A 57,671-nucleotide genomic window follows, 5' to 3' on the forward strand; every position below is an offset into this window, starting at 1 on the left:
TTGCATTTCTGCGCTGGGCTACCAGGACTCGAACCTAGAATGACGGTACCAGAAACCGTAGTGTTGCCAATTACACCATAGCCCACCAAAACTCAACCCCTTGTGAGGGGTTTTGTTCGGCTTGCGCTTCCCGTTCGGATCTTTCGTTCCGCTCGGGCGGCGCAGGAAGAACATTACCCGAAGGTGTCCGGCGCTCCAAAACGGGTATTGCCCGCCGGGCCTGCCCGGCGGGTCAGGGTCGGACAGGCCCCAGCAGTCCGGGCAGCTGATCGAGCCCGCTGATGCGGACGAGTTCGGGCCGTCCGCCGCGTCCGCCCCGGTCCAGCCAGATCCCCATCAGCCCGGCGGCGACCGCCCCACCGGCGTCGATGTCCGGCTCGTCCCCCACGTACGCGACCTCCCCCGGCTCAAGCGCCAGCGCCTCGCAGGCGGCGTGGAAGGCGCCGGCCTCGGGCTTGGAGACGCCCAGTTCGACGGCGCACACCACGGCCTCGAAACGGTCCCGCACACCGAGCGTGCGCAGCTTGCGGTCCTGGTTGTGGATGCTGGAGTTCGACAGCACCGCGTGCCGGAACCCGCCCGCCAGCAGATCCAGCACCGGCAGCACATCCGGGAAGAGCGCCCAGGCGGCCTCGTAGTGGGCCGCGTGCCGAGCAAACCAGCTGTCGGCCTCCTCGTCCTCCAGCGCCCGCGAGACGAACTCCCTGACCCGGTCCCGGCGCTGCCCCAGGAAGTCCGTCTCCCCGGCGGCGAACCGCGCCCAGTGCGCATCGGTGATCGTCCGCCATGCGGCGAGGGCCTGCTCGACGGAGTCGTATCCGTCGGGCAGGCCCTCCTGTTCGAGATGCTCGCGCATGCCGACGCGGTCGGCACCCGAGTAGTCGAAGATCGTGTCGTCGATGTCCCAGAGGACCGCGCGGATGACCATGCGGCCAGGCTAGCGGTCACGCGTCGGGCGCGGGAGGGCGTCGTGCGGCGCCAGGTCCCGGCAGCCGGGATCACCTCACTCGCGGTCCGGGGCGGTCGCGGCCCTGATCGTGGCCAGCAGACCGGAGAGGCCGGCCCGGATGGCGGATGAAATCGCGGCTTTTGCTCGGGCTCAACGCACAACGCTCCATACGGTCCAGAACAGCCCGGTAGCGGGCGAGTTGCGCCTGCGCGTAGAGCAGGTCGCACCCGTGATCGGAATCGAGCAGCACCGTGTCCAACTGCGGCACGGGACCGCTCGCATAGGTGATGGGCTGACCGGAGACAGGAAAGTCTGCACGCTCGAACGGGATCACCAAGATGGTGACATCGGCCTGCTCGGACATGTCGATCAGGTGCTGCGACTGCGCACGCATCACGTCGAGCCCGCCCACCCCCATCCGCAGCACCGCTTCGTGGATGATCGCCGTGTAGGGCACCGGCGGCTCGCGATGCAGGATCCCCTGCCGCCTGATGCGAAAGGCGGCCCTGTACTCGACTTCGTAGGGCTGCAAGGGCGGAACGCTCTGGCTGTAGGACGCTCTCGCCTGCTGCGCGGTTTGAAGCAGGCCCGGCATGGAGATGAGCACGGCGACCCGCAGCGCCGTCGCCTCGTGTTCGAGCGCCCCTCCCGACGGCTTCGCCGACGAGATCCGCGCCCTCGTAGAAGCCACCGCGCCTCGTCTCTTCGCCGTGGTAGAGCGGTTCCGTACCTCCGACGGCGACCACGATGCCCGAGTCGCCGCGTGGGGACTCGCGCACGACGACGGGAGTGCCCAGGTCACCGCCGTGGACGGCGGGTTCCGGATGTCGCTGCGCACTCCTGACCGTGCTGCCCACATGATCTCCATGCGCCCCGGAAGCGTCGACTGCCTGGTACGGCCCGGCTCGGCAACTGCCCCTCTCACTCCAGAGGGTTGAACCCGGTCAACTCAGAGCGACGTCGCGCTTGACCCTGGGCTCCGGCGCCTGGCAGCATCGGAAGCAGCAAACAAAACATCGCGCATATGGCTGCGCAGACCCTGTGGCCGTCCCTTCGGGGGCGGCCACAGACGTGTTTCAGGGGAGGTTCGGTGCATCTCTGCTACATCGACGAGGCCGGTAACGGGCAGACGCTCGATCCGGCCAAGCCGGATGCACCGCCCGTACTCGTCATCGGCGGATTCACCGTTCCCCGCTCCCAGGTCAAGGAGCTGACCTGGGACTTCCTCAACGTCAAGAAGCACTACCGGCCCCAGTTGCAGCACGTCATGCATCTGTCCGAGCTGATTCAGCACGAGATCAAGGGGTCCGACGTCCGCAAGAACCTGCGGGTCGGCAACCACAACTGGCGCCGGGCCGCGATGGAACTCGTGTCGTCCCTGCTCGACATACTGGAACGCCATGACGCGCGGCTCCTCGCCCGCGTCTGGATCAAGGAGGAAGGGCTCGCCTTCAACGAGTCCGGTGTCTACCCGACCTCCGTTGGTTCGTTGACCGAGACGTTCCAGGCTCAGCTGGCACACGAACATTCACGCGGGATGATGGTCCTCGACAGCCGCACCAAGGTGAAGAACGCGCCCAACGTGCACTGCGTGACCACCCGCAAGTACCGCACGGGCGGGGACGGTCTCCGGGGGATCATCGAGTCCCCCGTCTTCGGTCACAGCGACACGCACACCCTGTTACAGGTCGCGGACCTGGTGGTGTCGTCCTTGCTGTTCCCTATCGCCTGCCATGCCTATCTCAACGACCTCACGTGGAACGTGCACTGCGACGACGCCTATGCGCCGCTGCGGGAGGAGTTCGGTGAGCGTCTGAAGAAGCTCCAGTTCCGCTACCAGGATCCGAGCGGGAAGTGGCGCGGCGGCATCGTGGTCTCGGACCGGCGCACCGCGCAGTCCTCCAGCCTGATGTTCGGCGACGGGAAGCGTGTGGGAGCCGGGGCCGTCATCCCCGGGCAGCAGGCCGGCCCGCGCGGGGTGCCGCAGGCGCCGTGAACGGCCGGAGGCCGGGGCTTCCCTGTGGGAACCCCGGCCTCCGGCGTACGTACGGCCGTTACGCGGTCAGCTTGGCCAGGGCCGCGTCGATGCGGGCGAGCGTCTTCTCGCGGCCCAGGATCTCCAGGGACTCGAAGAGCGGCAGGCCGATCGTGCGGCCGGTGACCGCCACGCGGACCGGGGCCTGGGCCTTGCCGAGCTTCAGGCCGTGCTCCTCGCCCGCGGTGAGGATGGCGTTCTTCAGGGCGTCGGCGTTCCACTCGGCGTCGGCCAGCTTGGCGCGGGCCGTGGTGAGGAGGGCGTCGGAGCCCTCCTTCATCGCCTTGTTCCAGGACGCCTCGTCCGTCGCCGGCTCGTCGAGGAAGAGGAAGTCGACGTTGGCCGTGATGTCCGACAGGACGGTGACGCGGGTCTGGGCGTGCGGAGCGATCGCCGCGAACTGCTCCGCGTCGAAGGCCTCCGGGGCCCACGGGGCGATCGGGGCCTTCAGCCAGGGACCGCAGGCCTCGGTGAACGCCTTCACGTCCATCTTGCGGATGTGCTCGGCGTTGATGTGCTCGCACTTCTTCAGGTCGAAGCGCGCCGGGTTGGCGTTGACGTCCTTGATGTCGAACGCGGCCACCATCTCCTCGACGGAGAAGATGTCGCGGTCCTCGGCGATCGACCAGCCCAGCAGGGAGAGGTAGTTGAGCAGCCCCTCCGGCAGGAAGCCGCGCTCGCGGTAGAGGTTGAGCGAGGCCTGCGGGTCGCGCTTGGAGAGCTTCTTGTTGCCCTCGCCCATGACGTACGGCAGGTGCCCGAAGGCGGGAGTGCCCTTGGCGATGCCCAGCTCGATGAGCGCCTTGTAGAGGGCGAGCTGGCGCGGGGTGGAGGAGAGGAGGTCCTCGCCGCGCAGGACGTGGGTGATCTCCATCAGGGCGTCGTCGACCGGGTTGACCAGCGTGTAGAGCGGGGCGCCGTTGGCGCGGACGATGCCGTAGTCCGGCACGTTCTCCGGCTGGAAGGTCAGCTCGCCGCGGACCAGGTCGGTGAAGGTGAGCGCCTCGTCGGGCATCCGGAAGCGGACGATGGAGGTGCGGCCCTCGGCCTCGTACGCGGAGATCTGCTCGGCGCTCAGCTCGCGGCAGTGGCCGTCGTAGCCGGACGGCTTGCCGGCGGCGCGGGCGGCGTCGCGGCGGGCGTCGAGCTCCTCGGTGGTGCAGTAGCAGTGGTACGCGTACCCGCCCGCGAGGAGCCTGTCGGCGACATCCTTGTAGATGTCCATGCGCTGCGACTGGCGGTACGGGGCGTGCGGGCCGCCGACCTCGGGGCCCTCGTCCCAGTCGAAGCCGAGCCAGCGCATCGACTCCAGGAGCTGGTTGTAGGAGTCCTCGGAGTCACGGGCGGCGTCCGTGTCCTCGATGCGGAAGACCAGGGTGCCGCCGTGGTGCCGGGCGAAGGCCCAGTTGAACAGGGCGGTGCGGACCAGGCCCACGTGGGGGTTGCCGGTCGGCGAGGGACAGAAACGTACACGGACAGGTGCGTTAACCACGCTTGATCACCTTGTTGGTGAGAGTGCCGATGCCTTCGATGGTGACGGCGACCTCGTCGCCGACATGGAGGGGTCCGACCCCTGCGGGAGTGCCGGTGAGGATCACATCGCCCGGGAGCAGCGTCATGGCTTCCGTGATGTGGACGACCAGATCCTCGATCGAGCGGATCATGTCGCTCGTACGGCCCAGTTGGCGTTGCTCGCCGTTGACCGTGGCCTGGATGGTCAGGTCGTGGGGGTCGAGGTCGGTCTCCACCCAGGGGCCGAGCGGGCAGGAGGTGTCGAAGCCCTTGGCCCGGGCCCACTGCTTCTCGCGCTTCTGGGCGTCGCGGGCGGTGACGTCATTGGCGCAGGTGTAGCCGAAGATGACGTCCTTCACGCGCTCGCGCGGCACTTCCCGGCACATGCGGCCGATGACCACGGCCAGTTCGGCCTCGTGGTGGAGCTCGTTCGAGAAGGAGGGGTACTCGATCGCGTCGCCGGAGCCGATCACCGAGGTGGTGGGCTTGAAGAAGGCGACGGGGACGTCCGGTACCTCGTTGCCGAGTTCCGCGGCGTGCTCCGCGTAGTTGCGGCCGATGGCCACGACCTTGTTCGGGAGCACCGGCGGCAGGAGGCGGACCTTGTTCAGCGGGACCTTGGTGCCGGAGAGCTCGAACTCGGCGTACGGAATGCCCTTGATGATGTCGAGGACGAGACCATCGGGCCCCTCGCCCTCGACGGCGCCGAAGGCGACATTGCCGTCGATGGAGAACCTGGCGATGCGCACGGGATGCTGTCGCCCCTCACTTGCTGGCTGAAGACTGACGCTCCAGGCTAACGCGTTGCCCGGCGGGGATTGCCCCAATTGCCGGGCGGCGTGACGGGGCGGCCGCGCGGAGGCGGTGCGCCGGCGCGGGTGAGGGGGACGAGGGCCTCCCGCTACTCCGCGACCGCGGCGGTGACCGGGGCTTCCATGAGGATGGTGCGGCGGGGGTTGGCCGTCTGGGTGGGCAGGGCCACGGCGTGCTCCGGCTGCTCCGGCGTCTGCAGCGCGTCGGCGTCCTTGAGGTGCGCCAGCGTGGTGCGCCGGGGGTTGGCAATGTTGCGGAACATCATCGTCGTCTTCATCTGCCGTTCGGACCCTGTCGGTTGCGGGCGCCGCCCGGAGGGGCGCCGGTTGTCGGATTTGCCATCCCTGTAAAGCGTCAGGCTAAACATCCAATTCCCTCCGGAAGCCCGGAAGAGACGACGATCATCATGTGAGTTTGCTCACGACCGCGCTGACAATTCCCCCATTTCAGGCAGTCGATCGCACCCACAGAAACGGACATTACGGCACTGAATCAGTCATTCCACTCCTGACCATGGCGACTGGGACACCGTTCACGCTTCGCCGATTCACCCGCAATCGTCCGGTTTACCCGTGATCACGTTCCACGGCTTGTTACTCAGTCATCACAACGCGTCACCCGGGTCACGGCCCGGCACGGGGCCCTTGTTGGAGATCCGGCACTGTGCTGGAATTCCACGCACCGCCGCGGGTTACAAGCCGGCGCGCAGGGGCGCAACGGAGCGCCGAGTGGCGGCGGAAAGGGGAAGGACGCCGGTCACTCACGACCACCATGGGGCGGGTACAACGCCCCACGACGCCGACACCGTTCCACCGCCTCGCGCGGAGGGACGCCTGGTCCAGAGGTTGCGACGCTAGTGCAGGGACGTTTCAAGAGGGATGGCAGCGCTGCGGCGGAGCAGGAGCCGCACGGCGGGACCGACCGCGGTTCCTCGGCCCCGCACGCCCAGAACCCCGGGCCTGCCGCGGCCGGCGACAGCGGCGACCGTGCTCAGCGCCCCGGTGCCGCGGCGAACGGCGACGTCGATCCGGTCTCGTCGCCGAAGTCCCGGGGCCCTGTCAGCACCGGCTCGCGCGTCGCTCTTCGCAACTGGCGTATCAGCACGCGTCTGGTCTCCCTGCTCGCCCTTCCGGTGGTCGCCGCGACCACGCTGGGCGGACTGCGGATCAACGAGTCCATGAACGACATCCAGCAGCTGGATCACATGCAGCTGCTGACCAGGATGACCAAGCAGGCGACGTCGCTCGCCCAGGCGCTCCAGGAGGAGCGCGACCGTTCGGCCGGTCCGCTGGCCAACGGGGTGAAGCCCGACGACTTCAAGGTCACCGAGCCCCGCAAGAAGACCGACCGGGCGAAGACGGCCTTCCTCGACGCGACGACCTCGATCGGCGACCCGACCGGCGACGAGGCCCTCGAAGGCATCTATTCGAGCGTCACCCAGATCGCGAGCCAGCTCGCCGATATCCGGAACATCCGCAAGACGGCGTACGCCAAGGACACCCCGAGTCTCCAGACCGTCGACCAGTACAGCCAGCTGATCACCTCGCTGCTGAGCCTCTCGCAGGACATGGCGCAGGCGACCAGCAACTCCGAGATGATCAAGCGGACCCGGGCGCTGGCGGCATTCTCCTCCGCCAAGGAGTACGCCTCGGTCCAGCGCGCGATCATCGCCGCGGCCCTGCCCGGCGGCAACGACAAGCAGCCGCATCTCGACGAGAACGACAAGCAGTTCGGCCGCGCCGCGCTGCGCAAGGAGGGCTCGGCGCTCCGCTCCTTCAAGGCCGTGTACACAGCCACCGGCAACAACGCCGACGAGCTGACCGCCACGCTCGACGAGGGCAACCCGGAGATCAAGGCCGCCAACACCTACGCGAAGAAGGTGCTGGACAGCCCCTCGGGCATGACCGGCACCGCGCGCCGTTCCTACCTGGACTGGTACGACCAGAGCTCCACCAAGATCCAGGCGATGAAGACCATCGAGGAGACCCTCCTCAGCGACATGGAGGGCAAGGCCCGCGAGCTCCGCGACGAGTCGAAGCGCGAAGCGATCATCAGCGGTGCGCTCATCCTGCTGGTGCTCGGCGTCTCGCTGGTCGGTGCCTTCGTCGTCGCCCGGTCCATGATCCGTTCGCTGCGGCGGCTCCAGGACACGGCCACGCGCGTGGCCCAGGACCGGCTGCCCGAGCTCGTCAAGCAGCTCTCCGAGGCCGACCCGCAGGACGTGGACACCTCGGTCGAGTCGGTCGGTGTGCACTCCCGGGACGAGATCGGCAAGGTGGCCGCGGCCTTCGACGACGTGCACCGCGAGGCCGTCCGTCTCGCCGCCGAGCAGGCCCTGCTCCGGGGCAACGTCAACGCGATGTTCACCAACCTCTCGCGCCGCAGCCAGGGCCTCATCCAGCGTCAGCTCTCGCTCATCTCCGAACTGGAGTCGCGCGAGGCCGACCCGGACCAGCTCTCCTCGCTCTTCAAGCTCGACCACCTCGCGACCCGTATGCGCCGTAACGGCGAGAACCTCCTCGTCCTCGCGGGCGAGGAGCCGGGCCGCCGGTGGACCCGCCCCGTGCCGCTGGTCGACGTGCTCCGTGCCGCCGCCTCCGAGGTGGAGCAGTACGAGCGCATCGAACTGGCCGCGGTGCCCGCCACCGAGGTCGCGGGCCGTGTGGTCAACGACCTCGTGCACCTGCTCGCCGAGCTGCTGGAGAACGCCACGTCGTTCTCCTCGCCGCAGACGAAGGTCCGGGTCACCGGTCACGCGCTGCCCGACGGGCGGGTGCTGGTCGAGATCCACGACACCGGCATCGGCCTCTCCCCCGAGGACCTCGCCGCGATCAACGAGCGGCTCGCCTCGCCGCCCACCGTGGACGTCTCGGTCTCCCGCCGCATGGGTCTGTTCGTGGTCGGCCGGCTGTCCCTGCGTCACGGCATCCGGATCCAGCTGCGGCCCTCCGACTCCGGTGGCACGACCGCGCTGGTCATGCTGCCCGTCGATGTCGCGCACGGCGGCAAGCAGCCGGCCCCCAAGCAGGCACCCGGGCAGCAGTCCGGCGCCCCGGGCGGTCTGCTCGGCGGTGGTTCGGCGGGCGCGGGCAACGGCTCCCGTCCCGGCCTCGGCGGCGCCCCGTCCGGCCCGGCCGGCCGTCTCGCCTCGGGTCCGGGCGCCTCGCGCGGTCAGGTCGGTGCGGGCTCCGCGCCGCGTGCCGCGCTGCCCTCGCGCGACGGCGGTCCCCGCCACCAGCAGGGCCAGCCGAACCAGCAGGGCCAGCAGAACGCCGGCTTCCAGTCCGCCGGTCCGTCCGGCACCGGACCGCAGGACGGTTCCCGCCCGGAGCCGCAGCGTCAGGGCGGCGGCCTCGCCGGCGCCTTCGGCAACGGCGCCCGCCTCGGTGCCCGCGGCCAGGGCGACGGACCGGGCCGTCCGGAATCGGGCCGGCCCGACCTGTTCGGCCAGAACCGCCAGGACCAGAAGCGCCAGGACCAGAACGGCCCACAGGGTCCGAATGGCCCCGGAGCCCCCTGGCAGCCCTCGCAGCCGCAGCAGGCCCGGCAGAACCCCGTCGGCCAGGGCGGCTTCCAGCAGCCCGTGGGCCAGGGCGAGCCGGACCGCCAGCTGCCCCCGGTCGGCGGCCCGCGTGCCGAGTTGCCCGGTGGCAGCCCTCAGCCGCAGCGTCCGCAGACCACCAGCTGGGGCGCCGAGGACCCGTCCGCGCCGCGGCGTACTCCGCTGGACGCCCCGCGCGGTCACGAGGAGCCCGAGTCCACCGGCCAGTTCCAGCGGCCGATGAGCCCGCCGCTCAACCCGCGGGCGCCCATGGACGACAGCCAGGGCCCCGGCTCCACCGCCGAGTTCGCCCGCCCGGACTTCTCGGCTCCGGCCCCGCAGGCCCACGCCCCGCAGGACCCGTCCCAGGACCCGGCGAGCACCGCGCAGTTCGCCCGTCCCGACTTCGGCCGGCCGCAGCCCGTCCGGGCGCAGGACCAGGGCCTGCCGGCCCCGCGTCAGCGCGGCCGGGACGACGAGGACTTCGGGGCCCCGCGTCCGCCCGCCGACGACGCGCAGTACCGCCCGGTGCTGCCGCCGCAGCCGCAGCCCGAGGCGCTGCCTCCGGCGGCCGGGCCCGGAGACGGTCGTACGCCGCTGTACGACACCCTGGAGACGAACTGGTTCCACGGCCCGCAGCAGGGCGGCCAGCAGCCGCCCGCCGAGCCGCAGGCGCCCGCGCCGCTCCCCCAGCAGTCGGCCCCGGAGCCTTCCGCTCCCGCGGCACCGCGCCGCAGCGGAGGCGACACGGGCAGCACCACAAGTTCCTGGCGCCCCTCGCCGAACGACGAACTCGTACGGCAGGCGGAGCGGGTCAAGAAGCCCGCGGCAGGCGGAGTCACCACTTCCGGACTGCCGCGCCGGGTACCTCGCGCCAACCTGGTGCCGGGTACCGCTCAGCAGCAGAACCATCAGTCCGGTCCGCAGGTGTCACGCGCCCCCGATGATGTACGCGGGCGGTTGACCAATCTCCGCCGGGGCATCCAGCAGGGGCGGCAGGCCAACAACAGCCAGTCGACCGGCAGTTTCCCACTCGGCCCCACTCACCAGCAGGAGCGTTAGTTGAGCCCGATGAGTCAGGCCGCGCAGAATCTGAACTGGTTGATCACCAACTTCGTGGACAACACCCCCGGGGTGTCGCACACGGTGGTGGTCTCCGCCGACGGACTCCTGCTGGCCATGTCCGAAGGATTCCCCCGTGACCGCGCCGACCAGCTGGCCGCCGTCGCCTCCGGGCTGACCTCGCTGACCGCGGGCGCGTCCCGGATCTTCGAAGGCGGCGCCGTCAGCCAGACCGTGGTGGAGATGGAGCGCGGGTTCCTCTTCCTGATGTCCATCTCGGACGGCTCCTCGCTGGCCGTCCTCGCCCACCCGGACGCCGACATCGGTCTGGTGGGGTACGAGATGGCTCTGCTGGTCGACCGTGCGGGCACCGTCCTCACCCCCGACCTCCGTGCCGAGCTCCAGGGCAGCCTGCTCCATTAGGCAGCCATGGACCGATGACAGACTCGATTGCCCCAGGTAACGCCCTCAACCCTCGCCCGTCAGGCCGCTTAGTGCCCCCCACCGGCCCCTTCAGACGGCAAGCCGACGCACTGCTGTCACGCCCGGAGGATTCATGACCCCGCCACCCGCCTCACCCGATCCGTACGGCGCACTGCACCACGCGTCGTACGACGGTGAAGGCGACCAGCCACTGGTCCGCCCGTACGCCATGACCGGTGGCCGGACCCGGCCGCGCTACCAGCTCGCCATAGAGGCACTGGTCTCCACCACGGCCGACCCCGCGCATCTGGGGACCCTGCTCCCCGAGCACCAGCGGATCTGCCACCTCTGCCGTGAGGTCAAGTCGGTGGCCGAGGTCTCGGCGCTGCTGTCGATGCCGCTCGGTGTGGCCCGGATTCTCGTCGCGGACCTGGCGGAAGCCGGCATGGTGGCCATCCACCAGCCGGGCAATGGAGAGACCGGCGGCGCGCCGGATGTGACACTGCTCGAAAGGGTGCTCAGTGGACTTCGCAAGCTCTAGTGGCGGTGCGGCCCGGGCCACCACCTCGGCGAAGATCGTGGTGGCCGGGGGCTTCGGCGTGGGCAAGACCACGTTCGTCGGTGCCGTCTCGGAGATCAACCCGTTGCGTACGGAAGCCGTGATGACGTCCGCGTCCGCGGGCATCGACGACCTGACGCACACCGGGGGCAAGACGACGACGACCGTCGCCATGGACTTCGGTCGCATCACTCTGGACCAGGACCTGATCCTGTACCTCTTCGGTACGCCCGGACAGGACCGCTTCTGGTTCATGTGGGACGACCTGGTCCGCGGCGCCATCGGCGCCGTCGTCCTCGTCGACACCCGCCGCCTCGCCGACTGCTTCCCCGCCGTCGACTACTTCGAGAACAGCGGGCTCCCCTTCGTCATCGCCCTCAACGGCTTCGACGGACACCAGCCCTACACCCCCGACGAGGTCCGCGAGGCCCTCCAGATCGGACCCGACACCCCGATCATCACGACGGACGCGCGCCACCGCGCGGACGCCAAGAGCGGTCTGATCACGCTCGTCGAGCACGCGCTCATGGCGCGGCTCAAGTAGGCACAAGTCGGTATTGCCACACGGTAGTTACCGTAGTCGGGCGGGGGTGGACTGTGTCCTTTGACACGATCCGCCCCCGTATTCATAACGTTTCGACAGAGAATTGCCCCGCGATCGACACCCGACGCATCCGAATGGTGCCACTGCGCGCACACGAGCCCCGCCTTTTGACGGGGCTCGTTCTTTATGCCCGTTTTATCTGAGGCCTGGGCCACTCGGAATGACAGGTTCCGACTGTTTGGAACGCGACCGGTCCCCGTGCTGGAATTCGACGAACTCCCGAGTAGTACGGCCCTGAACAAAACACGGCACACCGTAGGTGCCGACGCCGAGAGGTTGTTGGTCGAGTGAGGCGAAACAACGCGGGCTCCACGGCGCAGCAGGAGCGGGGCAACTTCACCCCGCCGCCGCGCGCCGCGGCGTCGTCCGCCGATGCGTCCGATACGGCGGTGCCCAGTGGCGACTCCAGCCGGTTCTCGCCGCGCAACTGGCGGGTGCCCACCCGGCTGAACGCCATTCTCCTGGTCCCCGTCCTGGTCGGCCTGGTCATGGGCGGATTCCAGGTGAAGGAGTCGATCGACACCTGGCGCGAGGCACAGGACGCCGAGAAGACCGCGCTGATCGTGCGTGCGGCCGCCGAGTACGGCCAGGCGCTCCTCAACGAGCGTGACCTCTCCGCTCAGCCCCTCCTCTCGAACAAGCGTGATGCCGAAGTCATCGGGCAGGTCCAGGCCGCCACCGACAACGCCGCGGGCAAGTTCAACGAGGCCGTGAAGGACATGCCCGGGAAGCAGGGCCTGGAGCGGCGCCTGCAGCTCTTCCGGCTGGAGGAGCCCACCCTCCCCGAGCTGCGCAAGTCGGCCTTCGTCGAGGGCATGGACCCGGTGAAGACGGAGGAGGGCTACGTCAAGGTCCAGCACTCCCTGATGGAGTTCAGCAACGAGCTGGGGCTGGGCACCGGCAACATCACCACCTACGGCCGTACGGTCTACGCGATCGAGCTCGCCAAGGCCGCAGAATCGCTTCAGCGCTCCATCGGCATGCATCTGCTGGTGCGTCCGAGCCAGGAGAGCGCCAAGTTCGACGCCCAGGTCAAGGCCTTCGGCTCGTACAACTACCTGGAGCAGATCGCGCTCGGTGAGTTCACCTCCGGTGGTACGGAGGCCGACGCGGCCCGGCTGAAGCAGGTCATGTCCGCCAAGGCCGACGAGGGTACCGAGGAGCTGAAGAAGGCCAAGGAGAAGGCCGACGCGGCGGGCGCCCCGTTCGTCACCCCGCCCAGCATCGACGGCTCGGTCTTCGACGGCATGGCCCAGCAGATCGGGCAGGGCAAGTCGCCCGAGAAGCTGGCCGCGAAGGGCATCACGCCCGAGACCTGGATGGCGGCCGCCACCGCCAAGTTCGACGGCTACACCACGGTCGAGGACGAGCTCGTCGACAAGGCGGTGACCGAGGCCGCGGACATCTCGTCCAGCGCCCGGAACGACGCCATCGTCAACGCCGCCGTCGTGATCGTCTCGCTGCTGGCCGCGTTCGCCCTGGCCGGCCTGATGGCCCGGCAGATGAGCCACTCGATGCGCCGGCTGCGTACGGCCGCCTTCGGGATCGCCGAGCAGCGGCTGCCGATGCTGGTCGACCAGCTCTCCCGGGCCGAACCGGGCCGGGTCGACACCCGCGTCCAGCCGATCCCGATCCACAGCCGCGACGAGATCGGCGAGGTGGCCCGCGCCTTCGACCAGGTGCACCGCGAGGCGGTCCGGCTGGCGGCCGAGCAGGCCATGCTGCGGGGCAACGTCAACGCGATCTTCACCAACCTCTCGCGCCGCAACCAGTCCCTGATCGAGGGCCAGCTGACCCTCATCACCGACCTGGAGAACAACGAGGCCGACCCGGACCAGCTGGAGAACCTCTTCCGGCTGGACCACCTGGCCACCCGTATGCGCCGCAACGGCGAGAACCTCCTGGTGCTCGCGGGCGAGGAGCCCGGCCGCCGCTGGAACCAGCCGGTCCCGCTGGTCGACGTGCTCCGTGCCGCCTCCTCCGAGGTGGAGTCGTACGAGCGCATCGAGCTCTCCGGGGTGCCCGAGACCGAGATCCACGGCCAGTCCGTCACCGACCTCGTGCATCTGCTGGCCGAGCTGCTGGAGAACGCCACCACCTTCTCCTCGCCGCAGACCAAGGTGCGAGTCACCGCGACCCGGCTGCCCGACAGCCGCGTGATGATCGAGATCCACGACAAGGGCATCGGCCTCACCGCCGAGGACTTCGCCGACATCAACCACAAGCTGGCCAACCCGCCGACCGTGGACGCCTCGGTCTCGCAGCGGATGGGTCTGTTCGTGGTCGGCCGGCTCGCCGGCCGGCACGGCATCCGGGTCCAGCTGCGCCCCTCGGGCGAGCAGGCCGGCACCACGTCGCTGGTCATGCTGCCGGACGCGATCACCCACGGCGGCGGTGGCGAACCGGCCGCCGCGGCGGACGACTTCACCGTCTCCTCGATCATTCCGGAGCAGCAGAGCTTCGAACAGCAGCCGCACATGCGCACGGCTGCGGAGCTCGGCTTCGACGACTCCCGCTACGAGCAGCCCTCGGCGGACGCGGCACAGCTGGACCCGGTGGGCCGTTCGCTGCTGCGCGAGGAGCGCCGGGCGGCGCTGGAGGCGCAGGCGGCGGGCGAGCACCAGCAGTTCCCCCAGGAGCCGTACGCCGACGGCCAGTACGCCGACAACGGCTACCCGCAGCAGACCTCGTACGAGGGCGGCTACGACCCCTACGCCACCGGTGCGGGCTTTGCCCCGCAGCCCGAGCAGGGCCGGCCCGGTGGTTATGCGGAAGCCACCTACACGGCCGGTGAGGCCTCGCAGCCGTCGTACGAGGAGCAGTTCGCTCCCCAGGCCCATCAGGATGCCTGGCCGGATCAGGGCGCCTACCAGGGCTCGTTCGAGCCATCGGCACCGGCGGAAGCGGAATCCGTCCCGAGCGCCCCCGCCGAGCCGCAGGAGCGCGTAGGCTTCGACCGTCCGGGGCCCACGCCCGACTCCGGCCACGAGCTGACCGAAGCCGGTCTGCCGCGCCGGGGCGGTCAGCAGCACTGGCAGCCCACCGGTCGCGGGAACAACCGTCCCGCCGCGCAGCAGCCGCAGCAGCAGCAGGAGGAACTGCCGCAGCAGCCGTCGCCCGCGCAGCAGGACGGCAACGGCTCCGACGACTGGCGCTCGGCCAACGACGAGCGCTGGGAGCGGGCCGAGAAGCTCCGGGAGCCGAAGGCGGGCGGGATCACCCCGTCCGGACTCCCCCGGCGGGTGCCCAAGGCCAATCTGGTCGAGGGCACGGCGGAGCAGACCCTGCAGGGCGGCCCCCAGGTTTCCCGTGCCCCCGAGGACGTCCGCGGCAGGTTGAGCAACCTGCGGCGGGGCGTACTGCGGGGACGCAGCGCGGGTTCGGACGACAGTAATACCTACAACCAGGAGCGTTAGTGTGAGCCCGATGAGCCAGGCGGCGCAGAATCTGAACTGGTTGATCACCAACTTCGTGGACAACACCCCTGGGGTGTCGCACACGGTGGTGGTCTCCGCCGACGGACTCCTGCTGGCCATGTCCGAGGGATTCCCCCGTGACCGCGCCGACCAGCTGGCGGCCGTCGCCTCCGGGCTGACCTCGCTGACCGCGGGCGCCTCGCGGATCTTCGAGGGTGGCGCGGTGAATCAGACAGTCGTGGAGATGGAGCGCGGATTCCTCTTCATCATGTCCATTTCCGACGGATCTTCGCTGGCCGTTCTCGCACATCCGGACGCCGATATCGGTCTGGTTGGGTACGAAATGGCCCTTCTCGTCGACCGTGCGGGCAGTGTCCTCACCCCGGACCTCCGTGCTGAACTGCAAGGAAGTCTTCTTAACTAATAGACAGACAGTGCGTTTCACGCCACTGGGCCATAAGGTGCGGTGGCGCGGACCCACTGGAATCGGGACCGGTAGTCGGAGGAGGAATCGTGGACACACCCCAGGGCGGACACCCGTACAACGGTGGCCGGCAGGTACCGGGTGAGCACGGGGACAACCCGTTCAACTTCCCCTCCACACCCAGCAGGCAGGGCGCCCAGCAGCCGTACCGGCCCTACCAGCAGCCGCAGCAGCAGGACACCCCGCAGGGGGCCGGGTGGCCCACGCAGCGTCCGCACCGCTACGACTCGCCCCGTATTCAGCCGGTACAGCCGCGGCAGACCCCCGAGCCTGCCGCGCCCTCCGCGCACAATCCGCTGGTTCGTCCGTACGCCATGACCGGCGGCCGGACCCGACCGCGCTACCAACTCGCCATTGAGGCGTTGGTCAGTACCACGGCCGATCCGTCCCGGCTGCAAGGGCAGTTGCCCGAGCACCAGCGGATCTGCCGGCTGTGCTTCGAGATCAAGTCGGTCGCCGAGATTTCGGCACTGCTCTCGATCCCGCTCGGCGTTGCCCGGATCCTCGTAGCCGACCTGGCAGAGGCCGGACTCGTCGCTATTCATCAGCCCGGCGGCGACGAGTCCGCCGGCGGCCAGCCAGATGTGACACTGCTCGAAAGGGTGCTCAGTGGACTTCGCAAGCTCTAGCGGCGGAGCAGCCCGCTCCACTACCTCGGCGAAGATCGTGGTGGCAGGGGGCTTCGGCGTGGGTAAGACCACGTTCGTCGGTGCCGTCTCGGAGATCAATCCGCTGCGCACCGAAGCCGTGATGACGTCCGCCTCCGCGGGCATCGACGACTTGACGCACACCGGGGACAAGACCACCACGACGGTGGCGATGGACTTCGGTCGCATCACCCTGGACCAGGACCTGATCCTGTACCTCTTCGGTACGCCCGGACAGGACCGCTTCTGGTTCATGTGGGACGACCTGGTCCGCGGCGCCATCGGCGCCGTCGTCCTCGTCGACACCCGCCGCCTCGCCGACTGCTTCCCCGCCGTCGACTACTTCGAGAACAGCGGGCTCCCCTTCGTCATCGCCCTCAACGGCTTCGACGGACACCAGCCCTACACCCCCGACGAGGTCCGCGAGGCCCTCCAGATCGGACCCGACACCCCGATCCTGACCACGGACGCGCGCCACCGCGCCGATGCGAAGAGCGCGCTGATCACGCTCGTCGAGCACGCGCTCATGGCGCGGCTCCGCTAGGGCCTGCCCTGCGGATCAGGGGCGGACAGGCCCTGGGGCCGGTCCGGACGTACGAAAGGGCCCCGCACTCCGGAAGGAGTGCGGGGCCCTTTCACGCTTTCACGCCTTGCGTATCAGCCCTGCCAGGAGTGCGGGGCGCGGAAGCCCGGGGTGCGCTCCAGGCGGCGCCATCCGGCGGTGTCGCGGCCGCGGCGGGCTGGGGGCGCGGCGGGCTGGGCGGCGGCGCGGGCGAGCAGGACCGCGGTTATCGCGGCCAGTTCCTCGGGGTCGGCGAGGCCCTTCTCGACGCGCAGCACGGACTCGGCGGCAGTGGTCATGGGTGGTTTCTCCGTCTTCTCGGCAGGCAGGTCTTCGCGGGCCCGGCAGGGGTGCTGCGCGGCGTGCGGACTACTGCGGGGGGTTGCCGTGCTTGCGGGACGGCAGGTCGGCGTGCTTGGAGCGGAGCATGGCGAGCGAGGCGATCAGCACCTCGCGGGTCTCGGCGGGGTCGATGACGTCGTCGACCAGGCCGCGCTCGGCCGCGTAGTACGGATGCATCAGTTCCGCCTTGTACTCCTTGACCATGCGCTTCCGCATGGCTTCCGGGTCCTCGGCGTCGGCGATCTGCCGACGGAAGATGACGTTGGCGGCGCCCTCGGCGCCCATCACCGCGATCTCGTTGGTCGGCCAGGCGTAGGTCAGATCCGCTCCGATGGACTGGCTGTCCATCACGATGTACGCACCGCCGTACGCCTTGCGCAGGATCAGCGAGATCCTCGGCACGGTGGCGTTGCAGTACGCGTAGAGCAGCTTCGCACCGTGCCGAATGATTCCACCGTGCTCCTGATCGACCCCGGGCAGAAAGCCGGGTACGTCCAAAAGAGTGATGATGGGGATGTTGAATGCATCACACATCTGGACGAATCGAGCGGCCTTCTCGGAGGCCTCGATGTCCAGGACGCCGGCCAGGGACTGCGGCTGGTTGGCGACGATGCCGACGACCTGGCCGTCCATGCGGGCCAGGGCGCAGACGATGTTGCGGGCCCAGCGCTCGTGGATCTCCAGGTAGTCGCCGTCGTCGACGAGCTCCTCGATGACCTTGTGCATGTCGTACGGGCGGTTGCCGTCGGCCGGGACCAGGTCGAGCAGGACGTCGCCGCGCCGGTCGGCGGGGTCGTCGCTCGCCGCGGTGGGCGGGTTCTCGCGGTTGTTCGAGGGCAGCATCCCGATCAGGTACCGGACCTCGGCGATGCAGGTCTCCTCGTCGTCGTACGCGAAGTGCGCGACGCCCGAGGTCTCCGCGTGCACATCGGCGCCGCCGAGCCCGTTCTGGGTGATCTCCTCGCCCGTCACCGCCTTGACCACGTCCGGGCCGGTGATGAACATCTGCGAGGTCTCACGGACCATGAACACGAAGTCGGTCAGCGCCGGGCTGTAGGCCGCGCCGCCCGCGCACGGGCCGAGCATCACGCTGATCTGCGGGATCACGCCCGAGGCCCGGGTGTTGCGCTGGAAGATGCCGCCGTACCCGGCGAGCGCGGAGACGCCCTCCTGGATACGGGCGCCCGCGCCGTCGTTCAGCGACACCAGCGGGGCACCGGCCGAGATGGCCATGTCCATGATCTTGTGGATCTTCGTGGCGTGGGCCTCGCCAAGCGCACCGCCGAAGATCCGGAAGTCGTGCGCGTACACGAAGACCGTACGGCCGTCGACCGTGCCCCAGCCGGTGATGACACCGTCGGTGTACGGCTTCTTCTCCTCCAGGCCGAAGCCGGTCGCCCGGTGCCGGCGCAGCTGCTCGACCTCCTTGAACGAACCCTCGTCCAGGAGCAGCGCGATGCGCTCACGCGCGGTCAGCTTGCCCTTGGCGTGCTGCGCCTCGGTCGCCCGGTCACTCGGTCCGCGACGGGCCTGCTCACGCAGTGCCAGCAGTTCGGCCACACGGCCACGGGTGTCGCTCGGCTCGCCCGGGGTTTCGTCCACAACGGTCATGTACTGACCCTACGAAGCCGGGCAAGTAAATCCTGCCGTTGACTCCGTACAGTCTCCTGACCCGTTTCCTGGTGGAGCCCCACAGAATCCGAGCGGCATGCAGGCGAAGTACCAGCCGGTACGGGGCAGTCTTTGTGTGAGTCCGACAAAGGCTCACTGTGGTCTGCTGCACACCCCGGTCAGCCTCCGGGTGTGGTCCGGTTGGGCGTTCTGCACTCGTTGGACATCGTTGAGCCGTTTCTTCACCGGGGCTCCGGGGTCGGCGATGGTCAGCAGCACCGCCTCGTAGAAGGCGTCCCGCACGTCGGCGGGCATCACGTCCGACGCGTCCAGACAGAGCGGCACCCGCTGGTCGGTGAGGCGGCTGCTGATCTGTTTCTCGACCGTACCCTTCCTGGCGGGCACGTCGGGGTCCGGCGAGAATACCCCGGCCCTGCGGCCCCACTCCTCCTGCGCCGGGCGCGAGGTGAGCCGGGTGAGCAGATCGCGGGCCTGTGCGGAGTCGCCGAAGAGCGCGGCGAAGTCGGCGGACACCTCGCGGCCCTTGAGCGTCGGGCCCGAGGGCAACAGCGACGCGGAGTCCGTGAAGGCGGCCCGCCCGCTGTGGTCCCTGTAGAAGGACCGGGCGAAGGAGCCCTGGTGCTCCAGGACGCAGCCTTTGTCGTCGAAGAGCAGTCCGTGCTTGCCGGGCTCGCCCCGGTGGTCGTCGAGCAGGGCCCGGCGGGCGGTGTCCGGAGCCTGGGCCAGCAGGCCGGCCCACAGGCTCCAGGCATGGACCACCCGGGCGTTAGTCCAGCTCAGGTCCCCGGTCGCCCAACGCTCGTACAGCACCGGGCCCGCCGTCTGCAGGATCAGGTCCTCGATCCAGTCGCTGCCCGGCCAGCCCGTGGCCCCGTCGTCGCCCATGCCGATGCACCAGGAGGTCAGCGGCGCGGGGTAGGAGGGCGGCGGCCGGTCCTTGCGGTACCAGACGATGCTCTTGAGGTCCGCCTTGAGCGGCACCCAGAGATCGGCCTTTATACCCTTCGCCTCCGGCTGCCAGGGCCTGCCGTACTTCGCGCCCGCGCCCTTGCCCAGCGGACGCAGCCGCTTCTCCGCGGCGTACTCGACGAGATCCCCGACGCCGGGCAGGATCGCGATGTCGGGCGGATTGCCGGCCTGCACCGCAGCGAGCAGGACCTCCCGGGTGGCGGCGGTGCCCTGGTAGGTGTACGGGGTTCCCAGGGTGTCCAGGACGGCCTGGAACTGGGCCTGCTGGTCGTCGGTCCACGGCCCGAGGATCGTCACCTTCGGCTGTTCGCCGCCGCCGGGCGCGGCGAGTCCGCAGCCCGCCGCGGCCAGCGCCAGACACAGGACGAGCAGGACGGCGCGGGCGCGCGGCATCATCCGGTCCTCCAGTAGTCGGCGTTCAGATGCCGGCCGATGCCGACGGCGGGCAGCAGCACGAGCAGGGCACCGACCGCCAGCGCCCCGTAGTAGGTGCCGCTCTGCCAGCCCTCGGCAGCCAGTCCGGCACGCGCCTTGGTCGACTCATCGGTGACGGCCTGCTGGGCTCCGGCCAGAACGCGAAGTTCGCGGGCCTGTTGGTCGCGGTCCTGTTGGTCATGGGCCTGTTGGTCACGGGCCTGTTGGTCATGGGCCTGTTGGTCACGGGCCTGTTGGTCATGGGCCTGTTGTTCGATCCGGAACAGCCGGTCACGAGCGGTGGCCAGCTGGTCCTGGGTCTTGTTCGTCGCGATCAGCGGGCCCGTCGCCAGGAGGACGACGGCCAGCAGCGAGACCAGCAGGCAGAGGTCGAGGCTGTGGCCGCAGCGGGTGCGCAGCACCCACAGCGCGGAGAGGGTGATCAGGGCCATGGCCAGCAGGCCGAGCTCGGCGACCGCCCAGCCGGACCACCGCAGGGGACTCATCGAGGTGAGCGTGTCGATCCGGTCCATCTGGTGTCCCTGGAGGACGTCCAGACGCGGCACCACACCGGTGCCCCTGCGGGTGAGGAGGGTCTCGGCCTCGGCGAACTTCTCCCTCTGCATCAGCTCGTCCGACACGTACTTCACCGCGCCGGGGGTGATGGAGCTGCTGTACGAGGTGAGCAACCCGTTCACGGTTTCGAGCACCCCACGGCCGCGGTCCCCGTCGATCTGCACGTCGGAGAGCCGGGACAGGCCCTGGTCGGCGGCGGCCAGTTGGTTCTCGTAGCGGGCACCGGCGCCGACCACATCGGCGATGCCGCTGTCCACGGATGCCTGGGCCTCCTTGTGGGCGCGCAGCAGGGCGAGCTGGGTGGCGGCCACGCCCTGCACGGCCGGGGCGCCCCGGTCGCGCATCTCGCCCGCCGAGATCTGGACCTCGCGGTACGAGACGAGCAGGGCGCTCATCGAGACCAGGGTGGTCACCAGCATCGCGGCCAGATGCCGCTCCAGCAGCCGCCGGGTCCTGGACCGGTAGGCGCGCCGGCCCGATCGCCGTCCGAACCTCACAGCTGCCTCCCGCAGTGGATGCAGAACACGGCCGCGGGTCCGGCCGGACGGTCGCAGTACGGGCAGTGGAGCGCCGGCCCGTCCGGGGGTGCCGGGGGCAGCTCCATGGGGTGTCCGGAGGTGATGCTCAGCATCCCCTGGCGGACGGCGCCCGGGTCGACGGCCGGCCCGATCCGGACGACCCCCCGCGGGCCGTCCACGATGCGGGCGACCTTGCGGACCTCGTCCAGGACCCAGTCGGCGGCGATCTCGGTGGCGAGCCGGACGGCGAGTCCGAGCTGCGCCTCGGCCCGCTCGCGGCTCCCCAGGTCGAGGGCGGCGTACCCGTCGTTGAGGGCGGTCCGCATCCGTGTGGAGACGTTCATGGTGTGGATGTCACGGCCCGCGGCGCCGGAGATGCGGGCGGTGGCCGCGGCGGTGCCCGACGGCAGCCAGCGGACCACGACCGCTTCGGTGGCGCCGCCGACGGTGACGGCGGCGAGCTGGAGGGGGACACCCAGCGGGTCGTTGCCCGCGTCGGCCCGGAGGGTGAGGAGGTAGTCGCGGGATTCCGGCTTCCACTGGTGGGTGCGGAACTCCAGCCGTCGCGGGTCGTCCCGGACCGGTTCCGGCTCCAGCCGTTGCTGGTGCGGTGCGGTCTCGATCAGCGTCGCTTCCCGCACGTTCGGACGCACGGTCACCTCGATGGGCAGCTCGGGGCTGCGGACCTTGCGCAGCCTGCCCAGGGCGGTGGCGACGGCGGGGGCGAAGGCGTCGGGCGAGGAGCCGGCGGCGCCGTGCAGCCGTTCCGCGACGGCGATCAGCGGAGCCGGGTCCCAGCCCGCTCCCGGGGCGACGACATCGGCGGTGAACTCCCCTTCGCAACGGGCCAGTTCGCGACTCAGAGCGCTGTCCGGGCGGGAGGCGTCGTCCTCGTCGGCCCGGCCGGCGCCGTCGGTGACGAGCACGAGATGCCGTACGGGGAGGGCGCGTTCGGCGAAGAGTTCGCGGGCCCTGGCCAGCCAGGTGGTGTACCCGGCCGGCGGCTGCCTCTCGTCGGCCGCGGCGATCCGTCCGACGCTGAAGGCGGCGTCCCGACGGTCGGCGGGATCGGCGAGCGCCCACCGGCCGCGCAGCGGGTAGCACTGCGAGGCCCCACCGCCCAGCACCGTGTAGGAGATCCCGTCGGGCAGGGCGCCCACGGCTTCGGTGAGCGCCGCGACGGCCGCGTCACGCCGCCCGGCGGCCACGTCCACCGCGACGACCAGGGCGATGTCGACGGCGGGAATCCGGTCGCGCGGCCCGACCGCGACGGCGCGGACCCGCACATGGGCGTCGATCCGGGCGTCCGGGTCCGGCCGCTGCTTCTTCGCGGCCTGGACGGACAGGCTGATCCCGAGACCGGCCAACGCGGCGGTGCGGCCCATTCAGCTGCCTCCAGGGGTACGGCGTCGGGGTGGTAACCAGAAACGGGTCTGCGGGCGGACGGCGTGGGAGAGGTCGATGAGCTTCTCGTGGTCGGCGATGTCCTTGCACTGCCGGGCCATCCAGCGGTAGCACCGGGCCAGTTCCTCCCGTACGGCCCGCTCCCCGGGCACCGGTGCCGGTGGCAGTCCGCGCCGCCACCAGCGGGCGTCGGGCCCCGGGCGGCCGGCCTCGGCCCGGACCGCGTCGAGCTTCCACTCGTACAGTTCGGTGCGCAGCAGCCGGGCCGACTCGTCGCCCGTCACCACGGACGCCGGATGCGGCCCGGGGCCGCCCTCGCGCAACGGGACGGCGGCGAGCACGGTGTCGATCCGCCGCTTCCCGGGCAGCGGCCGCCCGCCCGCCGCGAGCCGGGCCGCCCGGATGCGCAGCGCGGCGATCCGGGCGACGGCGTGGTCGCGCGACTCGTCCGGCACCAGGTCCAGGACCTCGGCCGCCGCGTCCCGGTCGCCGCGCGCCAGGGCCAGCCTGGCCAGGCCCAGGGCGGCGCCGACGTGGGAGGGGTTGCGGGCGTGCACGGCCCGGAAGAGCTCGAACGCCGAGGGGCCCGGACCGGCCGGGCGGTCCGGGCCGAGCTGCTCCGCGGCATAGGCCAGGGCCAGCTTCGCGGCGTACTCGCCGGGCAGTGCCCGGTGGACGGCGGCGAAGTGATCCAGGGCGGCCTCCAGCAGTTGCCGCCGGTCGTCCAGGACCTCCGCGCCGCGCAGCGCGACGAGTCCCCGGTGCCAGCTGAGCCGCCACTGCCGCACCGGTCCGGGGCCGGGTATGGCGTCCGCCGCCTCCACCTGTTCGCGCGCCCGGGCCAGCGCCTCGCCGCCCTCCTGGCCGAGCAGCAGCCGGACGTTGTGCAGACAGATCTCCACCGACCGCTCCCCCTCGGCGGGCTGGGTGAGCAGCCGTCCGGGGTCGTAGCTGCTCACCAGGAACCGGGCCGCCTCCGGGTCCCCGGGGTAGGGCCTGGGGACCGGCAGCCGCCGGGCGATCTCGGCGGGGGTGGGGAGCCCGGAGTCCAGGACGGGCGCCTCGGGCGTCTCGTCGCGGCGGTGCGGGGCGCGATCCAGCCAGTGCGCGTACTCGGGCACGGTGCCCAGCCGGGCGCCGAGCAGTTCGGTGGACGGGGTGAAGTAGGCGGACGGTTCGGTCCGGTCCCGTTTTCCGCGCAGCGCCCGGATCTCGCGCAGCACTCCGCGCAGCTGGCCCGCCATCTCCTCGGCGTCGGCGAACCGGCGTTCCGGGTCCTCGTCGGTCGCCCGCTCCACCACCAGGCGGAACGAGCTGGTGCCGAGGCCGGGTACGTCGTCGCCGACCGCCCAGCCCGCCAGTTCGGCCAGGGTCACCCCGACGGTGTGGATGTCGTGGGCCACGGTCAGCGGACTGCCGCCGACCGTCTCGGGCGCGGCGTACCTGGGGGTGATGACGGGCGGCGGCCCGGCGGTTCCGCTCTTCCGTACCCCGCCGAGGTCGATGACCTTGACGCCGTCGTACTCGTGGACGACGTTGGACGGCTTCATGTCCCCGTACAGGAACCCCATGCCGTGCAGATGGGCGAGGGCTTCGAGGATCTGGCAGCCGTAGGTGATGACGTGTTCGATGTCGAGGACGAAGTTGCCCTGCCGGGTCGCCTCGACCACGGCGGAGAGCGTGCGGTCCCCGACGTCCTGCATCACGATGTAGCCGCCGGAGACCGTGCCGTCCGCGCTGCTGGTGCTGACGAAGTCCCGGATCTGGACGATGCGTTCGTGCCGGATGGCGACGAGGCTGCGGCGCTCCTCGGCGGCTTGGGCGGCGCCCCTTTCCGCGTACCGGTTCAGCATCCCCTTCACGGCGACGAGGTCTTCCAGGTGGGTGTCGAGGGCGAGGTAGACCCAGCCCTGGCCGCCGTGGGCGATGGGCCCGAGGATCCGGTACTGGTCCTGGAGGAGCGGCCCGTCCCGGCTGAGCTCGGGGCGGTAGGAGTACGGGGCGCCGCACTTGGGGCAGTGGCCCTCGTCGGGCGGCGGGGATGCTGTGTACGGGGCGACGAAGTACGTGGCGCAGGACTTGGACGAGCAGCTCATCCGGACGTGTGCCTGTGTCACGGCGGCGCCCAGCCGCTGCTCCGGGGTGCTCGGGCTGAGCGGGGGCAGTTCCAGCAGCCCTCTGGGGCCGCACTTGTCGGGGGTGGTGGGCAGCGGCGGGAGTCCCGGGCCGTCCTCGGAGCGGCCGCAGGTGTCGCAGTAGCCGGTGGACAGCACGGCGCCTTCGCAGGGGGCTCCGGTGAACCGGCGGTGCGGGCAGGGGATCCTCATCGGCGGCCCGCCCGGCCGTACCGCTGCAGGTCCGCCCGGAGTTCACGCAGCAGGGCGCGCAGGCCGCGGAGCTGCTCGTGCGGGTCCGGGGCGGCGCGCAGTCGTGCCAGCTGCTGCCTGCGGCGGGCCGCGCCGGTGCGTGGCAGGGGAATCAGGGAGCCCGACTCCACCAGGCCGTTCAGCCCGGTCCATTCCGTTTCGATCTCCTCGACGCGGCGGACCAGTCGCTCGGCCCACTCGTCGAGGGCGGGTAACAGCAGCTGCCGCGCGACCTCGGTGACCTCTTCGCCGTGGCTGTCCCGCACGATGACGAGCAGCCGGAAGCCGAGCGTCCGCACCCGTGCGAGCAGGGGCACCAGCCGGAGCGGCCTCGGGTCCTCGTCGAGTCCGGTCACGGCGAGGGTTGGCCCCGCGCTCCCCGGCTCCCCGTCCGCCGGCCGCTCGGGCGGGGTGCCGCCCGCGAGCAGCCAGTCGCGGTAGGCCTGGGCGAGGTGGCGGGGCGGTCGCAGCCGGGTCACCAGCTCGTCGGTGAAGTCCTCGGGGGTGGTGCGTCCGCCCCGGTAGACGAGGTGGGCGCGGTGCAGGTGGTGCTTGAGGGTGCGGTCGCGGCCGCCGCCATGGGGTACGACGCTGAAGCGCACCGCGGGCTCGTCGCCCCCGGCGAACCATCTCCGCAACCGCCGGTCCAGCCCGTGGTCCCAGCCGTCCGGGCCACTCAACTCGGCTACGAGTGGCACGAGTTCGGCGATCCGGTCGATCGGGATCATGTACGAGAACGCAAGGTCGTTGTCGGCGGGCAGCGCCAGATCGAGGTCGCCGCGCCAGCTGACGACCATTCCGACGACCCGCTCGGGCGATCCGGCCGGCCCGCCGCGCACCTGCACGGCGGCCCCGCTGAACCCCGGTTTCACCACCTGTTCGTTGCGTGCGGCGTCGAGCTGGATCCACGCGCCGTGCGCTCCGCTGATCCGCCCGGTCAGCCACATCCCGTCGGCGAAGGATCGGGCGTACCCGCCGATCCACACCTCGTCGCCGCGCTCCAGGCTCCGTTCGAGGGTCGCGGGGGTGGCGTGCGGGCGCGGGCTGTCCAGGGCGAGTACGGCGATGTCCTCGCGGGTCGCCCCGAGTCCGGGCAGCCAGCCGCCCTCGGCCACGCGGGCCCCGACGGGGGCGATGGCGGGGTTCTCGGCGAATTCCACCCAGATCCGGGTGTCCGGCTCCCCCACGACGTGCGCGCAGGTGAGTGCCCGGTCCCGGGTGAGCAGCACCCCGGCGCCGCAGACCGGCCCGTCCGCGCCGCCCCGCCGTAACCGGAGCCGCCAGTCCGCCTTCAACTCCCCCATGCCGCAAGAGAATACGCGCGTAGCGGGCGCCGCTCCCAGCCTTCGGACACACTCCGGTCACCCGGTGTCCACCGAATGTCACGACCGGGAGGGCCGCCGCCGCATGCGCGATGCGGGGCGGGCGCGCCGGTCAGGTGCGCCCGCCCCGCATCGCGAGGGCTCAGCCGCCGCAGTGGAAGCGCGCGTCGCCCCAGTCCGCGTGGTCGTTGCCATTGCCGTCGCCGCCGTCGCCGACGACGAGTTCGACGTACTTGGCTCCGGTGACGTCCGCCGTCAGCGACCAGGCGCTGTCGGCCGCCTTCAGCACGGGCGACTTGACCTTCTCGGTGCCGTCGGCCTTGACGGAGAACTGCACGCTGCCGGCGGTCTTCTGCACGTCGTCCACGCCGACCTGGGCGGTGAACGAGGTGCACTTCCCGCCCAGGTAGTAGCGGATTCTCGCCGGTGCGTGGCTGCCGAGACCCTTGGTGTAGACGGTGGAGCCGATGGTCAGCGGGGAGCCGTCGCCGGTGCCGGTCTCACCATTGGAGAGGTCCTTCTCCACCGGGCCCCAGCCGTTCTCGGAGGCCGTCCAGTCCAGGTCGCCGGCCCAGCTGTCGGTGGTGGGCGGCGGCGGCAGGGTCCGTACGGAGGTCTGCGCGCCGAGGGTGCGCCGTGCGCCGCCGACGGTGTACTCGGCCTCGGAACTCAGGCCGTACGTCCGGTACTTGGCGTCGACCGGCGGGGTGACCTGCCAGCTGCCGGTGGCCTCGGCGCCCGCCGCGACCGAGTCGAAGGTGACGGCGCCGGAGGGCTCCGCCTTCCAGCCCTCGGGTACGGACAGGCTCAGGGTGACTCCGGTCGCCGCCGTCGCCTCGTAGTTGGTGAACGAGACCTTGACGGTGTTGGCCGTGCCCGGCTCCAGGGTCTCGGCGGCCGGCTCGACGCCGAGGGTGCCGCAGGCGGCCTGCTCGGAATCGGGGGCCGGGCCGAGGTCGGTCACGGTGAAGGAGTCGAGGACGAAGTCGGCGCCGTCGGGGGCGTCGTCACGCTTGCGCAGGCCGGTCCAGGTGTCGCCGCAGCCCGCGGTGACGGTCTCGGCGAAGTGGCCGGTGGTGCGCTGCTGTCCGATGGCGGTGGTCCGGGTCTCGACCGAGTCGGGCTTGCCGTCGGTGGTGATCCGGTCGTAGCCGTCGACCCATTCGTAGGCGCCCGCGTGGCTGGACTGGTAGTCGTACTCGACCTTGTAGCGGTGCCCGTCGGCCATCGGCACGGTCCACGGGGCGGTGCGGTAGACGAGTCCGGCGTTCTCCTCGTGGGACTTGAGGGACTCCTTGCCGCCGATCACGTCATCGATCAGCTTCCCGTTCCAGCCGGCCTGGGTGTACGGGGCGTGCAGCTGGGAGATGACCGTGCGGGGGTCGGTGGAACCGCCCGCGTCGCCCTTGAGGAAGGGGCCCCAGCCCTGGTCCACGGCCTCGAAGTCCTCGTAGGAGAGGGTGTTCTCCTCTGTCTTCGGGGCATTGGCGGCGATGCGTACGTCATCGGCCCGCACGCTCGCGGCGCTGCCTCCGGCCGCCTCGATGCGCAGGGTGGTGCGGCCGTTCGCGGGGGCGGTGAAGTTCGCCTTGGCCCGCTGGAAGTACGTGCCGTGCCGTTCGGACGCGGCGACCTGGTCCTTGACGGTGGAGCGGTCCACGGCGACCGTCTTCCCGCCGATCGAGAGCGTGGTGTGCCGGGTCCTTCCGGGCTGGACCTCGATGAGCGCGGAGGCGGTGTAGCGCTTGCCGGGGGTGAGGCCGTCGATGCGCTGCGCGAGTGCGGCGGTGCCGCTGCCGGAGAGCTGGGCGCTGTCGAGGCCGCCCGCGTCGGTCTCGCGGGCGACGGTTCCGGTCTTCGACCAGGCGGTCAGCCCCTTGTCGTTGAAGCCGGGGTCGTCGACCGGGGTGCCCTCGCCCCACTTGGGGTCGGTGGCCTTCGGTGCCTGCCGCGGGTAGAGGACGTACGGCCGGCCGGCCTCGGCGGTCAGCGTGATCTTCCCGTCGACGGACTTGACCGTGCCGCTCTTGACCCGCCCGTTGTCGGTGAGTTCGTAGACGGTGTACGTGCCGTTCGACGGCACCGCCCAGCTGCTCGTACCGCCGGACTTGCTGTAGTGGTACAGCTTCTTCCCGCCGTCCCACGGCAGCAGGTAGTCGGTGCCGCTGAGGACCTTGCGGCCGTGGTCGTAGAAGGTCCGCTTGCCGTCCTCGACCGTGCCCCGGACACCGCCGGTGAGGGTGATGTCGTTGCCGTCCCAGCGGGTGATCTGTCGCTGCTGGAGGTACTTGGCGGGCAGGTTGCGCTGCCAGATGTTGTCGTAGAAGGCGTTCCAGTCGGTCTCGCCGGTCCAGCCCTCGAACTCCTCGATCGCCGTCTGGCCGAGGACCGGGTCGTTGTTCCAGACGTCCTTCTCGCCGTTGCGGATGAACCGGATGATCTTCGAGTTGAGGCCCTTGTCGGTGGCGCCGCCGTAGTCGAGGTCATTGGCCCAGTGCGACCAGAGCGAGCCGCGCTCGAACTTGTCGGCCCACTCGGTGGCGACGTTCCAGCCCTGCTTCTGCACGGACTGCAGGGTCTTGTCCGCGATCCAGCCGTGCGTGTAGTAGACGTCGATGTAGAGCAGGCTCAGGTTCGGGTCGGTCTCGTCGCGCAGCTGCTGGAAGCGCTTGGCCAGGTCACCGCTGTTGATGTCGCGGCGCTGGTCGATGTAGTAGCTCTGCCCCAGCCAGTTCCAGCCGGGTTTGGTCTTGTCGACGAGCTTCTCGTCGAAGGCCTTGGCCTCCGGGTACGCCTCGGTGGCGTTGACGTGGACGCCGAAGGTGGCGCCCCACTTCTTGCCGTCCTTCAGGAGCTCGTTGAGGTCCTTCAGCCCTCCGGCGCGCTTGTTGTAGTCGCCGCCGTAGTCGGGGTGGGCGGAGTCGTGGCCCTCGGAGGCGTATCCCTTGAGGAGCGCCAGCTGCCCGAGGCCGTCGGTGGCGAGGGAGATCCGCTTGACGTCGTCGAGGGTGCGCAGGAAGGGGTGGGTGGCCTGGCTGGCGAAGTTGAACGGGATGTGGGTGACGACCCGGTCCGGGGTGTCCTTGCTGCCGGGCGCCTCGACACCGATGGAGCGGAACGCGACGGCGCCGTCCTGCCAGTCGACCGCCCGGTCGCCGTTGGCGTCGGGGGTGACGACGACCTTCGCCCGGGGGAGGTCGTCCCCGCTCTCCGGCTTCGGTGCCCCGTCGCCCCGGTAGGTCCACTGGCCGGACCAGACGCCGACCCGGACGCTGCCGTCGTCGGCCTTGCGGGCCTGGTGCCAGAACCGGGCGTCGTCGCCGCCGGTGGCGCCGGACGGCTTGTCGTACGAGGAGTTGGACTCGACGGCCGCGGCGAGCGAACCGGTGTTGACGATCGCGTACGAGGCACCCACCGGTGCCTTGTCGGCGGCGGTGTCCGAGGTGACCTTCGAGAAGACGTCGGCGGTCTTCGTCGAGTCGTTGTCCAGCCGGGTGAAGGCGGTGGCACCGCCGGTGTCCGTGGAGCCCACGGAGACCAGGTCGTGGCCGGGGATGTCGATGGTGCCGACGCGGAACGCCTCGGTGTCGCGGACGGCCGTCACCTTGAAGGTGGTGGCGCGGCCGGAGACGGAGAGCGAGGCGTCGATCTCGACGCCGGGCAGGTCGGTGAAGGTCAGCGTGTAGCGGGCGGCCGAGGCGGTGACCCGGGGGGCGCCCTTGAGCTTCACCGGGTGCGCGGTGCCGTTGAGGGTCACGGCGGTGACCGGCTGCGTACTGCCGAACAGCCGGGCGCCACTGGCCTTGTCGGTGTACGTCAGAACGCGCGGGAAGTCGTCGGCGACGGCGACCGAGAGCTGCGCCGATCCGATGACGGGGGCGCCCGCGGGTACGGCCGGTTCGACTGCGGCGGGTGAGGGAGCGGAGGCGGCAGTGGCGGGGAGCGCGGTCCCCACCAGTGCCAGGACGGCGGCTGAGGCGGCGGCGACAGCGCCCGCCGAAGTGAATCTTCGCGACATGTGCTCTGAGTAGTCCCCGTGACTGGACAGCGTCAACGACGTGCGGCTTCTGGGGACCCTCCAGTCCAACAACCGCGTTGCGTAAGTCCAAGCGGAGCGCCGGACAGGGGCAGTGACCGATCGTCAGGCGGGTGGAAAAAGTTCCCCGAAGCCGGCCCTCACCCCGAAGCCCTCCACGTAGCCTGCTGCCCAATGACGAGCACGCGGTGGGGGGCGGTGCGCGTCCGCTGCCGCGGCTCACCGACGGATGACATCAGGGGGCAGCATGCTCAAGCTGGACGCTCCGGGTAGGTCCTTCCAATCCGTGATCTCCAACCACGACTATCCGGATGCGGAAGCCGAGTGGAACGGGACCGGGCCGGGGTGGAGCTGGATGTGGGTCCCGTACCCCTTCAACTCCCAGCACGTCCAAGGGCAGTTCAGCCGACAAGTCTTCAAGCGCAACCAGACGTCACGCGGTGATCTCCGGGCTTTCGTCGGCGAGAACCTCGCCGAGAACGATCGACGCTGGTCCAAGGCGGCCGCTGCCACCCTTCGTGATGTCACTGCGCAGGAGTTCGTCCTGGTCTGCTCGAACGTCTGGGCATTCGCCTTGTTCGAGGTCAACTCGAGCTCGACCGCGAATTCCGGTACCGCGTTCTACAACCGGTGGGTCGGAGCGGTGAACGCCGATCCGCAGGCCCCGTACATGCTGATGGCCGCGGAGAAGCCGACCGTCATGGCAATGGGCTGACCACGGTTTCGCCTCACCGGCCGAGCGCCTGCCGGACGGCGTGGAGCCGGTCCGGCAGGCGTCACCGGCGGACGTGGAACATCACCAGCGGAGAGCGGTGAAGTCGATCGGCCGGGGCCGCAGCAGCGCCGTGCGTTCCGCCAGCGCGTGCAGCCGCCGGGACATCTCGCCGGCGTCCCGGCGCTGCCGGTCGCCGTGGCCGGGCAGCACCCACTCGAACCGCAGCCGGCCCGCCGTCCGCGCCAGCGAGGCGGCCAGCTCCTCGATGGAGTACCAGGTCACGCTCTCCGCGACTTCGAGGTCACCGGTCGTGCGCGACCAGTAGAAACTGTCGCCGCTGAAGCAGTACCGGCCGTCGGCGAGGTAGAGCACGCTGCCCCGGGTGTGGCCGGGCAGCGGATGGGCGGTGACGCCCTCGCCGATCTCCACCGGGTCGAGCCCCCGGATCACCCGGTCCGCGTCCGGGGCCGCGTCGAGATCGCCCTCGTGGATCCACATCCGGGCGCCGAAGTGGTCGGCGTAGCGGCGCCCGTGCGCGACGTGGTCGCGATGGGTGAGCAGTACGTCGGTGACGGGCCCGGTCGCCGCCACGTACCGCTCGGCGAGTCCGGGGCTCCAACGCGGGGTGTCGATCATCATGACCGTGCCGGACGGGCGCCGCAGCAGATAGGAGTTGGCGCCGGCGGTCTGCCGGGAGTTGTGCCCGCAGACCAGTACGCCGTCGTCCAGCGCCATCGGGAACGGGTCGAGCGCGGGGTCCGGCTGTCCGGAGGCGGGGCGGATCGAGCGGGTGTGGCAGGAGAAGACGGCGGCGTGTAAGCGCCGGTTCTCCGCGTCATCGCTCGGCTGCCTCAGAATCCGCGATGCCCCTTCCTCCTCGACGATCAGCTCCGGCGCGAACTGCCGGGCGACATCGCAGTTGGTGCATCGGTCGTCCACGTACCAGTCGGTCATGGCAGGGCTCCTTCCACTTCCACGGAAACGACCCTCGTTCGGGGCCGCCGTTCCAGGGATAGCCCACGCGCGGCCGGAACCGGTAGACCCTGCCGATCTTGTATCTCGGTCCCCGGGTCCATCTCGTCGACATGCCGCGCCCCACCCCCGCCGGCACCACGAACTCGCACCACACCACCTTGCCGGGGTTCCGACTGGCGCAAGTCGAGCTACAGCGGCAGCCAGGGCGGTGACTGCGTCGAGGTCGCCGCCCACCCCGCCGCCGTCCACATCCGTGACTCCAAGGTGACCGACGGCCCCGTCCTCACCGTTCCCCCCGCCGCTTGGACCGCGTTCCTGGACGCCACGGTCTGACGACGCTGCGGCCCGGCGTACCGGGCCGCAACCCCCCTTTCGATGTGTCGAGTTGTGAAGACTTCCCGTTTCTGAGAGCGCTCTCAGTCATAAGTCTTGACGCCTGATGCGGCCCTCACGAGAGTGGTTGACCCCCCACACCTCGGGAGTCTCTCGTGATCTCGCGCAGACTGTTCCTGACGGGCGGCGCCGCCGCCACCGCCACCGCCCTCACCTACCCCCTCTGGGGCAGCGCCCTGAGTCCGAGCGCTTCCGCCGCCCCCGCAACCTGTGAACTCGCACTGGAGAACCGCTCGTTGCCGGGCAGAGTCAACGCCTATGTCACCGGCCACGAGCAGGGCACCGACCGCTGGGTGCTGCTGCGGGCCGACGGCAGCGTCTACCGCCCCGACTCCCCCGCCACACCGCAAACCCCGTTGCCCGTCGACTGCGCCATCCCGCTGAACGCGGCGGGCGGCGGACCGGTGGTGCTCACCCTCCCCCAGATGTACGGCGCCCGCGTCTACTTCGTACGCGACGACACGCTCACGTTCTATCTCAACCCGGGCCCCGCCCTGGTCGAGCCGGCGTTCGCGACATCCACCGACGCCAACTACGGCCGCACCTGGTCCTTCTGCGAGTTCACCTTCAATCCTCAGCAGCTGTACGCGAACATCAGCTACGTCGACCTGGTCACCGCACTGCCGATCGGCCTGACCCTGACCGGCGACGCGACGCACACCGTGGCGCCGCTCCCGGACGGCGCGGTGCAGCGGATCGCGGACGGCCTCACGGCCCAGGCCGCCGCCGACGGCCGGCCGTGGGACAAGCTGGTGATCCGCGGGGCGGACGGCAACGTACTGCGGGTGATCTCACCGCAGAACCTGATGGCACCGTTCTTCGACCGCCCGGACGAGATGCCGTTCCGGGACGTGTTCACGTCCTACATCGACCGGGTCTGGGAGAAGTACCGCTCCACCGACCTGCGCATCGACCTCCAGGGCGGCCGGGGCGTCCGCGCCGGCCGGGTAAACGGGGACGTCCTGGCCTTCGAGGGCGGCCACACCTTCACCAAGCCCACCTCCAAGGACGTCTTCACCTGCAACCACGGCCCGTTCGCCAACAACCCGGGCGACCCGGACGACAAGAAGGCCCTGCTGGCCCGCCTGGCCTCCGGCTTCAACCGCTCCCTGATGCTCACCCACCCCGACCAGCCGAACGGCACCTCGACCGCCGACTACTACCGGGACCCGGCCACCAACCACTGGTCCCGCGTCGTCCACGCCAACACCCCGATCGGCTACGCCTTCCCCTACGACGACGTCCGCCCCGACGGCGAACCCGACGTCTCCGGCGCCGCGAACGACGGCAACCCGCGCCGCTTCACGGTGAGCGTGGGCGCCTGAGCCGGGGCGCGCGGACGAGCGGCCCCGCCCGTGCGGGGCGGACCGCCCCGCACCGCAGCCGCGTCCGCTGAATCGCCGCCGGGGGCCGGTCGGTCAGCCCGAGGTCGGCGGGGTTCGGCCGTCCACCTCGTACTGGCCGACTTCGATGAAGTGGCGCAGCTCTTCCGGGGTGCCGTCCACGACGTTCTCGGCCGCCGTGCGCAGGGCGTCGCTGATGTTCGGGTCGGCCAGGATCCTGAAGACGGCGACACGGTCGTCCTCGGCCTGGGCGAGGCGCAGGCCCGTCTTCAGGAAGTTGCGCAGGTCGTCAACCGTGCCGTCCAGGGCCTTCTGCGCCTCGCGGTAGACGCCCTTGCCGATGTCGGGGTCGCCCAGGATCTTGAAGACGGCGATGCGGAGTTCCTCCTCCGACATCGAGTCGTACGGGGACTCGTCGTCCTGTGCGGCCGACGCGGTGGCGGGCGAGGAGGCCGCCGCGGCGGCGAAGGACGGGGTGGAGAGCAGCAGGGCCGGGGCCAGGGCGCCTGCGGCCACGGCCAGCGCCGCACGGGTGAGTCTCATGGGTCCACCTGCTTCGCGTCGAGGAAAGGCCGGTGCGCGGTGCACCGGCAGCCGCGCGGTCTCCGGCGGCAAGGCATCTTCCCAAGGAGCGGCTCCCGGCTCATTTCCCGGACCGGGCAGTCTTCGCCGCCGGCTCGTTGCCGAGGTGATCACACACCCGTGCGGGTGCCCGTCCGGTGAACGGGGCACCCGCACGAACTGACGCTCGCGATACGGAAGTCAGCAGCCGCCGCAGTTGTAGTACGTCACGTCCCAGTGGTTGCCCTCGTCGGCGTAGATGTTGCCGGAACCCGCCTTGTACTGGGGGGCACCGTCACCGCGCACGCCGATGTAGGTGAAGACGTTGTGGACGTAGTTGGTGAGGCAGGTCGACTTGGCGAAGTCGAGCTTGTAGCCGTTCCAGTGGGAGTACGTGCCGCCGGCGTGCCCGGTCTCGGTGCCGCCGGTGATGTTCAGCGCGCAGCCCGTGGCGCTCTTGAGGGTCTGGGCGCCCTGCGCGGTGGCCAGGTTGAGCTGGTCGAACGAGGTGCAGGTGGCGACGTTGCGGTTGGAGCAGCCGCCGGAGGACGACCAGGTGATCCCGGAGGAGCTGAACCGGGCGGTGGCCTCGGCGTGGGTGAGCTTGGTGACGGCGTGGGCCTGGGTCGCGCCACCGCCCAGGACACCGATGCCCGGGGCGAAGAGAACGCCCAGGACGAGGGCGAACGCGGTCAGGACGGGGCGCAGTCTCATAGGGGACAGCATGGGGGACTCCTCCTGCTCATGACAAGTAAGGGCATGGAGATACTGCCCGAGTTCTACGCGCGTCCGCCAGAGGGGAGCGGCGATCGGACGCGGGAGTTGCGCCATCGTTCGGCCGCCACTCACGAACACCCGCCGCCTTGATGTTGAACATTGAACTAGATCGCGCTACAGTCAATCTCGTTGAAGGTTAAACAATCACTTCGACCGCTGCTAGCCCCCCGCTCGATCGCCGCTCGATCACGTCCCCCGAGGAGGAGCCATGGCTCTGTTCAACCGCAAGAACAACAACGCCCCGTCCGCCACCGCCACCGCCACCCCCGCCGTGGACCCGGCCCTCGCCGCCCTCACCGGCGACTACGCGATCGACCCGGCCCACAGCAGCATCGGCTTCACCGTGCGCCACGCCATGGTCACCAATGTGCGCGGCACCTTCGGCGAGCACGAGGGCAGCCTGAAGCTGGACGGCTCCGACCCGGCGAACTCCACCGCCTCGATCGACGTCAGGATCGCCAGCGTCGACACCGGCATCGCCGACCGCGACGGGCACCTGGTCAGCGGCGACTTCTTCGACGCCGAGAAGTTCCCGCTCATGACGTTCCGCTCCACGCAGGCCGAGCAGCTCGGCGGCGACAAGTACCGCGTCACGGGCGACCTGACCATCAAGGACGTCACGCGTCCGCTCTCCATCGACCTGGAGTTCAACGGCTCCGCCACCGACGTCTACGGCAACGAGCGGGTCGGCTTCGAGGGCAGCGCGGACATCCTGCGCTCCGACTGGGGCCTGACCTGGAACGCGGCGCTGGAGACCGGCGGCGTGATGGTCAGCGACAAGGTCAAGCTCAACTTCGACATCTCCGCGATCAAGTCCGCCGTGACGCAGGCCTGACGCCTGCCGCCGCCACACTCCCGCGGCCCGAGCGCGCCCGCCTCCCCCTCCCCCGCCGGGGAGGGAGGCGGGCGCTCGGCGTTTGCCCCCCCCGGTCAGGCCCGGCGGGCGGCGACCGCGCGGTTCACGTCATCGGTGATCAGGTCCGCGTTGATCGCCGCGGCGGCCTGCACCCCGGCAGCGGCAGCAGCGACGACCTTTCCCTTCGGGTCGGCGACATTGCCGGCCCCCCAGACACCGGGGACCTCCGTCGCCCCGGCCGGATCGGCTGCGACGTACGTACCGATCACCTGATCCGCCGCCTTCGCCTCGGCCGCGTCCAGCCCCAGGCCCGCGAGGAAGTCCGCGCGGGCGGTGAAGCCGGGCTGCACCACGACGGCCTCGGCCGCGACGACCCGGCCTCCCGCCAGCCGGACCCCGGTGAGCCGGTCGTCCGTCACGTCGAGACCGGTCACCTCGCCGTCGACCACGGCGACGCCACGGGCGGCCAGCTGCTCGTACTCCTCGTCCGTGGGCTCGGGCCCCGTGTGGCGGAAGAGGGTGATGTCCTCGCTCCACTGGCGCCACATCAGCGCCTGGTGCACGGCCAGCGGCCCGGTGGCCAGGACGCCGACCGGGCGGGAGCCGACCTCCCAGCCGTGGCAGTACGGGCAGTGCAGGACCTCGCGCCCCCACCGTTCGGCCAGACCCGGCACCGGGGGCAGCTCGTCGACGAGGCCGGTGGTCACCAGGAGCCGGCGCGCCGCGACCGGGGCCCCGTCCTTCCGTACGACGCAAAATCCCTCGCCGTCGGGCAGCCGCTCGGCGGCCACCACGGCGTCCTGGACGACCTCTCCCCCGTAACGGGTCAGCTCGTCCCGGCCGGTGGCCAGCAGCTCCGAGGGCGGGACGCCGTCGTGCCCCAGGTAGCCGTGCATGTGCGAGGCCGGGGCGTTGCGCGGCTGCCCGGCGTCGATCACCAGCACCGACCGGCGCGCCCTTGCCAGGGTCACGGCTCCGCTCAGTCCGGCGGCTCCACCGCCGATCACCACCACGTCGTAGCGCCGTTCCGCGCCGCCGCCCCCGGTCGCCGCCCCGCCGCCGCTGTCCACGCTGTCGTCTCCGGTCGTGTCGTTCATGAGAAGCACCTGCCTTTCACCGGAGAGCGTCCGCGAGACAGCGAAGTTTCGGCAAATTTGATTGCCGGAACAGCAAACAGCGCATCCCTAGAGGGTGTCCTCCTCCGGTTCGCCGACCGTCTGCTCCGACCAGATGACCTTGCCCGTCTCGGTGTAGCGGGTGCCCCAGCGTTCGGCGAACTGGGCGACGAGGAACAGGCCCCGGCCGCCCTCGTCCGTCGTCGCCGCGTAGCGCAGATGCGGTGAGGTGCTGCTGCTGTCGGACACTTCGCAGATCAGGTTGCGGTCGTAGAGCAGGCGTACCCCGATGGGTGCCGTGCCGTAGCGCACCGCGTTGGTGACCAGTTCGCTCAGGATCAGTTCGGTGGCGAACGCCTCCTCCTCCAGGCCCCGGTCGGTGAGCCACTGGGCGACGTTCTTGCGCACCCCGGCGACGGCCGCCGGATCGGTGGCCACGGCCCACTGCGCGACCTGGTCGGGATCGAGCGTGCGAGTGCGGGCCACGAGCAGGGCGACGTCGTCGTCCGGCCGGTCCGGCAACAGCTCGGCGAGCACGTCGTCGCAGGTCTCCTCCGGCGTCCGGTCGCGGCCGGCCAGGGCGTCGCGCAGCAGGCCGAGACCGGTGTCGATGTCCCGGCCGCGCCGCTCGACGAGACCGTCCGTGTAGAGGACCAGCCGGCTTCCCTCGGGTACGTGGAACTCGGCCGCCTCGAAGGGCATGCCGCCGATGCCGAGGGGAAGTCCGGTCGGGACCGCGGGGCACTCGACGGTGCCGTCCGGAAGGACCATCACGGGCGCGGGGTGGCCGGCCAGCGCCACCGCGCAGTTGCCGGACACCGCGTCGTAGATCGCGTACAGGCAGGTGGCTCCGGCGATCTCGGGATCACCCTCCTTGGCTTCGTCCCGGTCGATCCGGGCCACCAGTTCGTCGAGATGCCCGAGGAGTTCGTCGGGCGTGGGGTCCAGTGAGGAGAAGTTGTGGACGCTGGTGCGCAGCCGCCCCATGGTGGCCGCGGCGTGCAGCCCGTGTCCGACCACGTCGCCGACGACGAGCGCCACCCGGGCGCCGGGCAGCGGGATCACATCGAACCAGTCGCCGCCGACCCCCTCGTACGCCGGCAGATAGCGATGGGCGACCTCCAGGGCGTTCTGCTCGGGCAGGACCCGGGGCAGCAGACTGCGCTGCAGCGTCACGGCCAGTGCGTGCTCCCGCGTGTAGCGGCGGGCGTTGTCCACACCCACCGCGGCCCGCGCCGCCAGTTCCTCCGCGAAGGACACGTCGTCGTCGTCGAAGGGTTCCGAATCGCCCGAACGCCAGAAATTGGCCATGCCCAGGACGGTGCCGCGGGTGTGCAGCGGCACCGACACGATCGAGTGGAATCCCTGCACCCTGATCCGCTCGGCCACGTCGTAGTCCCAGTTCCGCCAGCCCAGCTTCTCGAAATCGCTCTTCAGATCGGCATCGTCGCTGTGCACCCGCATGGCCCGGGTCCTGGTGGGGACGAAGCCCACCACATGGCCGACCGGATACAGCGGATGGTCCGCGCGGACCGCCGCGACGGCGGTGCGGCGCATCTCCAGCGTGCCGCCGTCCGGCACGACCGGTTCGTCCCCGCGCCGTACGGGGTCGGCGAGGTCGACCGTCGCGGCGTCGGCGAAGCCGGGGATCGCCACGTCCGCCAGCTCCTGGGCCGTCCGGGTCACATCGAGCGTGGTGCCGATCCGGGCGCCGGCCTCGTACAGGAGCAGCAGCCGTTCGGTCGCGAATTCCGCCTTTCCCGTGACCGCGCGGAGTTCGGTGGTGTCCCGCAGGGTCACCACCGTGCTGGGCGGCCCGCCGTGCGCGTCGGTCGGACGGAGATTCACGGCGAGCAGCCGGCTGCCGGCCCGCAGCACCTCGTCCGTGACGGTACAGCCGGAGACCAGCAGGTCCGCGGTGTCCGGGTCCAGTCCGAGTTCCGCGACGGCCCGGCCCTCGGCGTCCGGCGGCAGGTCGAGGAGTCTGCGGGCCTCGTCGTTGGCCAGGGTCAGCCGCCGGTCGGCCCCGACGATCAGGACGCCCTCGCGGACGGCGTGCAGCACCGCGTCGTGGTGCTCGTACATCCTGGTCATCTCGGTGGCCCCGAGCCCATGGGTCTGACGGCTCAGCCGCCTGCTCAGGAGCGCCGCACCGCCCGTGGTGAGCGCGAGGGCGACCACCGCGGCGCCCGCGCTGAGCGGGATGGAGCGGTCCGCCACGCTGTTCACCGACTCGACGGTGACCCCCACCGAGACCACTCCGGCGATCGAGCCGTCCGGCCGGGGTACGGGCACGACCGAGTTGACCGACAGCCCCAGGCTTCCGGTGAAGGTCCGGGTGAATCCGTGCCCGGCCAGCGCCTCTTCGTAGGGGCCGATGAGGCGTTTGCCGATCAGCGCGGGGTCGGGGTGGGTGTAGCGGATGCCCTGGGGGCCCGCCACGACGACGGACTCGACATGGGTCCGTCTGCGGACCTCCTCGGCGCTCGGCTGCAGGATCGCGGTGGGATTCTTGCTGTCCAGCGCCGGTACGATCCCGGGCGAGTGGGCGAAGGTCTCGGCGACGCTCAGGGTGTGGGCGCGCGCCTCGGCCATGCTGTCCCGGCGCCCCTGCACCACCAGCGCCACCGCCCCCGCCGCGACGAGCAGCAGCACGAGACCGATGACGAAGACGAAGACCTGGCCGGCCACGGTGTGCACGCTGAACAGGGCACGCAGTGGGCGGTTCGGGGGCCGGCCGGCCATGTCCGGGCCGGACGGCGCGGGTGCCGCCTGGCCCGTGCGTCCTCCATCGTGCCGATGTGATCGCCGGACGGAGCGTCGCAGCCGCGCCCGGAATCGGCCGATACCAGACATAACTTCAGGTCTAGCATGAATCGCACCTGCCCGAGAGGTCGCTGGTCAGCGGTTCAGAACCCGCCCCCGTCGAATCCGCCGCCGCCCCCGAAGTCGCCTCCTCCGAAGCCGCCGCCGTCGAATCCCGACGAGTCGAAGTCGGACCCGGAGAAGTCACCGCCGCTCCAGTCCCCGCCGGATCCGAAGTCGCCGCCGCCGTACTCCGCCGCGTACGCCGGACTCGACAGCATGGAGCCGAGCACTGTGCCGACGAGCAGCCCGGGGAGCAGACCGCCGCCGAAGTAGCCGCCCGCCCACGGACCGTACGCCGGGCCCGCCTCCCAGTAAGGGCGGCGGCCGTCGCCGGTGTCGACGGTGCGGCTCAGCGGTTCCTCGCCCTCGCGCAGCCGGACTTCGTCCGCCGCGCAGACCGGGACCTCGCGGGCCGTGCCACCGGACGGGGACCACCGGGCGTCGGCGACCGAGGGGCCGTGGCGCGGGTCGAAGAAGCACGGCGGGCGGCGGGCCGGCAGTTCGCCGCCGGTGCGGCGGGCCTCCAGGACGGCGAGGGAGAAGCGGCCGTCCTCCAGGGCCCGGGTGACCCCGCGCACGTCGGACGGGTGCCGGGCCCGCTCCATCCGGGACTTCGCGCTCTCGTAGGAGTCGAGGGCCCGCTCGTAGTCCGCGCGCATGTTGTCGTCGGCGCCCGGTTCGGCCGGGTGGAAGTCGAGCCGGTCGAGGGTCTCGCCGTACGCGGTGATGTCCTCGTCCACGACGACCCTGAGCCTGTCGAGTGCGGCCCGCTCCTCGGCCTCCTTGCGCCTGCGGCCACGGCGGACGAGCGCGTAGGCCGTGCCGCCGCCCAGCACCAGGACCACGCCGGCCGTGATCAGCCCGACGGCGGACGAGGACCCGCCGCCCCCGGACGAGCCGCCCCAGGAGGCGGGGGCGCTGCCCCGGGCCTGCTCGACGGCCCGGTCGACGAAGGCGTTCAGCTGCGTCGCGGCGTCGGTGTCCGCGCCGGGCGTCTTCACCGCTGCGGTGAGGTTGTGGACCGCCCGGGTGGACATCACCTGGGGGTCGGCGCCCGCGTCGAACCCGTCACCGAGGCGGACCGCGTAGACGCCGGTGATCCCGGTGTCGGTGCGCAGGGTCGCCAGCAGGGTCTTGGCGGGGAACGCGGAGGTCCGGGGCAGCACCGCCACGAACACGGGCTTGTCGGCGTCCTTGATCTTCTTCGTCAGGGCGGCGGCCTGGCCCGGTGAGAGCTGGCCGGACGCCGCCGGGTCGACGTACACCGGCCCCTTGCGCAGGGCCTGCGCGACGTCGTCGACGGTGGATGCCCCCGTCGCGGCGGGCGCACCGGGCGCCATGCCGAGGACGGCCGCCGCCAGGATCAGCAGCAGGCCGGCCAGCATCGTCGGGAACAACCTGTTCCGCATACTTCGAAGCTAACCCGGATGGGTGACGCGTGCGACAGCCGTCGCGCGCGGTACTCACCGGCCCCTGGTGAGCCGGATGGTGTCGCGGTACCACTTGGCGCTGTCCTTGAGCGTCCGCTCCTGTGTGCCGTAGTCGACGCGGACGATGCCGAACCGCTTGTCATAGCCGTAGGACCACTCGAAGTTGTCCATCAGCGACCAGGCGAAGTAGCCCCGGACATCGGCCCCGGCGGCGCGGGCCGCGGCGACGGCGGCGATGTGGTCGGCGAGATAGGTGGTGCGGTCGGCGTCGTGGATCTGCCCGTCCTCGGAGACGGTGTCCTCGAACGCGGCGCCGTTCTCCGTGACGACCGTCGGGACGCCGTACTCCTCCTCCAGACCCACCAGCAGGTCGGTGAGGGCGGTGGGGGTGATCTCCCAGTCCATCGCGGTACGCGGCAGGTCGCGCTCCACCCCACGGGTGACGGGCAGTCCTTCGGCGTCGGCCGGGGAGCCCTCCTCCGTGACGCCGGAGAAGAGGGTGCCGCGGTAGAAGTTGACGCCGAGGACGTCGATCGGGGTGGAGATGACGGCCAGGTCGCCGTCCCGGACCGGGAGCTCGGCGTTCCGCAGGGCGAGATCGGCGACGACGTCCTCGGGGTAGGCGCCCTTGACCAGCGGGTCCAGGTAGAGGCGGCGGCCCATCCCGTCGGCGCGGCGGCAGGCCTCGGCGTCCTCGGGGCTGTCGGTCTCGGGGGTGGCGGTGCCGAGGTTGAGCGTGATGCCGAGTTCGAGTTCGTGGCCCCGGGCGGCGGCCGTCTCGCGGATGTGCCGCGCGGCGAGGCCGTGGCCCAGGAGCAGGTGGTGGACGGCCCTGATCGCGTCGCCGAAGTCCTGCCGGCCGGGCGCCTGGTTACCGTACGCGTAGCCGAGCATGGCCGAGCACCACGGCTCGTTCAGTGTCGTCCAGTGCTTCACCCGGTCACCGAGCGCGTCGTAGGCGAGCGCGGCGTACTCGGCGAAGCGGTGGGCGGTGTCACGGGCCGGCCAGCCGCCCCCCGCGGGGGAACCGCTGATGTCGCCGGTCTCCAGCTCCTGCGGGAGGTCCCAGTGATAGAGGGTGATCCAGGGGGTGATGTCCCTGGCCTCCAGCTCGTCGACCAGCCGCTTGTAGAAGTCCAGCCCCTTCGCGTTGGCCGGTCCGCGCCCGCCCGGCTGGATGCGCGGCCAGGACAGCGAGAACCGGTACGTGTCGACGCCCAGGTCCGCGATGAGCCGCACGTCCTCGGGCATCCGGTGGTAGTGGTCGCAGGCCACGTCGCCGTTCTCGCCGCGGACGACCATGCCGGGCACCCTGCAGTACGTGTCCCAGATGGACGGGGTCCGGCCGTCCTCGGCGGCGGCGCCCTCGATCTGGTACGCGGCGGTGGCGACGCCCCAGCGGAAACCGGGGGGCAGGCCGGGGACGGCCGCGGCGGTGATCGCGCGCGCGTACTTCTCGGCAGTGGCGGCGGTGGTGTTCATGGGGCTCCTGTGGTGTGGGTGGGGTCGCTACGAGCGGGAGGTCATGGCTGGGGCCTGCCCATGGAGCCAGCAGGCGACCGTGCGGGGGTCGGCGTCGTCGGGCGCGGCGAGCACCGGGACATGGGTGGCGCAGACGTCGAGCGCCCGGCCGCAGCGGGGGTGGAAGGCGCAGCCGGCCGGCATCGCGGACAGGTGCGGGGGCGAGCCGGGGATGCCGGTGAGTTCGCGGCGGGCGCCGTGCAGGGCGGGGAAGGAGTGCAGCAGCCCGTCGCTGTAGGGGTGGCGGGGGTCCCGGTAGATCGAGGAGGCCGCCGCCTCCTCGACGATCCGGCCGCCGTACATGATCGCGATCCGGTCCGAGAACTCGATCAGCAGCGAGATGTCGTGGGTGATGAAGACGACCGAGAAGCCCAGCTCCTCGCGGAGTCTGACCAGTTGGCGCAGGATCTGGCGCTGCATGACGACGTCCAGGGCCGTCGTCGGCTCGTCCATGATGACGATCTCGGGCTCCAGCGCGAGCGCCATCGCGATCATCACGCGCTGGCGCATCCCGCCGGAGAGCTGGTGCGGGTAGGCGGGGAGCCGGTCGGCGGAGATGCCGACGAGCTCCAGCAACTCCCGGGCGCGGGCGGTCCGTTCGGGCCGCTTCAGCTCGGGGCGGTGGGCCCGGAGTACGTCGGTGAGCTGGCTGTGGACGGTGTGCACCGGGTTGAGCGAGTTCATCGCGCCCTGGAACACGATGGACAGCTCCTGCCAGCGGAAGGCCCGCAGCTCGGCGGCCGACAGGGCAAGCAGGTCGAGCGCCCCGCCGCCTTGCCGGTGGTAGTGGACCTCGCCGCCGGTGATCACCCCCGGCGGCGGCAGCAGCCGGGTCACCGCGTACGCCAGCGTGGACTTGCCGCAGCCCGACTCCCCCGCCAGGCCCAGGACTTCGCCCCGGTGCAGGGTGAGGTCGACGTCGCGCAGCGCGTGCACGGCGCCGTCCCCGGTGCCGTAGTCCACGTTCAGGCCGCGGACGGTGAGCACGGCCTCGTTGCCGCTCATGAGCCGGTCTCCCTGTCGTCCGTACCGCGTGCCGCGGATGCGCGCGTCACGGGGGTGAAGCCGACCCGCATCCGGACCTTCCGGGACGCGCCGGTCTCCGTGCGCAGGCGCGGGTTGACGAACTCGTCGATCCCGAAGTTGATCAGGGCGAGCGACATGCCGAGCAGGGCGATGCAGAGCCCGGCGGGGACGAACCACCACCAGGCGCCCTGGGCGAGGGCCTGGTTGGACTGCGCCCAGAACAGGACGGTCCCCCAGTTCCAGTCGGAGATGTCGGCGACGCCGATGAAGGCGAGGGTGATCTCGGAGAGGATCGCGAAGATCACGGTGGAGACGAAGCCGGAGGCGATGACGGCCGTCAGATTGGGGAGCACCTCGAAGAAGATGATCCGCCAGGTCGATTCGCCGGTGGCGCGGGCCGCCTCGACGTAGTCCCGGCGGCGCAGCGAGAGCGTCTGGGCGCGCAGCACCCGCGCTCCCCAGGCCCAGGAGGTGAGGGCGATGACGGCGGCGATCAGGATGTCGCCCGCGTCGGAGACGAAGCTGGCGATGATGATGATCAGCGGCAGCCCCGGGATGACCAGGAAGACGTTGGAGAGCAGCGAGAGCAGTTCGTCGGCGGTGCCGCCGAGGAAGCCGGCGCTGACCCCGATCACTACGGAGAGGACCGTCGCGAGTATCCCCGCGACGAAGCCGACGACCAGGACTCCCCGGGTGCCGACGAGGATCTGCGAGAGCACGTCCTGACCGGTCTGTGTGGTGCCGAACCAGTGGGCACCGGAGGGCGGCTGGAGCAGTTGGTCGCTCATGGTGTCGGGGTCGTACGGGGCGATCCACGGTCCGACGACCGCGATCACGACGAAGAAGGCGAGGATCCCGAGGCCGATGACGGTCTTGCGGCCGCGCAGCAGGCGCATCCCGCGTCTGCTGCGCGCCCGGGTACCGGCCGGATCGTCGGTCCCGGCCGGGCCGGTCACGGCGGCCTCGGTGGCGGTGGTGGCCATTTCCTAGGCCTCCCTTCGGGTACGGGGGTCGAGGACCATGTAGAGGACGTCGGCGAGGAGGTTCGCCGCGAGGACGGAGAGCGTGATGATCAGGAAGACGCCCTGCATCAGGGGGTAGTCCTTGGCGCCCACGGCCTGGAAGAGCTGGTAGCCGATGCCGGGGTAGGAGAAGACCATCTCCACCAGCAGGGTGCCGCCGACGATGAAGCCGAGTGAGAGGGCGAAGCCGGAGATGTTGGGGAGGATCGCGTTGCGTGCCGCGTACCCGAACATCACCCGGCGCTCGGATAGCCCCTTGGCCTGGGCGACCATGACGTAGTCCTCCGAGGACACCGTCACCATCATGTTCCGCATGCCGAGGATCCAGCCGGCCACGGCGCTGAGCACGATGGTGAGGCCCGGCAGCGCCCCGTGGTAGAGCGCGCTGGAGACGAACGGCCAGTCGAAGGCGGGCACGAGCGAGCTGTCGTAGCCCCCGGCGGCCGGGAAGAGCGGCCACTTCACGGCGAACAGGGCGATGGCGATGAGCCCCAGCCAGAAGTACGGGATGGCCGAGATGAAGGTGGTGACGGGCAGCAGGCTGTCCATCCAGGAGCCGCGCCGCCAGCCGGTGAAGACTCCGATGCCGGTGCCGAGCAGGAAGCTGATCAGTGTGGTGATGCCCACGAGCGCGAGCGTCCACGGCAACGACTGGGCGATCACCTCGCTGACCGGCGTCGGGAAGAAGGTGAAGGAGAGCCCGAGGTCGCCGTCGAGCAGATGCGACCAGTAGTCGGTGTACTGCTGCCAGAGCGACTGCTGCTCGTCGAGGCCGAAGAGCGCCTTGAGCGAGTCGACGGCGCCGGTGTCGAGCCGGCCCTGGAAGCGGGCGAGCAGCGCCTGGACCGGGTCGCCCGGCATCATGCGCGGGATCAGGAAGTTGATGGTGATGGCCGCCCAGGCGGTGACCAGGTAGAAGGCGAGCCGTTGCAGCAGGTATTTCACGCCGCGCTTTCCTTCCGGGGCTCGTGGCGGGCTTCCCCGCCGTCCGCGTACAGCCAGCAGGCCGCCCACTGGCCGCCTTCGAGGTCGAAGCGGGGCGGCGCCTCGGTGCGGCAGCGCGCCATGGCCTTCGGGCAGCGGGGGTGGAAGCGGCAGCCCGGGGGCGGGGCGATCAGCGAGGGCGGTTCGCCGCTGCCGGTCTCCTCCTGCTCCGCCTCGGCGACCACCCGGTCCGGGTCGGGCGCCGAGGCGATGAGGAGCTGGGTGTAGGGGTGGGCGGGGTGCTGGGTGACGGTCTCGCTCTCCCCGCCCTCGACGATCCGGCCCGCGTACATCACCAGCGTCGTGTCCGCGAAGTAGCGGGCCGACGCGATGTCGTGGGTGATGTAGAGGACCGCCAGGCTCAGCCGGTCCTTGAGGTCCTTCAGCAGGTTGAGCACGCCGAGCCGGATAGACACGTCCAGCATCGAGACGGGCTCGTCGGCGAGCAGCACCTGGGGATCGGCGCCGAGTGCGCGGGCGATGGCCACGCGTTGGCGCTGTCCGCCCGACAGCTCGTGCGGGAACCGGTCCAGGTACTGGTGCGCGGGGGTCAGCTGGACCCGGTCGAGCAGCGCGGTCAGGTTCTCCTCCAGCTCCGCCTCGCCGCTGCCCGCCCGGCCGTGGATCCGCAGGGCCCGGGTGAGGTGGTAGCGCACGGTGTGCACCGGGTTCAGCGAGGCGAACGGGTCCTGGAAGATGAGCTGGACCCGGCGTACGTAGGCGCGGAAGGACCGGCCCCCTCCGGCCTTCACGGGCGCGCCGTCCAGCCGGATCTCACCGGCGGTGAGCGGATGGAGCCGGGCGAGCAGTCCGGCGACGGTGGACTTCCCGGAGCCCGACTCCCCCACCAGCGCCGTGACGGTGCCGCGCCGCAGTTCCAGCGAGACGTCGTCGACGGCGTGGACGGTACGGCGTCTGCCCGTGACGAGGTCGCGTCCGGTGCGGCGTACGGGGAAGTGCTTGGTGACGGAGCGTGCTTCGAGCACGACGTGGTTCGGTGCGGGCTGATTCGACATGGCCGTTCCCTGTGTCCCGTGTCCCTGGCTCTACTTGGCGGGTTCGAGCTTCAGCACGATCTGGAGTGCGGACGGCTGGGTGTGCTGCGGCGGGGCGTACGGATCGGCCTCGCTGGGCCAGCCCACCCAGTTCTTCGTGGAGTACTCGGCTCCGATGGGGGCGGCGGCCGTCGGGATCATCGGCGCCTGCTCGACCATGATCTTCTGGAGGGTGTTCATGGCCGCGGTGCGGGCGGAGTCCTCGGTGGCGCCCGCGAAGTCCTTGAGCGCCTCGGTGGCCTCGTCGTTCTTGAAGCGGCCGAAGTTGCCGAGCTGGGACGCCTTGCCGACGGGCTGGAGCAGCGCGCCGTCCATGATGTTCTGGTACATGTCGTACGGGGTGGCGCCACTGTTGGTCCAGTGCAGGGTGGCGTCGAAGTTGCCGTTGGCGACGTCCGCGCCCCAGGCCTCCGCCGTCTGCGTCTTGACCTTGGCCTCGATGCCGAGCTGCTTGATGTTGTCCTTGATGATGGCGAGACCGGTGATGTAGTCGTTCCAGCCGGCCGGGTCGGTGAGGGTGAGCTTCACCGGCTTGCCGTCCGGGTCCTTCAGTACGCCGCCGCTGAGCTCGAACCCGGCCTCGGCGAGCACCTTCTTGGCGCCCGCCACGTCGGGTGCGGTGGTGGCGCTCTTGTACTCGGGGGCGAGGAAGGACTCACCGGCGGGCAGCGGGATTCCGGTCGGGTTGGTGATCTCCGGGTAGAGGGTGGCCTCGGCCTGGGTGTAGATCGCCTTTCGGTCGACGACCATCGCCATGGCCCTGCGCAGCGCCGGGTTGTCGAAGGGCTTGCGGGCGGTGTTGAACCAGAGTCCGTGGACGCCGAGCCCGGAGGGGAACCACAGCTTGTGGTTCTTCGGGTCCTTGGCGATGAACAGCTGCTTGTAGTTGGGCATGAAGACGAACGACCACTCGACCTTGCCGTTCGCCAGTGCCGTGGTCGCCGCGCTGTTGTCGTTGTACGCGGTGTAACGCAGCTCCTTGACCTCGGTCCGGCCCTTCCAGTAGCTGGGCGTGGCGGTCAGCGTGGTGGTCTGCGGGGTGAACGTCTTCAGCTTGTACGGGCCCGAGCCGACGGGTGTGCGGTTGGGCCAGGTCTCGGGGTTCTTGACGCCCTGCCAGATGTGCTTGGGCACGATGAACTGCTGGATGATCTTGTTCTGGTTGACGTACTGGGACTCCTTGAAGGTCAGCTCGACCTGCTTGCCCCGCACCGCGATCCCGTCGAACGGGATGCCGTTGCCGTTCAGCGCCGGGTGCTTCTTCAGGAGCTCGAAGGTGTACGCGACGTCGTCGGCGGTCAGCGGCTTGCCGTCGGCCCACTTGGCCTTGGGGTCGAGAGTGAAAGTGACCTCGGTGAAGTTGGACTCCCACTTCCAGTCGGTCGCCAGCCACGGGGCGGCCTTGTCCGCGGGCCGGATCTGGTTCGTCATGGCGAGGGGCTCGTAGATCATGAAGCGGTAGCCGAGCGTGGCGCCCGCCGAGGTGCTGAGGAACGGGTTGCTGTTGTCGGTCTGCGGCCCGTCCGGCTTGCCCAGGTTCAGCACGCCAGAGGCGCCGCCCCCTTTGTTGGCACCCGAGTTGGCGGACGAGCAACCGGCGGCGAGCAGGACCGCCGCGGTGGCGATCGAGAGCGCTCTCAAGGTGGCGTGACATCGTGCGGACATGGCGACTCCAGGAGGGAGGTTCGGGAGGCTCTGGGGGTGAGGAGGGGCAGGCGGCCGGGGTTTCGGCCGGACCGCTACGGCGCCGAGTGGCGCACGACCAGTTCGGTGGGCAGTACGACCGGTGCGTCGGGTGCGGGCGTGCCGCCGAGGCGGGAGAGCAGCAGCCGTGCGGCCGTCTCCCCCATCCGCCGGGTGGGCTGACGCACGGTGGTCAGGGGCGGTGCGGTGTGCTGGGCCATCGGGATGTCGTCGAAGCCGATCACGGCGATGTCGTCCGGCACCGACCGCCCGGCCGCCCGCAGAGCCCGCAGCACGCCCGCCGCGCTGATGTCGTTGTGCGCGAAGACCGAGTCGAACTGTGCGCCGGAGGCGAGGAGTTGTTCCACGGCCAGCCGGCCGCTGCGTTCGGTGAAGTCCCCGTGGACGACGAGATCGGTGGGCAGGACCGTGCGGAATCCGTCCAGCCGGTCGCGTACGCAGCCGAAGTGCCGGGGGCCCGTGACGACCAGGGGTCTGCTGCGCCCGGCGGCCAGCAGATGACGGGCGGCGGACGCCCCTCCTTCGCGATTGGTGGTCACGACGGAGGGGAACTCGGGGTGGTGGCCGCGGTCGTCGATCAGCACGATCGGCAGACCGTCGCGGTGCAGCGCGGTGAGATGGTCGAGGGTGTTCTCGGGCTCGACGACCAGGAGCCCGTCGAAGGCGCGCGCCGACACCTGGCCGGTGAAGCGCCGTACGGACTCGGCGCCGCGATTGCAGGTGAAGAGCAGCAGCCCGTAATCAGCGGCCTCGACGGTGTCCACGACACCCTGGAGCACCTCGCCCATCCACGGCCAGGTGAGCGAGGGCACCAGCATGGCGACCGTACGGCTGCTGCCGCGGGCCAGTCCGACGGCACCCGAGCTGGGTACGTAGCCGAGCTGTGCGATCACTTCACGAACGCGGGCGGCAGTGGAACCGTCCACCTCACCCTTGGTGTTGATGACCCGTGACACGGTCGTCTTGCTGACGCCGGCCTCGCGGGCGACATCGGCGATGGTGACACGCATCGGGGCCTCCGGGGCAAGGCATGACAGGGCGTCGAACCGGATGGTGCGACCGGTACCGCAACCGGTTCCGGAACCGGTACCGGCGTTGCGGCGTGAGTTAACCCCGCCGGAACAGTGCCGTCAATACTTCACGCCGACATTGGTCCGTACCCATCCCGCACTCCACCTTCCGACCCATCTCCCCTGCAGACAGGGCAAGTTGCGTGTTCACCCTCTGAACGCACACCCTCCCCTCGCGGCTGCGCGGCAGCACTTCCCTCCCGGCCCCGGCCGCAAGCTCGACGGCGCTGATCAGGCCGGGCCGGACGGCTTGGCACCAAGCAGCTCCGGCGCTTCCTCCCAACGGAAGCCGTCGACTCCGTCACCGGCCGTGAGGGCGTGGGGCTCTCGCACCTTCCCGGACTACGGGCTGGGCTGATCACTCATGCGGGCTCCCGGTCAACGACTGAGGCGGTGCGACTCAGGCAGCGTACGGCGGCGGTATCGGGCTGCTCTGTCAGCAACCCAACTCCCCACTGCCGGACTACGGGCGTCCTGGCCAAGCCAATCGCGAACTTCACTGGAACCAGGAGAAATTCCTCGCAGTCTCAGCGCGGTAGCGTCGTTCGACAAGGTCGATGGAGAGGAAGCACGCAGCCATGCAGAAGCCCGCTGGTACCGCCGATCGCCAAGCCCTGCGTGGGCTCATCCTGGACTTCGCCGGAGTACTTACCGCTGATCCGGACCCAACGCACCGTTCATGGGCCGAATCCGAAGGGCTTCACCCGGAAGCGTGGGGTGCCACCCTCAACGACTCCCCTGACGGGCGACGCCTGTACTCAGCACTGGAGATCGGACAGCTCGGACAGGCCGAGTGGAACGCGAAAACGGCCGCCTTGCTCGGCGCGGGCATCGATCCGACGAACTTGATGGGCCGTGCCTGGTCGAAGGTGCCAGCGGCACAGCGCATGGCGGCACTCGCACGTGCTGCCAAGGAAGCGGGATACCGGCTGGCCCTCCTGTCGAACAGCTTCGGTCTGGATCCGTTCAACCCGTATGAGCATGTCGGCATCTGGGATCTGTTCGACGTGCACGTCATCTCGGAAGCGGTCGGCCTGGCGAAGCCGGACCCGGCCATCTACCAGCTAACGCTTGACCGCCTCGACCTCCCCGGAGAGGCATGCGTGTTCGTCGACGACCATCCGGTGAACCTTCCGCCCGCCGAGGCCTTCGGTATCGCCACGGTCCTCGCAATGGACGAGGACGACACAGTCGCCGAGTTGGAGTGCCTGCTCGGGGTGACTGCTGCCGTATCCGTACGAGGCTGACCTCAGCTGCATCGCCAACTCCTTCGTCCGCAAGGGGTGTCGGCATTGCACCGGAAATCGGTACGGTCCACCCCTGGCGGACCAGAAGGGGAAGTGGCTCTCATGCAATGGTCGGAGTACACCACCGCGGAACGGCTCAAAGCTCTCCGCAACGGCATGACACAGGAGCAGTTGGCCGAGGCCGCCGACGTATCTGTCGGCGTTGTCCGAAAGCTGGAGCGCGGCGGCACTGCTTCCCTCCCCTCTTTGTTGTCCATCGCTACCGCCCTCGGCACCGACATCGCCGTGCTCTATGGGCAGCAGGCGCCCCGCCGCTCCATGAACCGTGACGAACGGGCGGCCCTGCGCACTCTTTCCGCCGCGACCCACGACGCCGCCATCGGTATCCCTGTCGAAACCGAGCCGGGCACGGTCGACGAGCTACGGGCCGTCGTCCAGCGTGCCGATGCGGCCTACTGGGCGGGGCGGTACGCCGAGCTGGGCGCGTTGCTCGGCGCGCTGTTACCCGAGGCACGCGTACGTTACGACACCTCGGACACCCACGAGAAGGAGGCCGCGGCCGGCGTTCTGGTCGATGCCTTTCAGACCGCCGGAATGGCCGCAAACATCTGGGGCTCACGCGACCTCGCGTACGCAGCACTCACCTACGGCCGCCAGATCGCTGTGCAAGCAGGTGACGATCTGCGTGACGCCCATCTCGCTGCCACCACAGCATGGGTCAACCTCCGTGATGGGCGGACCGCGCAGGGGTTCTCGCTGGCTGCCGCGCAGGCTGACCGGATCGAGCCGAAGATGTCGGAGCACGACCCCGATCGGCTTTCGGTGTACGGGCAGCTCGTCATCAACGCTGCTGTGGCCGCGTCTCGCGGCGGTTCCTCGCCGGAGGCTGCCCGCGAGTACCTGTCCCAGGCCCATGCCGTCGGGGCCCGTCTCGGCACCGAACACGCCCGTGGACGGCATTCCCAGCCCTACGGCCCCCTCTACGCCGCCACGCAAGCCATGAGCATCGCCGTTGCCCTCGGCGACACTTCGGGGGCACTGCAGCTCATGGACACAGTCAAGCTGGACGACACCGTCCCCCTGGCCACCCGGGCCCGATACGGCCTCGATGTCGCCCTGACCCATGTGTCATGCCGTCGGTGGGAGCGGGCCGCCAGCACCCTCGAAGACGTCTGTGCCATGGCGCCCGGGTGGGTGCAGCATCAGATGCTGCCCGGGGTGATCATTTCCCGCCTCGCCGGCGTATCCGTCAGCCGCCTGCGCGGACTCGCCCACGCCGCAGGAGTACCCCTCGGCGCCAGCTGACTGCCACGACCCGTGGCAGCCGCGAGACGGCGAAGGTTGGTGGAACACCGTCGACCAATTCGCCGCCTACCCCAACGTGACCTACGTGCCGAGGGTCTACGACGTGAGCCCCCTCTACCGCAGCCACCGACTCCTGCTGGTGCCGTCCGCGGTGGAGGATGCCTTCCCCCGGGTGATCGTCGAAGCAGCCCTGCACGGGACGCCGAGCATCGGCACCAACCGGGGCGGCATTCCTGAGGCCATCGGCGCCGGTGGAGTCGTCCTGCCCCACTCGGCCGGAGTCCAGGCTTGGGCGGACGCCGTCCGCACCGCCGACCTGAACACCCTCGGGGAGCAGGCCCACCGGTACGCAGCCGGGTTCGCCCGGCCGCGTCTGCCCGACCTCGAAGCGTTGGGGCTCATCCCTCGGTGAAGGCATCCTCGACCTGACCGAGACGGTCGGTCCACCAGTGCAGCAGGGCCTCGTCCGCAGTGAATAGCTCATCGAAGGAGAAGTCACCACGGTCGTAGTGGAACTCCAGCTGCCAGAAGTCCGTCATCCGCTTCCACCACAGCCGCCGCACACCATCCGCCAGCGCTGACAATCCCAGCGGCACCACGGACCGGTAGCCACGGACGAACGCGGACACCCGCGCCAGATCGAACACACCGTCCACCCCGAACTGCACCTGTGCCGTCCGCGCGACTTCCTCTGCGTAAGGACGAACACCGACCCGATCCCAGTCCAGAACGGCGACGAGCTCCCCGCCCTCCCACAACAGATTCCGGTACTGGACATCACCGTGCGTCCACCCACAACTGCCGACAGGGGTCGTGTCCTGCGGCCTGCGGTCGGCGTGCTTGGCGATCAACGCGCGACGATGTTCAAGAGAGGCCATCGCCGCCTCGTCGAACGAACTGCCTGCGCCGTTGGCACGGACCTCCGCAGACAGTCGCTCGGACTTCTGCACGGCCCGCTCGGGCGTCGTGACATCGGCAGTGATCGTCTCGGGCGCCATCGGCAACAGGCCTTGATCGCAGGCCCGCTTCAGACCCTCGTGCAGGCGTCCCAGGTGCGCACCCAGCGACGAGACCTGGGAGATGCTGAGTTCGACGCCTCGTAGGTGGGTACCGGTCATCCACGGAAACAGACACCAGACACCGCCGTCGACCTCGGCAACCAGCGCACCAGAGGCCGTGGCGACGGGCGCACTCACCGGGGCACCATCGGCAGCCAACGAACCGAGCATGCCCAGATTGCGGCTCAGCCGGCCGCGTGGCACGTCGGTGACCCTCTTGAGGGCGAACGTCGCGTCAGGAGTAGCCAGTCTCCAGTTCGCATTCATCAGCCCCTCGGGAAGGTAATGAAGCCCCTCCACCTTCCCGAGGCCGAAAGCATCAGTCAGCTCGGTGAGGATGTTGCCTGGAATCACGGTCCTGCCGGCCACGGTCGCATCAATCACGCAGGAGACGATACGACATCGGCTCGGCCTTGCAAGGTCGAAACCGGATGCCCTGCCCTTGCATGAATCAGTCACTGACAGGCAGTGCCAAGATTTCACTCACGGGAAAGTGAGCCAGCCAACAGCACCCGCAGGAACAGAGCTAAGCAGGGAGAAGACGCGCATCATGATTGACTACGTCCGCACATGGGCAACCACGCGACGCCAGGCCAGAGAAGGGAAAGTTATCTCCGAATTACGCGAATCAATGGATCACTTCAGCTTGAGTCAACCGATACCCGAAGCCGTAGAAGCCGCATTGCGCAAGACTGCCAGAAGTCAATGGGTTACAGCTCTACTCTCCACGCTTTCCCTCATCGCCATGTGGCTCTGGAGCGGGTTGTTTTTTGCTCTGGCTTGGGGCTTCAGCCGGAGCTTGGTCGGTTTCGCCAAGGACTTCAACCCACCTCCCTGGGACGGAATCGCCAAGGCAGTGGAGCAGACCGAGCCGATCCGAGCAGGCCTCTCCCTCCCCTTTTTCGGCGGCGCTATCGCCGTGGCAATTGGATATTTGGTGGCCATAGTTGTGGGTCTCTTCATCATGGCCAGGGGGCTCGGCGGCGCCGCGATATCGCACATTACGCCGGGCTTGGAGCTTGCATTTCTTCCTTTCAACACCGCTCTCGCCGTGTTACAAATGGCTCAGGTAATCAACTCCTGCGCCAAAGCAGACCAAGCCGCCGGTGAGGAACGAGTTCATGCCATCGCCGGTATACCGAGATCATCAGCATCCGCGAAAAGAGCGATCCAGCGAGCCAGCCGTCACCGGGCCTTCTCGCGCCCCTTCTCTCACCACGGCGCTGTCCTGCGCGACCACGCCGCCCGGGTACTGGGCCGGGTCCAGGAAGCCGAAGAAGGGCTCTTTCGCGAACCGAACCCGGCACTCCGCGAGTTGGCGACCATGTGGCTGACCATCGCCGAGCGCTATACCGACGGGCGAGTCGGCGAGCTACTCGTCGAAGACCTTTCCTCGGTCAACCCCGCAAAGTCACGACTCCGGTCTGCGTTACGCGCCGCGCTGGCAGTCGTCCTGACAGTCGGCACCGTGTTCTTCACCGCCTCACTCGACCTTCCGCAGGCAATCGAGGGATACGTCATCGCCGGCTCTGCCGTGGCAGTGCTGATCCTCGTGTACGGAGCGCGGGCGATCGTAGAGCTACGCCGTCGATAGCCGTTGCCCGGATCAACAGCGGCTCCACCAGAACGTGAATCTCCGCCATCCAGCGGCAGGCTGCGTTCACCCGGAAGCGGTGTCCACGACAACGGTACGACCACTCCGACGGGCCCACAGCAACCGTGCCGTGGGCCCGCCCCCGCGAGGCCTACTCCGTAGGCTCGATCCCCGCCCGCAGCAGCCCGTAGGTGTACGCGTCCTCCAGGGCCTGCCAGGACGCGGCGATGACGTTCTCCGCCACGCCGACCGTGGCCCAGTCGCCGGCGCCGTCGCCCGTGGTGATGAGGACTCGGGTGGTGGACTCGGTGCCGGTGCGGCCTTCCAGGATGCGGACCTTGTAGTCGATCAGCTCCAGCTTGGCGAGCTGCGGGTAGATCCGTTCCAGGGCGACCCGCAGCGCCCGGTCGAGGGCGTTGACCGGGCCGTTGCCCTCGGCGGTGGCGACGATGCGTTCGCCCTTGGCCCAGAGCTTCACGGTCGCCTCGTTGGCGTGCGTGCCGTCGGGGCGGTCCTCGACGATGGCGCGCCAGGACTCGGTGCGGAAGTAGCGGCGGAGGCGGCCCTCGGCCTCGGCGCGCAGCAGCAGCTCGAAGGAGGCGTCGGCGGCCTCGTACGTGTAGCCCTTGAGCTCGCGCTCCTTGACCCGCTCGACGACGCGGCCGACGAGCTCGCGGTCGCCGCCGAGGTCGATGCCGAGCTCCTTGCCCTTGAGCTCGATGGAGGCGCGGCCCGCCATGTCGGAGACCAGCATCCGCATGGTGTTGCCGACCAGGGCGGGGTCGATGTGCTGGTAGAGGTCGGGGTCGACCTTGATCGCGGAGGCGTGCAGTCCGGCCTTGTGGGCGAAGGCGGAAACACCCACATAGGGCTGGTGGGTGGAGGGGGTCAGGTTGACGACCTCGGCGATGGCGTGCGAGACGCGGGTCATGTCGGCGAGCGCGCCCTCGGGCAGGACGGCCTTGCCGTACTTGAGTTCCAGGGCGGCGACGACGGGGAAGAGGTTGGCGTTGCCGACCCGCTCGCCGTAGCCGTTGGCGGTGCACTGGACGTGGGTGGCGCCCGCGTCGACGGCGGCGAGGGTGTTGGCGACCGCGCAGCCGGTGTCGTCCTGGGCGTGGATGCCGAGACGGGCGCCGGTGTCGGCGAGCACCGTGGAGACCACGGCCTGGACCTGGGCGGGGAGCATGCCGCCGTTGGTGTCGCAGAGGATGACGACATCGGCGCCGGCCTCGGAGGCGGCGCGTACGACGGCCTTGGCGTACTCGGGGTTGGCGCGGTAGCCGTCGAAGAAGTGCTCGCAGTCGACGAAGACCCGGCGGCCCTGCTCACGGAGGTAGGAGACGGTGTCGACGACCATCTCCAGGTTCTCTTCGAGGGTGGTGCGCAGCGCGAGTTCCACATGGCGGTCGTGGGACTTGGCGACCAGTGTGATCACCGGGGCGCCGGACGCCAGCAGCGCCCTGACCTGGGGGTCCTCAGCGGCCTTGCCACCGGCCCGGCGGGTCGCGCCGAAGGCGACCAGCTCGGCGTTCTTGAACTCGATCTCCTGCTGTGCGCGGGCGAAGAACTCGGTGTCGCGGGGGTTGGCGCCGGGCCAGCCGCCCTCGATGAAGCCCACGCCGAAGTTGTCCAGGTGCCGGGCGATGGTCAGCTTGTCCGCGACCGTCAGGTTGATGCCTTCACGCTGGGCCCCGTCGCGCAGTGTGGTGTCGAAGACATGGAAACTGTCGTCAGTGGCCTTGGCCTTGGTGGTCATGCTGGTCTGACTCCTGTCGGATGAGCGGATCCGGACGATCTGGCTCCACTTGCCCCCATCATCCCGTGCGCGTCTCGCCCCGGCCGAGGTGAGGGCCGGAAAACGAAAAAACCCCTCGCGGGTGCGAGAGGTCTGCGCGCGGGTCTGGGGCACGGTGGCCGTGCCGCACATGGTGGTGCGGGACGGTCACTGCGGACCGGCGCGCCTGCTGCCAATAATCATGACGGACGAGGGCACGGAAGCAGTCTTGCACAGGGCCGCCTCCGCGCCCCGCCCCGTCTCAGGATGCGGGCGTGACGCTGGTCGCTCCGGACGGCTCCGTGCTGCCCCGGTCCGCGTCCTTGGCGCCGACCCGGCCCAGGTCGATGTCGCGGGTCTCGCGCATGGTCAGGTAGACGACCAGGGAGACCGCCGCGCAGCCGGCCACGTACCAGTAGAAGCCGGACTCGATGCCCGCCTTCTTGAACCAGAGCGCCACATATTCGGCGGTGCCGCCGAAGATCGCGTTGGCGATGGCGTACGGGAGGGCGACGCCCAGGGCGCGGATGCCGGTCGGGAAGAGCTCCGCCTTCACGCAGGCGTTGATCGAGGTGTAGCCGGTGACGACGACCAGGGCGAGCAGAGCCAGGCCGAAGGCGGGCCAGAACGTGCCGGCGTGCTTGAGCATCGTCATGATCGGCACGGTCAGGAAGGTGGAGCCGACGGCGAAGGTGATCAGCAGCGGGCGGCGGCCGATCCGGTCGGAGAGCAGGCCGGCCAGCGGCTGGATGCACATGAAGACGAACAGGGCGCAGAAGCTGACGAGCGAGGCGGTGGGCTTGTCCATGCCGGCGCTCTTGGAGAGGAACTTCGAGAGGTAGGTCGTGTACGTGTAGTACGCGACGGTCCCGCCCATGGTCAGCGCCATCACCAGGAACGCCTCGCGCCTGTGCTGCCACAGCGCCTTCAGCGTGCCGCGGTCCTCCTGCTCGGCGGCGCCGGACTCCGCGTACACCTCGGTCTCCAGCATCGAGCGGCGCAGGTAGAAGACGATCGCGGCGCCGAGCGCACCGACGATGAACGGGATGCGCCAGCCCCAGCTGTGCAGGGCCGCCTCGGACATGTTGC

At 70.2% G+C, this 57,671-nt stretch carries 46 protein-coding genes, 1 tRNA gene and 1 pseudogene (1 of these 48 cut by a window edge); 18 read left to right on the forward strand and 30 right to left on the reverse strand.

Going from position 1 to position 57,671, the window contains the following annotated elements; all coding sequences use genetic code 11:
* Positions 1 to 13: 13 nt before the first annotated feature.
* The 3 genes from BT364_RS42290 to BT364_RS23835 all read right to left on the reverse strand — a co-directional run bounded on the left by BT364_RS42290 (position 14) and on the right by BT364_RS23835 (position 1,544).
* Positions 14 to 85, reverse strand: a tRNA-Gln gene (locus tag BT364_RS42290).
* A gap of 147 nt (positions 86 to 232) precedes the next feature.
* Entirely contained in the window at positions 233 to 928 is a 696-nt protein-coding gene (locus BT364_RS23830) for an HAD family hydrolase (protein WP_072487277.1), read from the reverse strand.
* Positions 929 to 998: 70 nt separating this feature from the next.
* The gene (locus tag BT364_RS23835) at positions 999 to 1,544 is read right to left on the reverse strand and encodes a DUF5753 domain-containing protein (RefSeq protein WP_256260186.1); all 546 of its coding nucleotides are present in this window, start codon (positions 1,542 to 1,544) and stop codon (positions 999 to 1,001) included.
* Here BT364_RS23835 and BT364_RS23840 point away from each other — a divergent pair.
* Together BT364_RS23840 and BT364_RS23845 are read left to right on the forward strand one after the other, a co-directional pair.
* A complete protein-coding gene (locus BT364_RS23840) occupies positions 1,543 to 1,887 on the forward strand; it encodes a hypothetical protein (RefSeq protein WP_072487279.1) in 345 nt (114 codons plus the stop codon). The two genes, BT364_RS23835 and BT364_RS23840, sit on opposite strands and share 2 nt — an antisense overlap.
* Positions 1,888 to 2,039: 152 nt before the next feature.
* The gene (locus BT364_RS23845; RefSeq protein WP_072487280.1) at positions 2,040 to 2,945 is read left to right on the forward strand and encodes a DUF3800 domain-containing protein; all 906 of its coding nucleotides are present in this window, start codon (positions 2,040 to 2,042) and stop codon (positions 2,943 to 2,945) included.
* 58 nt (positions 2,946 to 3,003) lie between these two features.
* Here the strand turns inward: BT364_RS23845 and gltX are convergent, their stop codons facing one another.
* The 3 genes from gltX to BT364_RS23860 form a co-directional block, all read right to left on the reverse strand.
* Entirely contained in the window at positions 3,004 to 4,476 is a 1,473-nt protein-coding gene (gene gltX / locus BT364_RS23850) for a glutamate--tRNA ligase (protein WP_072487281.1), read from the reverse strand.
* On the reverse strand, positions 4,469 to 5,245 hold the full coding sequence (locus tag BT364_RS23855; RefSeq protein ID WP_072487282.1) for a fumarylacetoacetate hydrolase family protein: 777 nt from the start codon (positions 5,243 to 5,245) through the stop codon (positions 4,469 to 4,471). The genes gltX and BT364_RS23855 overlap by 8 nt, the downstream gene beginning before the upstream one ends.
* Before the next feature lie 152 nt (positions 5,246 to 5,397).
* A complete protein-coding gene (locus BT364_RS23860) occupies positions 5,398 to 5,586 on the reverse strand; it encodes a hypothetical protein (RefSeq protein WP_072487283.1) in 189 nt (62 codons plus the stop codon).
* Positions 5,587 to 6,165: 579 nt separating this feature from the next.
* On the opposite strand from BT364_RS23860, the gene BT364_RS23865 reads away from it, so the two are divergent.
* The 8 genes from BT364_RS23865 (at position 6,166) to BT364_RS23900 (ending at position 16,589) form a co-directional block, all read left to right on the forward strand.
* Complete coding sequence (locus tag BT364_RS23865; RefSeq protein WP_072487284.1) at positions 6,166 to 9,912, forward strand: sensor histidine kinase; 3,747 nt, start codon at positions 6,166 to 6,168, stop codon at positions 9,910 to 9,912.
* Positions 9,913 to 10,335 (forward strand): roadblock/LC7 domain-containing protein, encoded by a 423-nt coding sequence (locus BT364_RS23870; RefSeq protein WP_003966009.1) that lies wholly within the window; start codon positions 9,913 to 9,915, stop codon positions 10,333 to 10,335.
* 133 nt (positions 10,336 to 10,468) lie between these two features.
* Complete coding sequence (locus BT364_RS23875) at positions 10,469 to 10,876, forward strand: DUF742 domain-containing protein (RefSeq protein WP_072487285.1); 408 nt, start codon at positions 10,469 to 10,471, stop codon at positions 10,874 to 10,876.
* The gene (locus BT364_RS23880) at positions 10,857 to 11,438 is read left to right on the forward strand and encodes a GTP-binding protein (protein ID WP_072487286.1); all 582 of its coding nucleotides are present in this window, start codon (positions 10,857 to 10,859) and stop codon (positions 11,436 to 11,438) included. The genes BT364_RS23875 and BT364_RS23880 overlap by 20 nt, the downstream gene beginning before the upstream one ends.
* Before the next feature lie 347 nt (positions 11,439 to 11,785).
* Positions 11,786 to 14,914 carry a sensor histidine kinase gene (locus BT364_RS23885; RefSeq protein WP_072487287.1) on the forward strand — a complete coding sequence of 1,043 codons (3,129 nt, stop codon included), beginning with the start codon at positions 11,786 to 11,788 and terminating at the stop codon, positions 14,912 to 14,914.
* A 10-nt stretch (positions 14,915 to 14,924) separates the two neighbouring features.
* Positions 14,925 to 15,338, forward strand: coding sequence for a roadblock/LC7 domain-containing protein (locus BT364_RS23890; protein WP_006127847.1), 414 nt, complete (start codon positions 14,925 to 14,927; stop codon positions 15,336 to 15,338).
* Positions 15,339 to 15,427: 89 nt separating this feature from the next.
* Entirely contained in the window at positions 15,428 to 16,027 is a 600-nt protein-coding gene (locus BT364_RS23895) for a DUF742 domain-containing protein (protein WP_072487288.1), read from the forward strand.
* On the forward strand, positions 16,008 to 16,589 hold the full coding sequence (locus BT364_RS23900) for a GTP-binding protein (RefSeq protein WP_014048542.1): 582 nt from the start codon (positions 16,008 to 16,010) through the stop codon (positions 16,587 to 16,589). The genes BT364_RS23895 and BT364_RS23900 overlap by 20 nt, the downstream gene beginning before the upstream one ends.
* 113 nt (positions 16,590 to 16,702) lie before the next feature.
* Here BT364_RS23900 and BT364_RS23905 read toward each other — a convergent pair whose 3' ends face one another.
* The 8 genes from BT364_RS23905 to BT364_RS23940 all read right to left on the reverse strand — a co-directional run bounded on the left by BT364_RS23905 (position 16,703) and on the right by BT364_RS23940 (position 30,168).
* Positions 16,703 to 16,906 carry an acyl-CoA carboxylase subunit epsilon gene (locus BT364_RS23905; RefSeq protein ID WP_072487289.1) on the reverse strand — a complete coding sequence of 68 codons (204 nt, stop codon included), beginning with the start codon at positions 16,904 to 16,906 and terminating at the stop codon, positions 16,703 to 16,705.
* Positions 16,907 to 16,976: 70 nt separating this feature from the next.
* Positions 16,977 to 18,560 (reverse strand): acyl-CoA carboxylase subunit beta, encoded by a 1,584-nt coding sequence (locus BT364_RS23910; RefSeq protein ID WP_072487290.1) that lies wholly within the window; start codon positions 18,558 to 18,560, stop codon positions 16,977 to 16,979.
* A gap of 153 nt (positions 18,561 to 18,713) precedes the next feature.
* Positions 18,714 to 19,946, reverse strand: coding sequence for an extracellular solute-binding protein (locus BT364_RS23915; RefSeq protein WP_072487291.1), 1,233 nt, complete (start codon positions 19,944 to 19,946; stop codon positions 18,714 to 18,716).
* Positions 19,943 to 21,037: a hypothetical protein gene (locus tag BT364_RS42295; RefSeq protein WP_256260184.1), complete on the reverse strand. Its 1,095-nt coding sequence runs from the start codon at positions 21,035 to 21,037 to the stop codon at positions 19,943 to 19,945. Before BT364_RS42295 ends, BT364_RS23915 begins: the two co-directional genes overlap by 4 nt.
* Positions 21,034 to 22,443 (reverse strand): vWA domain-containing protein, encoded by a 1,410-nt coding sequence (locus BT364_RS23925; protein ID WP_072487292.1) that lies wholly within the window; start codon positions 22,441 to 22,443, stop codon positions 21,034 to 21,036. Before BT364_RS23925 ends, BT364_RS42295 begins: the two co-directional genes overlap by 4 nt.
* Positions 22,444 to 24,789: a serine/threonine protein kinase gene (locus tag BT364_RS23930; RefSeq protein WP_072487293.1), complete on the reverse strand. Its 2,346-nt coding sequence runs from the start codon at positions 24,787 to 24,789 to the stop codon at positions 22,444 to 22,446. It abuts the gene before it with no gap.
* Positions 24,786 to 26,132 (reverse strand): S1 family peptidase, encoded by a 1,347-nt coding sequence (locus BT364_RS23935; protein ID WP_177328211.1) that lies wholly within the window; start codon positions 26,130 to 26,132, stop codon positions 24,786 to 24,788. The genes BT364_RS23930 and BT364_RS23935 overlap by 4 nt, the downstream gene beginning before the upstream one ends.
* A 160-nt stretch (positions 26,133 to 26,292) precedes the next feature.
* On the reverse strand, positions 26,293 to 30,168 hold the full coding sequence (locus BT364_RS23940; protein ID WP_072487294.1) for an endo-alpha-N-acetylgalactosaminidase family protein: 3,876 nt from the start codon (positions 30,166 to 30,168) through the stop codon (positions 26,293 to 26,295).
* Between the two features lie 304 nt (positions 30,169 to 30,472).
* On the opposite strand from BT364_RS23940, the gene BT364_RS23945 reads away from it, so the two are divergent.
* Positions 30,473 to 30,901: a hypothetical protein gene (locus tag BT364_RS23945; protein WP_143166533.1), complete on the forward strand. Its 429-nt coding sequence runs from the start codon at positions 30,473 to 30,475 to the stop codon at positions 30,899 to 30,901.
* A gap of 81 nt (positions 30,902 to 30,982) precedes the next feature.
* Here BT364_RS23945 and BT364_RS23950 read toward each other — a convergent pair whose 3' ends face one another.
* A complete protein-coding gene (locus tag BT364_RS23950) occupies positions 30,983 to 31,855 on the reverse strand; it encodes an MBL fold metallo-hydrolase (RefSeq protein ID WP_072487296.1) in 873 nt (290 codons plus the stop codon).
* 192 nt (positions 31,856 to 32,047) lie between these two features.
* Between BT364_RS23950 and BT364_RS23955 the strand changes: the two are divergent.
* Positions 32,048 to 32,209, forward strand: a pseudogene (locus BT364_RS23955) (DUF397 domain-containing protein); the annotation flags it as partial.
* A gap of 155 nt (positions 32,210 to 32,364) precedes the next feature.
* Positions 32,365 to 33,594, forward strand: a complete 1,230-nt coding sequence (locus BT364_RS23960) for a glycoside hydrolase family 64 protein (RefSeq protein ID WP_072487297.1) — start codon at positions 32,365 to 32,367, stop codon at positions 33,592 to 33,594.
* A 93-nt stretch (positions 33,595 to 33,687) separates the two neighbouring features.
* Here the strand turns inward: BT364_RS23960 and BT364_RS23965 are convergent, their stop codons facing one another.
* Together BT364_RS23965 and BT364_RS23970 are read right to left on the reverse strand one after the other, a co-directional pair.
* Positions 33,688 to 34,155, reverse strand: coding sequence for an ALF repeat-containing protein (locus BT364_RS23965; RefSeq protein WP_072487298.1), 468 nt, complete (start codon positions 34,153 to 34,155; stop codon positions 33,688 to 33,690).
* 219 nt (positions 34,156 to 34,374) lie between these two features.
* Positions 34,375 to 34,899, reverse strand: coding sequence for a hypothetical protein (locus tag BT364_RS23970; protein WP_072487299.1), 525 nt, complete (start codon positions 34,897 to 34,899; stop codon positions 34,375 to 34,377).
* A 259-nt stretch (positions 34,900 to 35,158) separates the two neighbouring features.
* Here BT364_RS23970 and BT364_RS23975 point away from each other — a divergent pair, with 259 nt between their 5' ends.
* Positions 35,159 to 35,785, forward strand: a complete 627-nt coding sequence (locus BT364_RS23975) for a YceI family protein (RefSeq protein WP_072487300.1) — start codon at positions 35,159 to 35,161, stop codon at positions 35,783 to 35,785.
* 95 nt (positions 35,786 to 35,880) lie between these two features.
* On the opposite strand, the gene BT364_RS23980 is transcribed toward BT364_RS23975, so the two are convergent.
* The 10 genes from BT364_RS23980 to BT364_RS24025 all read right to left on the reverse strand — a co-directional run bounded on the left by BT364_RS23980 (position 35,881) and on the right by BT364_RS24025 (position 49,541).
* Positions 35,881 to 36,903, reverse strand: a complete 1,023-nt coding sequence (locus BT364_RS23980; RefSeq protein WP_079179601.1) for an NAD(P)/FAD-dependent oxidoreductase — start codon at positions 36,901 to 36,903, stop codon at positions 35,881 to 35,883.
* 87 nt (positions 36,904 to 36,990) lie between these two features.
* Positions 36,991 to 39,666, reverse strand: a complete 2,676-nt coding sequence (locus BT364_RS23985) for a SpoIIE family protein phosphatase (protein ID WP_079179602.1) — start codon at positions 39,664 to 39,666, stop codon at positions 36,991 to 36,993.
* Positions 39,667 to 39,830: 164 nt separating this feature from the next.
* A complete protein-coding gene (locus BT364_RS23990; RefSeq protein WP_072487301.1) occupies positions 39,831 to 41,198 on the reverse strand; it encodes a hypothetical protein in 1,368 nt (455 codons plus the stop codon).
* A gap of 54 nt (positions 41,199 to 41,252) precedes the next feature.
* Positions 41,253 to 42,701, reverse strand: a complete 1,449-nt coding sequence (locus BT364_RS23995) for a GH1 family beta-glucosidase (RefSeq protein ID WP_072487302.1) — start codon at positions 42,699 to 42,701, stop codon at positions 41,253 to 41,255.
* 27 nt (positions 42,702 to 42,728) lie between these two features.
* Entirely contained in the window at positions 42,729 to 43,745 is a 1,017-nt protein-coding gene (locus BT364_RS24000) for an ABC transporter ATP-binding protein (protein ID WP_072487303.1), read from the reverse strand.
* Positions 43,742 to 44,749, reverse strand: coding sequence for an ABC transporter permease (locus BT364_RS24005; protein WP_072487304.1), 1,008 nt, complete (start codon positions 44,747 to 44,749; stop codon positions 43,742 to 43,744). The genes BT364_RS24000 and BT364_RS24005 overlap by 4 nt, the downstream gene beginning before the upstream one ends.
* Positions 44,750 to 44,752: 3 nt before the next feature.
* Complete coding sequence (locus BT364_RS24010) at positions 44,753 to 45,733, reverse strand: ABC transporter permease (protein ID WP_072487305.1); 981 nt, start codon at positions 45,731 to 45,733, stop codon at positions 44,753 to 44,755.
* On the reverse strand, positions 45,730 to 46,788 hold the full coding sequence (locus BT364_RS24015; RefSeq protein WP_072487306.1) for an ABC transporter ATP-binding protein: 1,059 nt from the start codon (positions 46,786 to 46,788) through the stop codon (positions 45,730 to 45,732). The genes BT364_RS24010 and BT364_RS24015 overlap by 4 nt, the downstream gene beginning before the upstream one ends.
* A gap of 30 nt (positions 46,789 to 46,818) precedes the next feature.
* Positions 46,819 to 48,492, reverse strand: a complete 1,674-nt coding sequence (locus tag BT364_RS24020) for an ABC transporter substrate-binding protein (RefSeq protein WP_072487307.1) — start codon at positions 48,490 to 48,492, stop codon at positions 46,819 to 46,821.
* Positions 48,493 to 48,566: 74 nt separating this feature from the next.
* On the reverse strand, positions 48,567 to 49,541 hold the full coding sequence (locus BT364_RS24025; RefSeq protein ID WP_072487308.1) for a LacI family DNA-binding transcriptional regulator: 975 nt from the start codon (positions 49,539 to 49,541) through the stop codon (positions 48,567 to 48,569).
* 638 nt (positions 49,542 to 50,179) lie between these two features.
* Between BT364_RS24025 and BT364_RS24030 the strand changes: the two genes are divergently transcribed.
* The 3 genes from BT364_RS24030 to BT364_RS24040 all read left to right on the forward strand — a co-directional run bounded on the left by BT364_RS24030 (position 50,180) and on the right by BT364_RS24040 (position 52,565).
* Positions 50,180 to 50,848 carry an HAD-IA family hydrolase gene (locus BT364_RS24030; protein ID WP_072487309.1) on the forward strand — a complete coding sequence of 223 codons (669 nt, stop codon included), beginning with the start codon at positions 50,180 to 50,182 and terminating at the stop codon, positions 50,846 to 50,848.
* A gap of 102 nt (positions 50,849 to 50,950) precedes the next feature.
* On the forward strand, positions 50,951 to 52,153 hold the full coding sequence (locus BT364_RS24035; protein WP_072487334.1) for a helix-turn-helix domain-containing protein: 1,203 nt from the start codon (positions 50,951 to 50,953) through the stop codon (positions 52,151 to 52,153).
* Between the two features lie 76 nt (positions 52,154 to 52,229).
* Positions 52,230 to 52,565, forward strand: a complete 336-nt coding sequence (locus BT364_RS24040; protein ID WP_079179603.1) for a glycosyltransferase — start codon at positions 52,230 to 52,232, stop codon at positions 52,563 to 52,565.
* On the opposite strand, the gene BT364_RS24045 is transcribed toward BT364_RS24040, so the two are convergent.
* Positions 52,552 to 53,595: a phosphotransferase gene (locus BT364_RS24045; RefSeq protein WP_079179604.1), complete on the reverse strand. Its 1,044-nt coding sequence runs from the start codon at positions 53,593 to 53,595 to the stop codon at positions 52,552 to 52,554. The two genes, BT364_RS24040 and BT364_RS24045, sit on opposite strands and share 14 nt — an antisense overlap.
* Positions 53,596 to 53,761: 166 nt before the next feature.
* On the opposite strand from BT364_RS24045, the gene BT364_RS39305 reads away from it, so the two are divergent.
* Entirely contained in the window at positions 53,762 to 54,805 is a 1,044-nt protein-coding gene (locus tag BT364_RS39305; protein WP_143166534.1) for a hypothetical protein, read from the forward strand.
* Between the two features lie 151 nt (positions 54,806 to 54,956).
* Here the strand turns inward: BT364_RS39305 and cimA are convergent, their stop codons facing one another.
* Positions 54,957 to 56,564, reverse strand: coding sequence for a citramalate synthase (gene cimA / locus BT364_RS24055; RefSeq protein WP_072487311.1), 1,608 nt, complete (start codon positions 56,562 to 56,564; stop codon positions 54,957 to 54,959).
* A gap of 280 nt (positions 56,565 to 56,844) precedes the next feature.
* Positions 56,845 to 57,671, reverse strand: partial view of an MFS transporter gene (locus BT364_RS24065; protein ID WP_072487312.1) — the 3' portion only. It continues 508 nt past the right edge of the window; the window shows 827 of its 1,335 coding nt (coding positions 509-1,335); its start codon lies off the right edge, out of view — the gene reads right to left on this strand; it ends in the stop codon at positions 56,845 to 56,847.

The sequence above is a fragment of the Streptomyces atratus genome, from assembly GCF_900119365.1.
In the GTDB taxonomy this organism is placed as follows: domain Bacteria; phylum Actinomycetota; class Actinomycetes; order Streptomycetales; family Streptomycetaceae; genus Streptomyces; species Streptomyces atratus_B.

Bases quoted from the DNA above. Each gene is read 5' to 3' on its own strand.
- BT364_RS23915 (WP_072487291.1), bottom strand. From the start codon at position 19,946: ATGATGCCGCGCGCCCGCGCCGTCCTGCTCGTCCTGTGTCTGGCGCTG.
- BT364_RS23910 (WP_072487290.1), bottom strand. From the start codon at position 18,560: ATGACCGTTGTGGACGAAACCCCGGGCGAGCCGAGCGACACCCGTGGC.
- BT364_RS23840 (WP_072487279.1), top strand. From the start codon at position 1,543: ATGGAGATGAGCACGGCGACCCGCAGCGCCGTCGCCTCGTGTTCGAGC.
- BT364_RS23830 (WP_072487277.1), bottom strand. From the start codon at position 928: ATGGTCATCCGCGCGGTCCTCTGGGACATCGACGACACGATCTTCGAC.
- BT364_RS23905 (WP_072487289.1), bottom strand. From the start codon at position 16,906: ATGACCACTGCCGCCGAGTCCGTGCTGCGCGTCGAGAAGGGCCTCGCC.
- BT364_RS23975 (WP_072487300.1), top strand. From the start codon at position 35,159: ATGGCTCTGTTCAACCGCAAGAACAACAACGCCCCGTCCGCCACCGCC.
- BT364_RS23985 (WP_079179602.1), bottom strand. From the start codon at position 39,666: ATGGCCGGCCGGCCCCCGAACCGCCCACTGCGTGCCCTGTTCAGCGTG.
- BT364_RS24005 (WP_072487304.1), bottom strand. From the start codon at position 44,749: ATGGCCACCACCGCCACCGAGGCCGCCGTGACCGGCCCGGCCGGGACC.
- BT364_RS23925 (WP_072487292.1), bottom strand. From the start codon at position 22,443: ATGGGCCGCACCGCCGCGTTGGCCGGTCTCGGGATCAGCCTGTCCGTC.
- BT364_RS23860 (WP_072487283.1), bottom strand. From the start codon at position 5,586: ATGAAGACGACGATGATGTTCCGCAACATTGCCAACCCCCGGCGCACC.
- BT364_RS24035 (WP_072487334.1), top strand. From the start codon at position 50,951: ATGCAATGGTCGGAGTACACCACCGCGGAACGGCTCAAAGCTCTCCGC.
- BT364_RS24030 (WP_072487309.1), top strand. From the start codon at position 50,180: ATGCAGAAGCCCGCTGGTACCGCCGATCGCCAAGCCCTGCGTGGGCTC.
- BT364_RS23990 (WP_072487301.1), bottom strand. From the start codon at position 41,198: ATGCGGAACAGGTTGTTCCCGACGATGCTGGCCGGCCTGCTGCTGATC.
- BT364_RS23950 (WP_072487296.1), bottom strand. From the start codon at position 31,855: ATGACCGACTGGTACGTGGACGACCGATGCACCAACTGCGATGTCGCC.
- BT364_RS24020 (WP_072487307.1), bottom strand. From the start codon at position 48,492: ATGTCCGCACGATGTCACGCCACCTTGAGAGCGCTCTCGATCGCCACC.
- BT364_RS24000 (WP_072487303.1), bottom strand. From the start codon at position 43,745: ATGAGCGGCAACGAGGCCGTGCTCACCGTCCGCGGCCTGAACGTGGAC.
- BT364_RS23935 (WP_177328211.1), bottom strand. From the start codon at position 26,132: ATGGGGGAGTTGAAGGCGGACTGGCGGCTCCGGTTACGGCGGGGCGGC.
- BT364_RS23890 (WP_006127847.1), top strand. From the start codon at position 14,925: ATGAGCCAGGCGGCGCAGAATCTGAACTGGTTGATCACCAACTTCGTG.
- BT364_RS23965 (WP_072487298.1), bottom strand. From the start codon at position 34,155: ATGAGACTCACCCGTGCGGCGCTGGCCGTGGCCGCAGGCGCCCTGGCC.
- BT364_RS23970 (WP_072487299.1), bottom strand. From the start codon at position 34,899: ATGCTGTCCCCTATGAGACTGCGCCCCGTCCTGACCGCGTTCGCCCTC.
- BT364_RS24015 (WP_072487306.1), bottom strand. From the start codon at position 46,788: ATGTCGAATCAGCCCGCACCGAACCACGTCGTGCTCGAAGCACGCTCC.
- BT364_RS24025 (WP_072487308.1), bottom strand. From the start codon at position 49,541: ATGCGTGTCACCATCGCCGATGTCGCCCGCGAGGCCGGCGTCAGCAAG.
- BT364_RS39305 (WP_143166534.1), top strand. From the start codon at position 53,762: ATGATTGACTACGTCCGCACATGGGCAACCACGCGACGCCAGGCCAGA.
- BT364_RS23995 (WP_072487302.1), bottom strand. From the start codon at position 42,701: ATGAACACCACCGCCGCCACTGCCGAGAAGTACGCGCGCGCGATCACC.
- BT364_RS23875 (WP_072487285.1), top strand. From the start codon at position 10,469: ATGACCCCGCCACCCGCCTCACCCGATCCGTACGGCGCACTGCACCAC.
- BT364_RS23930 (WP_072487293.1), bottom strand. From the start codon at position 24,789: ATGAGGATCCCCTGCCCGCACCGCCGGTTCACCGGAGCCCCCTGCGAA.
- BT364_RS23835 (WP_256260186.1), bottom strand. From the start codon at position 1,544: ATGCCGGGCCTGCTTCAAACCGCGCAGCAGGCGAGAGCGTCCTACAGC.
- BT364_RS23980 (WP_079179601.1), bottom strand. From the start codon at position 36,903: ATGAACGACACGACCGGAGACGACAGCGTGGACAGCGGCGGCGGGGCG.
- BT364_RS23940 (WP_072487294.1), bottom strand. From the start codon at position 30,168: ATGTCGCGAAGATTCACTTCGGCGGGCGCTGTCGCCGCCGCCTCAGCC.
- cimA (WP_072487311.1), bottom strand. From the start codon at position 56,564: ATGACCACCAAGGCCAAGGCCACTGACGACAGTTTCCATGTCTTCGAC.